The sequence below is a fragment of the Pseudomonas sp. NPDC090208 genome (assembly GCF_044746785.1).
In the GTDB taxonomy this organism is placed as follows: domain Bacteria; phylum Pseudomonadota; class Gammaproteobacteria; order Pseudomonadales; family Pseudomonadaceae; genus Aquipseudomonas.
Genome location: NZ_JBIVCU010000002.1, coordinates 321,961 through 378,435 on the forward strand (window position 1 = coordinate 321,961; position 56,475 = coordinate 378,435).

The window sequence follows — 56,475 nt, forward strand, 5'->3', positions numbered from 1 at the left end:
ACATGGTCAGCGCCATCAGCGGCAACACGATTTGCACCAACATGGTCAGCGCCATCAGCGGCAACACGATTTGCACCAACATGGTCAGCGCCATCAGCAGCAACGCGGTTTGCACCGACGTGGTCAGCGCCGTCAGCAGCAACACGGTTGGCGCCTACGTGGTCAGCACCGTCAGCGGCAACGCGGTTGGCGCCTACGTGGTCAGCACCGTCAGCGGCAACGCGGTTGGCACCTACGTGGTCAGCGCCGTCAGCAGCTACGCGACCGATGTTAGTGTGGGAAGAACCGTTTTCAGCAACTACCGGAGCGTTGACTTGTTTGTTTGCATCAACCGCTGGAAGTGCGAAAGCGCTGCTTGCCAGAATCGAGAAAGCCAGGCCAAAGATCAGTTTGTTAGTTTTCATGGTAGTTGCTCCAGATCGTTTTGATTTAGTGGTAACTCGGTATGGAGCTAACTTTACCGGGCTCTGGATTATTAAGAAGTCAATCGCATTACTAGCGAACATCGCTGAAATTGATAGTAAGAAAACTGCCTGTCGATTCAGTCGGTTAGCTGCCATGGCAGCGAAAAAAAGGGCAGCTCACTGGCGTGGCTGCCCCGGTTTTTTCGACGCAAAGGCCCGGTCTTGAGCCCGTCAGCGACCTCAGTCGGTCTCGATCCGCGAATGCTTGCGGGTGTCCTTCATGAACACGTAGACCAGCAGCGACACCGCGATGCAGGCAGTGACATACCAGTAGTAGCCGGTCTCCATGCCGATGCTCTTGAACCACAGTGCGATGTATTCAGCGGTGCCGCCGAAGATCGACACGGTCAGCGCGTATGGCAGGCCGACGCCCAGCGCACGGATCTCGGTAGGGAACAGTTCGGCCTTCACCACGGCGTTGATCGAGGTGTAACCGCTGACGATGATCAGCGCCGCCATGATCAGGAAAAACGCGCCCCACCAGGTCTGGATGGTGTGCAGGGTACTGAGGATCGGCACGGTGCACAGGGTGCCCAGCACGCCGAACGCGATCAGGATCGGACGACGACCGATCTTGTCCGACAGCGCACCGATCACCGGTTGCAGCACCATGAACAGGAACAGTGTGGCGGCGGAAATGGTGGTGGAGTCGGTAATGCTCATGCCGACGGTGTTCACCAGGTATTTCTGCATGTACGTGGTGTAGGTATAGAAGGCCAGGGTGCCGCCCATGGTCAGGCCGACCACGGTCATCAGTTCCTTGGGATGACGCATCAGCGTGCGCATCAGGCTTTCTTTGGGCTTGTCGCTGGCTTCAGTCTTGCGGGTGAAGGACTCGGTCTCTTCCATGCCACGGCGCAGGAACAGCGCCACCACGGCACACAGCGCGCCGATGGCGAACGGAATGCGCCAGCCCCAGTCGTTCAGCTGCTCGGTGGTGAGCATCTGCTGCAGCACGATCAGCACCGCCAGCGCGATGAGCTGGCCGGAAATCAGCGTCACGTACTGAAAGCTGGAATAGAAACCGCGACGTTCCTTGGTCGCCATCTCGCTGAGATAGGTCGCCGAGGTGCCGTATTCGCCACCCACCGACAGGCCCTGCATCAGGCGCGCCAGCACCAGCAGGATCGGGGCGCCGACGCCGATGGTTTCGTAACCCGGGGTCAGGGCGATGATCAGCGAACCGAAGCACATCAGCAGCACCGAGGCCATCAGTGCGGCTTTGCGGCCCTTGCGGTCGGCGTACAGGCCCATCAGCCAGCCACCGATCGGACGCATCAGGAAGCCCACGGCGAAGATCGCGGCGGTGTTGAGCAGTTGTGCGGTGGTGTCGCCTTTGGGGAAGAACACTTTGGCGAAGTACAGCGAGAAAGCGGCGTAGACGTACCAGTCGTACCACTCGACCATGTTGCCGACCGAACCGCTGAAAATGGATTTCAGACGACTTCCGGTGGTTTTTTCAGCAGCAGGCGAAGCAGCCGCCTTGTCGGACAGAGCGTTGGGAATAGCCATGAGGATTCCTGCAAGTCATTGTTTTTAGAGGGATCGCAGCGATGCGGTCTGGCCTCTGTGATAGCAGGAGCTGTGCCAACGCCTGAGAGGCCCGGTCTAGAAGGGTTGTGGGTGGATCAGTGAGCGGAAATCCGCTTATTGGCTATTGGGCAATAAGCGAAATCTTGCCGACGCTGGTTTCCATGCAGGAGCTGGCTTGTCCTGCGACCCTGGCGCGCTCGCGTCCGACCGGAGTCGGTAAATCCGGCATATGCGGTGTGACAGACATAACGCATGCACAGGTTCTACGACGGGTTCCCCGCCGCTCGCAGGACAAGCCAGCTCCTACAAGGGGGCCGTGTTGTCAGGCAAAAAATCTTCGCGGAGCAGGCCGTGGCGCTGCATTTTTTCATTGAGCGTGCGCCGAGGCAGTTGCAGTTCATGCAGCACCGCCTTGATATCGCCCTTGTGCCGGCTCAGCGCGGCGCGCAGGCAGTGGGCTTCGAAGGCTTCCTGCTGCGCGGCCAGTGATTGTCCGGTCGGGTCGTCGGCGAGGGCTGGAGTGTCCAGCCCCAGCACCTGACGTTCCGCCGCGTTGGCCAGTTCGCGGACATTGCCGGGCCAGTCATGGCTGAGCAGATGGCTCAACTGCGCGCCGCTGAGCACTGGCGCATGGCGCCCCAGACGCTCGGCGGCCTGACGGGAGAAATGACCGTACAGCAGCGGAATGTCCTCGCGCCGTTCGCGCAACGGCGGCAGGCGCAGTTCGGCAATGTTCAGGCGATAGGCCAGGTCCTCACGGAAGCGGCCGGCGCGGGCTTCTTCCAGCAGGTCCGGCTTGGTCGCGGCGACGATGCGCAGGTCGACCTCGATGCTCTGGTTGGAACCCAGTCGTTCCAGCCGCCGCTCCTGAATCACCCGCAGCAGCTTCACTTGCTGAGCCAGCGGCATGCTTTCGATTTCGTCGAGGAACAGTGTGCCGCCGTGGGCGAACTCCAGCTTGCCGATGCGTTTGCCCTGCGCGCCGGTGAACGCGCCGCTTTCATGGCCGAACAGCTCGGCCTCGAACAATTGCTCGGGAATCGCCGCGCAGTTGACCGCCACGAACGGCTTTTTCGCCCGCGGACCGAAGTCGTGCAGGCAACGCGCGACCATTTCCTTGCCGCTGCCGGTTTCCCCGCGAATCAACACGTTGACCGGCAACGCGGCCAGATCCAGCACCTGACGACGCAGGGTCTGCAGCGCGGGTGACAGGCCCAGCAGGGTGGTATCCAGCCGGCTGCGCAGGTCGGCCTGTTCATGCAGGCGGCGGTTTTCCAGCACCAGTTCGCGTTTTTCCAGGGCGCGGCGCAGGCTGCCCAGCAGGGTCTGCGGGGTGAAGGGTTTTTCCAGAAAGTCATAGGCGCCGTCGCGCATGGCTTCCACCGCCATCGGTACATCGCCGTGGCCGGTGAGCAGAATCACCGGCAGGTCGGCGTCGCGGCTGTGCAACTCGCCCAGCAACTGCAGACCGCTCATGCCGGGCATGCGCACGTCGCTGAGCACCACGCCGGGAAAGTGCGCGGGCAGTTGCGCCAGGCAATCCTCGGCGCGGCTGAACAGTTGCACGGTAAAGCCGGACAGCGACAGCCATTGCTCCACGGCTTCGCGAATGGGCGCTTCGTCGTCGACCACGATCACCGAGTTGAGCATGCGGGTTCAGCCTCCGAAGCCTTGTGCAGACAGAAATCAAAGCGGGCGCCGTTGGCGAAATTGCTCGCGCCCAGGCGGCCACCCAGTTCGTGGACGATAGCGTAGGACACCGCCAGCCCCAGGCCGAGCCCGTCGCCGACCGGCTTGGTGGTAAAGAATGGGTCGAACACGTTGCCCAGGTGTTGGTCAGCAATGCCGCCACCGCTGTCGGCGACGCTCAGGCGCCATTGTTCGCCTTCGTCATCGATGCGGATTTCCAGGCGCTTGAACGGTTTGTCGGCCATGGCATCCAGGGCATTGCGCAGCAGATTGATCAGTACCTGCTCCAGACGGATCGCATCGCCACGCACCCAGGCCGGGCGGCTCAGATGCAGTACGCAGCAGATGCGTTCCTCGCGAATCCGGGCGTCGAGCAACAACAGCGCCTGATCGACCACGCACGCCAGGTCCAGGCGTTCGCGCAAGCCGCTGGGGCTTTTGCGGGCGAAGGTCTTGAGGTGGCCGGTGAGGGCGGCCATGCGCGTCAGTTGCTGGTCGAGCAGGCCGAGGGCCTTTTCCGCATCGGCAGTTCGACCGTTCTCCAGCAGCAGGCGCAAGGTCGCCAGTTGCATGCGCTGGGCGGTCAGCGGTTGATTGATTTCATGGGCCAGCGCGGCGGACATTTGCCCCAGTGCTGCCAGCTTGGTCGACTGCACCAGGCCGTCCTGGGCGGTTTGCAGGTCGCGCGTGCGTTCTTCCACCAGCCGCTCCAGCTCTTCGCGGCTGCGTTGGCGCAAGCGCGCCAGACGCCAGCGCTGGTAGAGAAACAGGCCGAGAAACACCAGAGTCAGCCAGATGCCCGCCGCTGCAAGGGCGGCATTGCGGACATCCTCACTGGCGGGTTGCGGTTTGCGCAGCAGGTGCAGGGTCCAGCCTTCCGGCTGCAGCGGTTGCGACTGCCACAGGTAATCGGCCTCGCCATCGGGCGCGGTCACCCGGCTCAACCGACTGTTATCGGCGAACTGGCGCAGCGGCTGCTGCAGCAACGGGGTCAGTGGCTGCTTGTCGTACTGACGCGTGCTGTTCAGTTCGGCGCGGTCCTGAGTGGACAGCGGCAACAGCGCGCGATAACGCCAGTCGGGGCGGTTGGCGATGAACACCACGCCTTTGGCGTCGCTGACCAGCAGCAGGTCGTCACCCTGGGCCCAGCTGTGCTCCAGACCGGGAAACTCCAGCTTGACCACCATGGCGCCGATGAACTGCCCGGCGTCGTCGCGCACTGCATGGGCCAGGAAGTAGCCGGGAATGCCACTGGTCACGCCGACTGCGTAGAAGCGGCCGACGCCGGTGGCCTTGGTCTGGGTGAAGTACGGGCGAAAGCCGTAGTTGTTGCCGACATAACTGCTCGGCAGACGCCAGTTGCTCGCACCCACCGCCAGCCCGTTGCGATCCAGCAGCTCCAGGGTCGACGACTGAGCGGCGCCGTTGATCTGCTCCAGTTTCAGGTTGAGCACCTGAGTGGTTTCGGCACTGACCGGACCGCTGAGCGCATCGCGCAATTGCGGGTCGAGCGCCAATACAGCGGGCAGGGCGCGGTAGCGTTCGATCAGGGTTTGCAGGGTGTTGGCGTACAGCGAAAGCTGCGCCTGACCACGGGCCGCATCATCTTCCAGCGCGTGGCGCTGTGCCTGATGCATGGCCAGCACAGCAACCAGCGCGGCGCCGGCGAGGATCAGCAGGGTGGACAGGGCTAGGCGGGCGGCACGGGGCATGGGAGAGGCCTGTGTGTTTCGTGTCGGCGATATCCAGGGCTCCCTCCCACAGAATCTTGTGCCATGTCTGCAATTCGTTGCGCATCCCGGCGCACCTGTGCAGCGCGGCCCCAAAGCAAGCCGCGTCGCACAGGCCAACGCTTACAGCAGCGTAAACGTCGTTTCCTTCACATCCCGGGAGTCCAGGCCGATCATCAGCTTGAACTCGCCGGCCTCGGCGGCGTACTTCAGCGACGGGTTGTAGAACTTCAGGTCTTCTTCGGTCAGGGTGAAGGTCACGGCCTTTTCCTCACCCGGCTTGAGCATGACTTTCTGGAAGTTTTTCAGCTCTTTCACCGGGCGGCTGATGGACGCGGCAACGTCACGCAGGTACAGCTGCACCACGGTTTCGCCGGCGACCTTGCCGGTGTTTTTCACCTGTACGGTGGCGGTCAGCTTGTCCTTGCGGGTCATCTTGTTGATCGACAGGACGATGTCCGACACGTTGAACTGGGTGTAGCTCAGGCCATAGCCGAACGGGAACAGCGGGCTGGTCGGCTCTTCAAAGTAGTTCGAGGTGTAGTTAGAGTCGTTCACGCGGTACGGGCGACCGGTGTTCAGGTGGTTGTAGTAGGCAGGCACCTGGCCGACCGAACGTGGGAAGGTCATAGGCAGCTTGCCCGACGGGTTGTAGTCGCCGAACAGCACGTCGGCCAGTGCGTTGCCGCCTTCGGTGCCGAGGAACCAGCTTTCCACCAGCGCGTCGGCCTGCTTGTTTTCTTCGCCCAGCGCCAGTGGCCGGCCGTTCATCAGCACGATGACCAGTGGTTTGCCGGTCGCCTTGAGAGCCTTGAGCAGGTCACGTTGACGGCCCGGCAGCACCAGATCCACGCGGCTTGCCGCTTCGTGGGACATGTTGCGCGACTCGCCGACCACCGCCACGACCACGTCGGATTGCTGCGCGACCTTGACCGCTTCGTCGATCATCTCCTGCTCTGGGCGACCGTCGATGTGAATCTGGTCGTCCATCTTGTCAAGGTAAGTGATCGCTTCCTGATTGTCGGTGACGTTGCTGCCGGCGGCGTAGAGGATCTTCGCCTTGTCGCCGATGGCATTGGCCAAGCCGTCGTAAGCGCTGACGGTCTGACGCGCCAGACCCGCGGCGGACCAGCTGCCCATCATGTCCAGCGAGCTCTTGGCCAGCGGACCGACGATGGCGATGGTGCCCTGTTTTTTCAGTGGCAGGGTGTCGTGGTCGTTCTTCAGCAGCACCATGCTGCGGCGTGCGACATCGCGTGCTTCTGCGCGGTGCAGGCGGTTTTCGGCGTCACGGTCGGCCGGATCGTCCACGGCCGCGCCGATGCGCAGATACGGGTTGGCGAACAGGCCCATGTCCCACTTGGCGCCGAGGACTTCACGCACGGCGTTGTCGACTTCCTTGACCGAAACCTCGCCGCTTTTCACCAGCGCCGGCAGTTCTTCGCCGTAGGCCTTGTCGTTCATGCTCAGGTCGACGCCGGCCTTGATCGCCAGCTTCGCCGCTTCGCGGAAATCCTTGGCCACGCCATGGTCGATCAGTTCCTTGATCGCGCCGTGGTCGCTGATGGTCACGCCCTTGAAGCCCCAGTCCTTGCGCAGCAGGTCCTGCAGCAGCCAGGTGTTGGCGGTGGAGGGCACGCCGTTGATCGAGTTCAGCGCAACCATCACGCCACCTGCACCGGCGTCGATGGCCGCGCGGTACGGTGGCAGGTAGTCCTGCTGCATGCGCACCGGGCTCATGTCCACGGTGTTGTAGTCGCGGCCGCCTTCGACCGCGCCATACAGGGCGAAGTGTTTGACGGCGGCCATGATGCTGTTCGGCGCCTGGGTGCTGGTGCCCTGGAAGGCGCGGGTCATGGTCGCGGAAAGACGCGAAACCAGATAGGTGTCTTCACCGAAGCCTTCCGAACTGCGGCCCCAGCGGGCGTCACGGGTGATGTCGACCATTGGCGCGAAGGTCATGTCCACACCGTCGGCGGCAGCTTCGATGGCCGAAACGCGACCGGCGCGGGTCACGGCGTCCATGTCCCAGGTCGACGCCAGGCCCAGGCTGATCGGGAAAATGGTGCGCTGGCCATGGACCACGTCATAAGCGAAGAACATCGGAATCTTGCTGCGGCTGTGTGCCACGGCCGCGTCCTGCATGGCGCGGTTGTCCGGCAGTACCACCGAGTTGAACGTGCCGCCGATGCGCCCGGCGGCGATTTCCTTGACGATTTCCGACTTCGGCATTTCCGGGCCGATGCTGATCAGGCGCAGCTGACCGATCTTTTCATCAAGGGTCATCTGCTTCATCAGGTTGGCGATGAAGGCGTTCTTGGCTTGCAGGGTGGCCAGCGGCGAAGGGTTGCTGGCAGTGGTGGCGGCGGTTTCAGCCCAGGCGGACTGACTGGCCAGGCCGATGACGAGACTCAGTAAACACAGCTTATTCATGTAGGTCGTTCTCAAGGCGTTGCCGGCAACTCGCGTGTAATACCGGGTGGCCTTTGTTCTGGGTATGAAACCTTTGGTTTTTATTGTCATCGACCAGGGGATCATGGAACGCCTGGCCGTGTTGAGCATCAGTTGTGCAGCGGGTTCTGTCGAATGCTACCGCCGCGATCTGCTGCCCTGACAACGCGATGGGGCAAGATTATGCCGGGGAACTCAGGCTTTGGCTAAAGTCATGTCTGACAGGACGAACTTTGTTACATCGGCAAGGAGGACACAGGCCATGCGAATAGAGCGCTTCGGGCACGTTCGCGGCAGTCGTTACAATTTGTCACTGACGCTGCTGATGCTGTTCAGCACGTTGCTGGCGGGCTGCGGTATCAACAATATTCCGACCTATGACGAGCAGGTGAAGGCGGCTTGGGCACAGGTACAGAATCAGTACCAGCGCCGTGCCGACCTGATTCCCAATCTGGTGGAAACGGTCAAGGGCTACGCGAAGCAGGAGCAGGAGACCCTGACTGCGGTGATCGAGGCACGGGCCAAGGCCACGTCGATTCAGGTCGACGCCAATACCCTCAACGATGCGGCGAAACTCAAGCAGTTCCAGGATGCGCAGGGCCAGTTGACCGGGGCTTTGAGCCGGTTGATGGTGGTGTCCGAGCGTTACCCTGATCTGAAATCCAATCAGAACTTCCTTTCGCTGCAATCGCAACTGGAGGGCACGGAAAACCGCATTGCCGTGGCTCGCCGCGACTTCATCGCCTCGGTCGAACGTTACAACACCGAAATCCGCACCTTTCCGGGTCGCCTCTGGCACACGGTGATGTACAGCGATCTGCCGATCCGGCCTAACTTCGAGGCCACTGCCGCAGGTGCCGACAAGGCGCCGGAGGTGAAATTCTGATGCGCGGGGCGCGGCGCTGGCTGCTCTTTGCCGTCTTGCTGGCGGGGCTGGGGATGTGGGCGGAAGTGGCCGAGGCCGAGCTCAAATTCCCGCCGCTGAGCGGTAGGGTGGTCGACACCGCCGGGATGATCGACAGTCCCACCCAGGAACGTCTGTCGCAGATGCTCCGCGCCCACGAAGAGCTGACCACCGAACAGGTGGTCGTGGTCACCGTGCCGGATCTGCAAGGTTCGACCATCGAGGATTACGGCTACCAGCTCGGTCGTTTCTGGGGCATCGGCCAGCAGGGCAAGGACAACGGCGCATTGCTGCTGGTCGCCCGGGATGAGCGCAAGGTGCGCATCGAGGTCGGTTACGGGCTGGAAGAGCGTCTGACCGATGCGCAGTCGTCGGTGATCGTCAACGAAGTCATCATTCCGGCCTTCAAACAGGGCGATTACGTCGGTGGCATCAGTCGCGGTGCCGACGCGATCATTCAGGTACTGGGCGGCAACCCGCTGGCAGAGCCGGTGGTGGGCGCGTCCGGCGGCGATGATGTCACCGACTGGAAAATGAGCCTGCTGTACCTCGTGCTGTTCGTGATCTTCATCTATATCAACATGCGCTGGGGGCGCGGTCTGGGTGGGCTGGCCGGCGGCTATATCGGCTCGGGCGGCTCTGGAGGCTTTGGTTCCGGGGGCTTTGGCGCTGGCGGATCAGGCTCCGGCGGCACGCGCGGTGGTGGTGGCAGCTTTGGCGGCGGCGGGGCATCCGGCGGCTGGTAGTCGATGGTTCAACAGGGGTTGTGATGCATGGCGTTGCTCAACGAAGACGAACAGCGGCAGGTGGCCGAAGCCATCGAAGCAGTGGAACGGCTGACCGACGCCGAACTGGTCACCGTGCTGGCGGCCAGCGCCGACGATTACACCTACGTGCCGCTGATCTGGGCCGGAGTGGTCGCGCTGCTGTTGCCGGGGCTGATCAATTTCTACCCCGGCTGGCTGAATGCCAATGAGCTGTTATTGACGCAGATCGCGACGTTTATCGTGGTGGCGTTGTTATGTCGGCTGCCGGACGTCATCACCCGGCTGGTACCCGGTACCGTGCGGCACTGGCGTGCGGGCAATCTGGCACGGCGGCAGTTCCTCGAACAGAACCTGCACGCGACGATCAACGGCACCGGCGTGCTGATCTTTGTCAGCGAGGCTGAGCGTTACGTGGAGATCATCGTCGATGAGGGTATCTCGCGGCGGGTCGACGACATGGTCTGGCGTTCGATGGTCGATGTATTCACCCGGCAGGTGGGCGAGGGCAAGATTCTGGAAGGTTTTCTCGACTGCATTCGCTCATGCGGCGAAGTGCTCGGCGACCAGGTACCGGTGACCGAGCCGCGTAACGAATTGTCGAACCGGCTGGTGATATTGCCTTGAGTCGTAGGCGCTTGCCCGCGAGACGCCTGATCAGACACAAAGAGGACCGTCATCGTGAACAGGCGATGGTCTGCAAGGCTGCGGTACGGTTCGCTCGTCGCCCATGCGCAATTAAATCCACCTTCTGCGCGCAACCCGCCTAAAATGCTGCCCTCGCATTTTTCGCTCTCCGAGGCTTCACCCGATGTCTGCTCCTGCTTCTGTCGCGCTGCCAGCGTCCGATCACCGTGCCCAGTTTCTCGACCTGCTCGACACCTGCCTGGCGCAGAACGCGCTGGTCAAACTGGTGCTGGCCAAATACGCCGGTGAGGAAGCCGATCTGCAGCGGATCATCATCAAACCGGTGACGATCAAGGGGCAGCCGTGTCTGTCGTTCGTCTACCGCTACAAGACCCGCGACATCACCAAGAATCTGGCACTGACCGAAGCACAGGCGCTGATCGCCGAGCTGCTGCCCGAGTCATTCAAGAACGCGCATTTGCTGTCGCTGACCGACGAAGTGCAGCTGGCGTTTGGCAAGAAGGGCAAGAGCACGCTGTTCCGCAACACCTCGGACGCCCAGCGCGAGGCACCGACGGCGGACCATAACCGCGAGAAGAAGCGCTATCTGGAACTGAGCCGGCCGTTCCTGACCGATCTGGGCGTGACCGACAAGCAGCATGCGCTGATCCCGGCGATGTCGCGCAAGTGGAAGCAGATCAACAAGTTCATCGAGGTGTTCTCCCACGCCCTGGCGAGCTCGCCCATCAGCCTCGACAAGCCGGTCACGGTGGCCGATTTCGGCTCCGGCAAGGGTTACCTGACCTTCGCCATTCACGATTACCTGCGCAACACCCTGCAGGCCGAAGGCAATGTCACCGGCGTCGAGTTGCGTGAAGACATGGTCACGCTGTGCAACGATGCGGCGGCGCGGCTGGAGCATCCGGGGCTGGTATTCAAATGCGGTGATGTGCGTTCGGTGGCGCCGAGCCAACTGGACGTGATGATTGCGCTGCACGCCTGCGACATCGCCACCGATTACGCGATACACACCGGCATTCGTTCCGGTGCGTCGATCATCATGTGCTCGCCGTGCTGCCACAAACAGATTCGCCAGCAGATCCAGAGCCCGACGCTGCTGCGGCCGATGCTGCAATACGGCCTGCACATGGGCCAGCAGGCGGAGATGGTCACCGATGCCCTGCGGGCCTTGCTGCTGGAAGCCTGCGGCTACGAAACCAAGGTGTTCGAGTTCATCTCCCTGGAACACACCAACAAGAACAAGATGATTCTGGCGGTCAAACGCGCGACGCCGGTGGATCCGGCCGAATTGCGGGCAAGGATTCAGGAGCTCAAAGGCTTTTACGGCATTCAGGAGCAGTGCCTGGAGGCACTGCTCATGGCCGATGGCCTACTGGGTTAGGGTTGGTCCGAAAAGTGGCTGCGCTCAGTCATGCTGCGTTAAAAACAGGCTCGCAATGCTCATTTAGGCCCCTAAACTCCGCTTGCTCGCCTGTTTTTTCCTTGCCTGACTATCGCTCGCCGACTTTTCATACCAACCCTAAACCCGAGTCGCCACCACTGGCTTGGGCGCAATGACGGCGGTCTTGCGCCCGATGGCCAGGGTCACCACTACGCCGGCAGCGAAGATCCAGGTGACCGGGTCGATATGCTCACCGAAGAACAGCGCCGAGAAGGCCATGGTGAAGAACAGCTGCACCAGTTGGATCTGACTGACCCGCGCGATGCCGCCCATGGCCAGCCCGGCGTACCAGGCGAAAAAGCCGATGAACTGCGAAAACAGCGACACATAGCCGAAGGCCCACCAGGTGCCGACGGAGACTGGCCCCTGATGCTGGAAAGCCAGATAGCCGACCGGAATGATCAGCACCGGAATCGAGATCACCAGCGCCCAGCAGATCACCTGCCAGCCGCCCATCTGTTTGGCCAGGCGCCCGCCTTCGGCATAACCCAGCCCGCCAATCGCCACCGCACCGACCATCAGCAAATCGCCGGCCTGCAGATTGCCCGCGCCGCTGATCAGTGCGTAACCGAGCACCAGCACACTGCCCATCGCTGCGCAGCCCCAGAAGGCTTTCGACGGGCGTTCATGGGACAGCCATGCCGCGTAGATCGCCACCAGCAATGGCTGCAAACCGTTGACCAGTGCGCCGTGGGACGCCGGCAGGGTTTTCATGGCCCAGGCCGAGAGCACCGGAAAGCCGATGATCACGCCCAGCGCGACCACCATCAGCGCCTTGAACTGTTCACGGGTCGGCCACTTCTCGCGTCGCCACAAAAGCAGCGCTGCCGCCGGAACCGCCGCGACCAGGGCGCGGCCCAAGCCGTTGAGCAGAGGATGGATTTCCTGCACGACAATGCGGGTCATGGGCAGGGTCAGGCTGAAGATCACCACGCCGATCAGGCCAAGGACCATGCCGGTGTTTTCACGGGAGGACATGCTGGGTGTGCCTTGTTGTTATGAATGAAAAGAAGGCATTCATTCAGCCACAGATTGCCCCGCACGCCCCTGAACAGCTACCGACAGAATCATCCGTACACTTGCTGGCCGAGGGCGGAAATGCCGTTTCAGCGGATTTTCATGCCGAAGTATTTCATCGGACAAATGTTGGTGCAGAACTTGAATGCCATCTTGTTGCAACAGTTTGAAGGTCAAATTGTCGCCATCGAAATTCAGCGGGGTGAGCAGTCATGTCAGTCATCGGGAAGTGGGCGTTGCAAGGTGTCGTGTTGGTTCTGTTCGCATGGATGGCGACGGTCGTGGCGCAGTGGTCGTCAAAGGTTGTCAATTCGACGAGCAGCGACCGCCTGGCTGTCCTGAGCAGTGTGCACTTGCCAAGCGGCTCGATGGCTGCAGGCGTCGGCAAGAAGGCACAGACCGAAGCGGTCGCCGTCGGCGCATTGTCAGAAAGTAACGAATAAGAGACACACCGCTGGGAAGTTTCGAAGCGGCGGTGTACCGAGAATGAAAAACCGGACCCATGGGGTCCGGTTTTTTTTACCCGAAGATGGGGAGTGCGATCCTCAACTCTGCGGCCCCAGCCCCTCTTTCAGGCGCGCCACCGGTACTGCCAGATCCGCTGCGCCCAGTGGATGACTGGTGGCGTCGAAGAAGGTCAGCTCGATGTCTTGCCCTTCGAACAGCGCGCTGTAGTGGCGCTTCTGGTGCTGGATGAACGCTTCACTGCGCGGATAGACCGAAATCGCCAGCCGTTTCGGCCGGGCTTCGATGATGGCCTGAACGATATGCCGGTCCTGCTTGCCCAGCGCGTGGCCGAAGATGCACAGGGCGTCGTCGTGTTGCGCCAGTTGGCTGTGGCAGAACGACAGGTAGTCCGAGCCGCGGATGATCTTCATCTTGTCGTCGCTGCGGCCTTCGCAAACGAACAGCGGCACGTCGTCCAGCGCGTTGACGGCGAAGCTGCCGAGCAGGGTGCTTTCCGAAGACAGCAGCTTGCGCGCGGTGCCGTCGAAGTTTTTCACCAGGTGCATGCCGCCGTGCAAATAGAGGATGCGTGTGGCCTGGCTGCGGGTGCGCTGTAGATCGAACACCGCGTCTTCGTCGAACAGGTCATCGAAGGCTTGTCCGCCATGCATCACCGCCCAGTAGGCGAGCAGGTCGTAATTGGTCGAATAGACCGTCGTGTACTGGCTCAACGCCTGGCTGATCCGGGCGATGGTGGCCGGTTCCATCAAGCGCCAGGGGATGTGCGCCGAACGCACGCCGTGGATCAGCGCTTCCTTGATCGCGAAGTAACGATTGCGCGGCGACGACGAGCTGATGGTCAGCGCCGCGTTGACGCGCATGGCGACTTTCAGGCCGCTGAGCACCGGCTCGAAATTCTCGGTTTCCATGGACTTGAACAGGGCCAGCTCGGTCGGGCTCAGCGGCTTGTTGCGGGTGGTCTGCGCCAGATCGAACAGCGAGTCGTAGGCGAAGTTTTTCCACACCGCCAGACTGGCGCCGTTGCCCATCAACAGGCCGGAGCAGGGGTGAGTGGCCTGCAGCGCGTTCCAGTCGGCGAGCCCTGCGTCAAAATCGGTGAATTCCATCATCTCGCTTCGTTTCAGGTGAGGGTGGCTGACCGTGAAGCCAGAACGGAGTGGACTTATAGGAACCCGGTCCGGCGTTGTCAACGTCAGCGGGCCTTGATCGACCGTCCGGCAGAAACTTCGAACGGTCGTGCGGGCACTGTTTCTAAACGTTGAACCTTCCTTGTGGCTCAGTCGTGAGGTGATCATGAAGACCCAGCCTGTGAATTCCACTGCTGCGCAAAGCCCCGGCCCGAATCCGAACCCGATGGCCAGCGGTCGCGGTGACGACGATCAGCGGCAGGCCGAAGAGTTCGAACGGATCGAGGGCGGCGAGGAAGACAAACGCAAAACGCCACCGCCGCAGACCTGGAAGCATCCGGACGATGGCAAAAGCCTGTCGGAAAAGGACGAAGAAATCCCCCTCAAACCGTGACCGCCATCGGTCGTGCGGCCACAGGTGGGCGTGCGACCGGGTGTAAGGTGCTTGAGGCAAACCACAACACTCTCTGAACGAGAGGGAGGTGACCATGCATACGGCGATGCTCAGCAAAACCCATTTCAACGGCTACGACGTGATCAACGTCAACAACGGCCCATGGCGAGTCTGCACCCACCACGACCGACTCGGTTCGTTCGGCACCCGCGAGGAGGCCATGGCGTTCGCGGCATCGTTGCCTGCCTATAAAGAGCGGACAGCGATGGCGATGAACGAACAACCGGTGATGAAAAAAGAAGCGACGGCAAAAAAGGCCAAGGCCAAGGGGAAGGACAAGACCAGGCATTGAGGGGGGTTGGGTTTTGAATGAAAGCCTCGTTGCAATCGGGGCTTTCATTTATAGCCAGTTATCCCTAAGCCGCGTTGACCTCTGGAACCAGGCGAATTTCCACCCGTTGTCCCAATGCCCGCGCAGCGCTGGCCAGCGTTGCCAGAGTCATTCCCGCGTCATTTTGATCAAGCGCCCTGTCCACGGCCGTTCTGCTGGTGTGCATACGGTCAGCCAGCGCTTTTTTGCTTACTTGCTGGGCCTTCATGAGTTCGGCCAATTGCCAGGCAATGACTCTCTTGAGAGCGGCCGCTGATACTTCTTCTGCCAAGCCCTGTTCGCCTAAGAAGTCGTCGAAGTCGGAGCCTATGTGCTTGTTCATTCGTTCACCTGCAGCTGAGCTCTGCGTTGTTTGGCGATTTTCAGGTCGTGGGCGGGCAGTTTCCGGGATTTTTTTATGAATCCGTGGAGCAGCACAATCGAAGCGCCTGATATGGAAAAGATCACTCTCGCAATTGTGTCGCCAAGGTGCGTCCGGATCCCCCACAACCCTCGTTCGAGCTTGCGTACAGTGGGCATGCCTAGCGGCCATCCAAGCTGTACGGTTTTGATATCTGTCCCTATCTCGCGCCTGGCGGATTTAGGTAGCTGGGCCAGCCATTCACGGACCGGCTCGGCACCTGTGTCTGTTGAAAAGAAGCGGACCTGCAATATCGGAGAATCATCAGATGGCATGAAGTGTACCAAAAAAGGTGCAGTTTCCCAGTCCGTGGGGCCATGCCGAAGCTTGATACCGCTCTAGCCTCGGGCGGAGCGAGGCTAATGCAATGAATCGCTGTTTTCAGAAAAGCTCGATTTCCGAATGTGACGGTTCAAATGTAATGGAATGTGTCACAACCCGATCCCACGCAGGACCATTACAAATCCCTGAAAAGGCGACAAAAGGCGGTTGATAGAATTTCGCTGCTGTTAATGCGATTTATTCTCTTCTTTGAAGGCCGACCGATGTCCTCCCCAACCAGACTGAATCTTCAGCGCGGCGCCAGCCTGTCGCTTGCTTCCTCTCGTCCTCAAACGCTGGCGCCTCTGATGGGCCTGGCGACGTTCATGGCTTTTCCGGTGTCGAGCTGGGCGGCGGGGCAGGCCGATGCGCCGGCCGCGAGTTCCGATCTGACGTTGCCTGCGACCAGCATCGACAGTCAGACCGACGCGCCGTACAACACCGAAAAACTCAGTTCATCCAAATCCACCGAGCCGCTGCTGGACACGCCGCAGAGTGTCACCGTGGTGTCCTCGCAACTGCTCAAGGAGCAGAACGCGCAAAGCCTCAAGGACGCGCTGCGCAACGTGCCGGGTATCACCTTCAACTCCGGTGAAGGCGGTGGTGGGGTGGGGGACAGTCTGACCATTCGCGGTTTCAACGCCGACGGCAACATCTACCGCGACGGCGTGCGCGATCCGGCCAAGTATTCGCGCAATGACTTCTTCAACACCGAGTCGGTGGAAGTGCTCAAGGGCTCCAGCTCTGCAGGCTGGGGCGTGGGCGCCACTGGCGGCGCAGTGAACCTGGTGACCAAGGCACCGGTGCTGGACGACTTCAACCACGTCAGCGCTGGCGTGGGCACGGCGAACTATCGCCGCAGCACGCTGGACGTCAACCACACCCTGGACGGTCTGGGCGAAGGCGCCGCGTTCCGCCTGAACATCATGGGCAACAAGTCCGGCGTCGATGGGCGTGACTGGGTCGAAGACGAGCGTTATGGCTTCGCACCGTCGCTGGCGCTGGGCCTGGGCACCGACACGCGGTTCACCATCGCCTACGAATACATCCACGACAACAGCAACCCGGATTACGGCATTCCCACGGTCAACGGCACCAATGGCAGCCACCCGAGCCGGGCCGGTGGCGCGAGCTACAGCAGCTACTGGGGCTGGCGCAACCTGAACTACGAAGACAACGAATCCCATCGTCTGAACATGAAGTTCGCCCACGACTTCAACGATGCGCTGAGCGTGGACACGCAGTTCACCTACTTCCATCTGAATCACGATTACTTCATCACCACACCCGGTGGCGACACCACTGCCGGTGCGCCGGGGATTCAGGCCGGCAACGGTATCTTCCGTCGCAACGTCAACACGCCGGCTCGCGCGCAGACCAACGAAACCTTCAGCAACCAGACCAACCTGACCTGGAAGGTCGACACCTTCGGCATCGGTCATACCCTGGTCGGTGGTTTCGATCTGAGCAAACAGACCCTGGACTCGAAGACCGGCGCGCTGACCAACGCCGATCGCACAACCATGGGCAGCCTGCCGGTGTCCAGCAACGACTGGTCGAAGTACCCGTTCAGCGCTAACACCTATTACTCGGCCAAGCAATCGGTGGAGCAGACCGACAAGGCGTTCTACCTGCTCGACACGCTGAAGTTCAACGACAACTGGCAACTGCATCTGGCCGTACGTCAGGACCACTTCGACACCCGCGTGACCGACAACGAAAGCCGCACCAGCCCGACCGCCGCGTTCACCGACCTGGGCAATTCCGACCAGTCGGAAAAACTCACCAGCGTCCACACCGCGCTGGTCTACAAACCGGTGCACAACGGCAGCTTCTATATCAGCTATGCCAACGCCAAACAGCCTTCGGGTGTGCTGGCGGTGGCGCAGACTGGCAGCATCGCGTCGACCAAGGGTGACCGCGGCAAGACCTATGAGCTGGGCACCAAGTGGGAGCTGTACGATGGCGCGCTGGAACTGACCGGCGACGTGTTCGAAACCAAGCGTCAGCTGACCTTCATCGATGACGATGAAGGCACGGCGTTCACTGGCGGCGAAGAGCGCGTGCGCGGTCTGGAGCTGTCCGGCACCGGCAACATCACCCGCAACTGGTCGGTGTATGGCGGTTACATCCATGAGAACAGCAAACTGATCAAGGGCTACAACGGTTCCGAGCAGGGCCTGGAACTGGCCAACACCCCGCAGAATGCGCTCAACCTGTGGACCACCTACAAACTGCCGATGGATTTCTCGGTCAGCTACGGCGTGCGCTATGTCGACGAAGTGAAAATCTATCGCGGCCAGGGCGCGGTGCTGACCAAGAACGGGCAGACCACCGTGCCGGACTATGTAGTGCATGACGCCATGGTCAGCTGGCAGGCGACGCCGGATCTGGACGTGCGGATGAACGTCAACAACCTGTTCGACAAGCACTACTGGTCGCAATACAACGGTCGCGGCTACGGCGTGCCGGGTGCCGGTCGAGGCCTGATGCTGAGCGCCGACTACTCGTTCTGAGTTCGTTGAAACCGGTTGCCGAGGTGGTTGATCGGCAACCCGTGCAGTTGGCTTGTCATCTGCCGCAGTGGTCACTAATCTCGAAAAAGAACGACATGCCTGTCATGTTCTTTGTTTTCGAGATAACAGGTGACCTGTGGACGTTATCGATCTGAAAGTCGTCGAGGCAGTGGCCCGCCACGGCAGCATGAACAAGGCCGCCAGCGAGCTGAACACCGTGCAGTCCAATGTGTCTGCGCGGATTCGTACGCTGGAAGAGGAACTGGGTGTCACCCTCTTCCAGCGCAGTGCAAAAGGCGTGCAGGTGACCCCGGCCGGACGCCGGGTGCTGCCTTACGCGGCACGGCTGGCGAAGTTGCTGGCCGATGCCGCTGCCGCCGCCCGTGACGACGGCCAGCCCAGTGGCGTGCTGGAAATCGGTACCCTGGAAACCACCCTGGCCTTGCGCCTGCCATTGCTCATCGCCCGCTTCGCCAAAGCCTGGCCGGACGTGCGTCCGCTGGTGCGCACCGGCACCACTCAAAGCCTGATTCAGGACGTCGTCGACTGTAAGCTCGAAGGCGCGTTCGTCGCCGGTCCTGTCAGCCATCCCGATCTGCACAGCGAAACCATGTTCCGTGAGGAACTGGTGCTGGTCACCTCACGTGCCGTGCGCACGCTGGAGACAGTGCGCGCCATCAGCCATCTGAAAACCGTGGTCTTTCGCGTCGGCTGCTCTTATCGGCAACGCCTCGATGCACTGCTGGCGAGTCAGGGAATCGTGGCGCCAGAGCCACTGGAGTTCGGCTCCATCGAGGCGATCATTGCCTGCGTGAGTGCCGGCGTCGGCATCACCCTGTTGCCGCGCGGCGTGGTGGCAGCGGCCTGGCAGGAAGGGCGGGTCGCCGTGCATGAAATACCACCCGCGTTCGCCCAGGTGGAAACCGTGTTCGTGCGCCGTCTCGATGGTCATTTCTCCAGCGCCCTGGCGAGTTTTCTCGCCAGTGTTGATGGGGAAGGCGAAGTGCGAATGCTCAGGCAACCGGCGTGATTCAGGCGTCTGCGGTTTCGGTCCGGGAGTAACGAGCCGCCAGCAGGTCGATCAGCAGTGCCAACGCAATTGCTACAGTGCCGAGGATAAACAGCAGCGCGTAGCTGCCACCGCTCCAGGAAAACAGATACGAGAAGCCATATGCGGCCACCGCCTGAAACAGCGCGAACGCCACCGTTGCGGTCCGCCAGGCGGCGTTCTGCTGCGCCGGATGATGAGCGAGCAGTTCATGCACTCGGCCCAACACCAGCGGCACCGTGCCGGTGACGAACGCGCCGACAATCACGCTGGACGCGATCAGCCAAGGCGTGCCGAGACCCAGCGCCGGAATGATCACGGCCACCCCTTCAAGAATGAACGCCAGACGCAGCGCCAGCGCAAAACCGACGCGGTCGGCCAGCAGTCCCGCCAGCAAGGGGCCAAGGGTGGCGCCGATCCCGAACAGCACCCAGTACTGCGCGCCGACCTCAAGCCCCTGACCCAAGCCATGAGCAACGAAGGCCACCAGAAAAATCATGTGCGGCACCCAGCCAGCGGCGTTCAACGCGTACTCGATGTACAGCGCCTTGAGCGTGGTGTTTTTCGTCTGGCTCGGAAGCTGTGCCGTGTGGGCCGGCTTGTTGTCCTGCGGCGGCCAGCCCTTCCAGGCAATCGCAGTGAACAGCAACGAAATGATCCCCAGCCCCAGCCAGGTGGTCTGCAAACCCTGGCGCAGCAGCAACGGCACCAGCGTGCCTGACGCGGCAACGCCAACGCCGACGCCCATGAAAATGATCCCGCCCGAAAGCCCGCGCTTCGACGCCGGCACATGGGCCAGCACGGCCGGCGCCGCCAGCACCATCAACGCGCCGCCGGCTATGCCCGACAACAGCCGCCAGACAAAGAACCACAGATAGGACAGAGGAACGGCGCAGGCGATGAAGGCCACGCTGGCCAGCAGCATCATCAGCCGCAGGGTAAGGGTTGTGGATGATTTCTCCGCCATCATCCTTCCGCTCAGCGCGCCGAGCAGATACCCGGCCAGATTCGCTGCCCCAAGATAAGCTGCTTTCGATGCGTCGAACCAATGCGCATCCACCAGCGCTGGCAGCAGCGGGGTATAAGCAAACCGCGCCAGCCCGATCCCGACCAGACTCGCCGAAAACCCGGACACGATCCCCCACCTGGCATCGTGTGGCCGCCCTTGGGACGTGGTGTTGATAACCGATGCGCGTACCTTTTCCATCTTCGCCGCCTGCACTCTTCAGATAGGGCCCACCGTACGCGCGTGGGTGATATCTGTAGAAGCGAAAAGATTTGATGGGTGGTATCTGTGAAAAAGCTAACTAACCACTGTGGGAGCGAATTCATTCGCGACTCGGTGCGTCAGGCGACAGAGTGTTGTTGGCTGGATAACTGATTCGCGAATGAATTCGCTCCCACGGGGAGATCACGGTCGAATAGGGATAACGCGGTGCCTGTCATCGCTTTTTCGTAAACATCCGCTCGGCAAGCTGTCGACCTCGCTCCAGCCCTTCCTCCGTCAGCCAGACGGATTTGTTTCTGTTTACCGGATTGTCAATAAAACCTTGTTGATGCAATCGGTTCATGACCTCGAAATCAAACCCTTTCCAGGTCATGCCGTTGTCGGAGCTGAAGGCCGTCAGCAAGGCAAGCACAGCTTCTTCTATCAGGGTGTCGTCGTACTCCATGATCGCTGCCTCGCTTTTGTTCAAGTAGAGCGGCGGAAGGAGAGCTTTCTGCCGCTCTGGTTTATTTACCTAAGTGCTTCTTGACGGCAGAAGTCTGCACGCCTGCGGCCGCGACCGCTTGCTTGAGTTTCTCCTTTGAGACGCCAAAGTGGCTTGACCAGTAGGACAGCTCCCAATCTTCATGGACATTAATTTTCGTCGCATCAGCCTGGCCTGGGCAATGAATCCCGAATGACCGGTACACAGCCACTCAGAGCAATTAGGCGATCTCTCTTTCTTCTACTTCCGCCTGGAACACCTCGATGAGCTTTTGATTGTAGTCGTCCAGATAGCTCTGGAGACCTGCCCGGTCGATGAGCCTTACTCCGGCTGTGGCAGCCAGTTCTTTGGCTGACTTCGTGTAGTACGAATTAGTGACGACCATGGCTTCGTCACAGCCATAGAACGCCTTTGCCGAGATCGCCTGCTGTACAGCAGCGTTACCTACCGAGCCTGTGTAGTTTTTCGCTTGAATGACCATGTTTTTACCGAACCGACTCACGAATAGGTCAGCACCCTGATCCGCGGTCTTCTTGGTTTCTTTCACGTCGAAGCCAATGGTCCGGAAAATCTCAACCAGGAACGCTTCGAATTGAAAGCCATCCATCGCATCGACCAAGTACATCGTGATGAAACGGTTCGGATTGAAATATTCGAGCTGGCTGCCTAAGCGCTCGACCAAGATGTCGAAGTAGATGCTCTCGCACAGACTCAGGCCGTTACGGAACACTGGTAGAAGCATCAAAGAAGTGCCAGCAGTGGCGTTCGCCTGAGGATTGAACTGAATACCTGGGTATGAAATGTCATTTTCCCAGAGGTAGTAGTAAAAGAGCGCCAGATCAGATCTGAAAGTCGTTCCTGCTTCGTCGATCCAGGAGCGAAGGGTCTCAGTCAGGTCGGGTTTGATATGCCGACTGAGCTCGCGGGAAAAACCCATGTAGGTCGAATTGAAAGCGGTTGTCAGCAGTAACTTGTCGAGTAAGGACGGCAGGCCCTCAAGCTCATCGAAGCCTTTACGAATCAATACCTCTCTGAATAGCTCGCGCTCCGTGTACACACCCTCAAGCCTTGGGCCAGGTACGCCGACGTCGCTGGCACCTGAGGCCGTTTCACGGGTGGTGTGGATGAAGTTTGTGAAGTAGGGCTGCCTGAGCTGCGAATACTTTCTCAGAACATTGTTGAGCAGATCATTCAGCTGAGCCTGTTCCTTCTTCTTGCCCAGAAAATCCTTGATGAGCCCTTTGGACTGGTACTGGAAATCTGGGTAGAAAGACGGGTCGAGCGGTGTCAGGTGCTGGGCGCGTATCTCTACCGACGGCGATATCTGAGAGTTATTGCACCAAGGGCAGGCGGTTTCGAATGTGGTTCGGCTGCATCCGTTGCATTGATAAATCATGGGTATCCGTCTGAACTGGATAGTGAGGTCGTAAAGCTTCCAGAGGCTGTTCACAACAGCTTTGGAGGCTCATTTCATGACCCATAACGATAGCTCAATGCCATCTCCGGAATACAGATGAAAATGTCGTGATATCGGGCTGGGCGATCTACTTGGACGCGCGTTTTCTTCACAAGAATCTGCGATTTTCTACCGTCGCCAGCGGCGGGACGCTGGAGAGGTGACAGGCGAATTTGTGATTATGAAATGGGCGTTAAGGATATGGCGGGCTTGTTCTATTGATGTACAGCTGTCCGATTTTAAGGAAGTGGACACCTTAACGGACACCAAGCTTGGGAGAGATAAGCTGAGAAGCTTGAAGGAATTGGAGCGGGTGAAGGGAATCGAACCCTCGTTATCAGCTTGGGAAGCTGGAGTAATGCCATTATACGACACCCGCTTTTGACGCTTTGAGCGGCTGACTTTGTATCAGATGCAAGCGCTGAAATGAAGCGCTAATTGCCGTACAGCGTAAATCGGCAGGGCCTGGGCGCGGTTACGGCGCGGTTCGGGATTCATTCGCCAACGGTGTGAGGGTGGGTGCTGGCGAATGAATCCGTTCCGTTTGACCGGCATGGTCAGATTGCAATTGCATGGTTCGTGTGTGCCTGTCGGTAGCGTGTTCGACTCGGTTCAGGGGCCGGTGTGAGGAAGTTCAGCAGTGCATTCTGCGACTCCAGGCAGGCGGCCTTGTGTTCCATGTCGAGGAAATGCCCGGCGCTCTTGATGGTGGTGAAGTGGCAATCGCGGACGTGGTGCTTGAACAACCTGGCGTCGTCGGCCGAGGTGTATTCATCCCATTCGCCGTTCATGAACAGCACCGGCACGTTGATGCGCTTGGCGGCCTTGAGTTGTTTGGGTGTGGTGTCCTCCAGCACGTGGTTGATGTGGTGGTGCATCTGCGCGTATTCGTGCAGATCTAGGGAGCTGACGTGTTTGTAGTTGAAGCGCTTGAACAGCGACGGCAGGTGTTTGCCGATGGTGCTGTTGATCAGGGTGCCGACTTCGAAACGGTCGAACGCACCGAGATGACGCTGGCCGCGATGCAGGTAATCGCGCATCGGGTCGTTGATCACCGGCGAGAACGAACTGATCACGGCCTTCTCGATCCGCTTGGGTCGATGAGCCAGGGCCACCAGCGCTGCGGCGCCACCCCACGAGAACGACATGATGTGTTCGGCGTTGAAGTGGTCGATCAGCTCCAGCAGGATCTGCCCTTCGATTTCCTTGGTCAGCGGTCTTTCATGGACGTTGTGGGGTTTGGATTTGCCCGCATACGGCTGGTCATAGAGCACCACGTTGAACTGCGGGTGCAGGTTGCGGACGGTCTGGGCGAAAGATGCAGTAGTGGCCAGTGAGCCGTTGACCATGATGATGGTCTTTTCTGCGGCATCTGCGCGATAGAACTCCGTGTAAACCCGAAACTGGCCCTGTATATCAAGCACAGCGATTTCTGGCCTCATATCCATGTCTCCTGACGAAAAAACAGGTGTGCGCGCAACCACGTTGCACGAGTTTCGTGACAGGTAGGCATTTGCCTTGAAAAGGGGCCCATGTCGGTCCGGAACAGTCTGTCCGACAGGTATTGTTATTGGCGGGCGGTTTGCCGAACGTGGCGTCTTGAGGCGCTCGTGACGACAAAAGGTTTCTTAGAATACGTTGGTGACTCATCGGTCACATGTGGACCGACGATTGGATTCAAGCAGGCGATGCCGGAACCCGCAAGTGCCGTTCGTGAATTGATTTGCGCAAACCGCCGGGCGGTCGAAAGACGTCAGATCAGTTCTATCTCGTCGGCTCGCAACGCCCGGTACTGGCCCGGCGCAAGCTCTGGATCAAGGCTTAGCGGGCCCATGCTTTCGCGATGCAGGGCCACGACCTTGTTGTCGAAGAAACCGAACATGCGTTTGACCTGATGGTATCGGCCTTCGACGATGCTCAGCCGGGCGCGGTGGCTACCGAGCAAAATCAGACGAGCGGGCAGGGTGGTGAGGTCTTCAAAGGCGAAGTAGAAGCCTTCGGCGAACTTTTCGACGTAATGCTCGCCGATGACCTGCTCGGTTTCCACGTAGTAGACCTTGGGCAGCTTGGTGGTCGGCTGGGTCAGGCGGCGTGACCACTGGCCGTCGTTGGTGATCAGCATCAGCCCCGAGGTGTTGAAATCCAGGCGGCCGGCGATGTGCAGGTCGTCCTTGTCCGGCTCGTCCAGCAGGTCGAGCACGGTGGGATGCTGCGGATCGTGGGTGGCGCTGACGCAGCCGGGCGGCTTGTGCAGCATGAAATAGCGCGCGGGCTTGCCGATCTGAAGCACGTCATCGTCGACCATGACCTGGCTGAAGATACGCACTTCGTGCAGCGGGTCTTTGGTCACGATCCCATCGACCCTGACCCGCCCGGCCAGCAGCGCCAGACGCACGTCCTTGCGGCTGAAGCGGGGCAGGTTGCTGAGGAAACGGTCGAGGCGCATGGGGCGTTGCTGGATGCTTGAGGGAGCCGCATGATACGCCGATTGGCATCAAAGGTCGCGGTCTTGCAGTGTCTGTGGGAGGGAGCCCTGCTCGCGAAGACGGCAGGACAGACAGCCCTGCATTGACTGGAATGACGCTTTCGCGAGCAGGGCTCCCTCCCACGAGGGAGCCGATTCCTACCTGATACGGCGGGTGTACCGCCGCATCGCGAATGAATTCGCTCCCACAACGGGTTTTCCAAACCGTTATGTCGAAGGGTGCGTCGCCTGTATGTCTTCGACCAGCCCGGCACATCGCGGGCACAGGCAGGATTTGTCGCGCAGTTCTTCCGGCAGCGCGGCCAGCACCGCAGGGTCGATGGTTGCGCTATAGCACCAGCAAGGCCGGTCCACGGTACGCGGATCGGCCAGAGTGCAGCGGTTGCTCAGGCCGCAGACAGGACAAGTATCGGCGCCTTGGAGGATGGTGTTCATGCCGGTTCGGCCATTTCCGTACAGACCCGGTTGCGTCCGCTTTGCTTGGCGCGGTAAAGCGCGTGGTCGGCGCGGGCAATCAGGCTCAACAAGGTGTCGTCGGGGTGCAGCTCGGTCAGGCCAAGGCTGACGGTGACCTGCAGGGCAGAGCCGGTGAACACGTAGGTGTGTTGCTCGGCCAGCAGGCGAATTTTCTCGGCGACGCGTCGGGCACCTTTGCTGTTGGTGTCCTTGAGCAGAATGATGAACTCCTCACCGCCCCAGCGGCAAATGATGTCGCTCTCGCGCAGGCAACGACGGACGTCTTCGGCAAAGCCGCTGAGCACTTGATCGCCGGCCAGATGGCCATGGGTGTCGTTGAGGCGCTTGAAGTGATCGAGGTCGAGCAGCATCGCCGACAGCGCCTTGTGCTCGCGACGGGCTTCGGCAATCGCGTCCATGGCGGTCTGATCGAAACCCCGGCGGTTGGGCAGGCCGGTCAGGCTGTCGAGCATGGCCTGGGTTTCGATGCGCAACTGGAAGCGGCGGATGACCCGGTTGAGCATGAACAGCACCACCAGCATCACCGCCAGACAGATCAGCAGGTTGAGGTACAGCGACTGACGGATCTCGTTCAGCGCGCCGTCTTCACGCTTGTCGACGAACAGGTACCAGTTCAGCTCGGGGATGTAGCGCACGTTGAGGAAATGCGCGTCGCCCAGGCTTTCGTATTGATAACTGCCGCTCTGCGGCTTGGGCATCTGCGCCTGCAATTCCTTGAGGTCCGGCAGTTCGCGCAGCACCTGGCCGATCTTCGCGCCCTGTGGGCCACCCTCGGCGCCAGTCAGCACCAGACGGCCAAAGGCGTCGACAAAGTACACGCTGCGCTGGTAGCGCTGCTGATAGCGGTCGATCAGTTTGATCACCGCGTCTACCGTCAGGCCGACGCCGGTGGCGCCGATGAAGTTGTCCTTGTAATCGAAGACCTTGTAGTTGATGAAGAAGGTCAGGTTGTCCTTGTTGGCGAGGTCCGGGTCGACGTTGATCTCGTACGGTTCGGCCATGTCGCGCACGCGGTAATACCAGACGTCGCGAGGCTCGTCGGGGCTGACTTTTTTCAGCACGCCCTTGGCCTGGTAGTAGGTCAGGCTGCGGTTGGAAACGAAGAAGGCGGTGTAGGCGCCGTAGTGATCCATCACCTCCTTGAGGTAACGGGTCATCTGTTGCGGGTCTTTCTCGCCGGCCACCACCCAGTCACGGACAAAGGTGTCGCGGGCCATCATCGAGGAGATCAGCACCGGGCGCACCAGGTCCTTCTGGATCTCCGAGTAGACCGTGTCCGAGGTCAGCGGCAGCTCGGTGTTGACGATGCTGTCTCGAATGGCGTCCCTTGATGCGAAATAGCTCAGCAAGGAGGTCGCCAGAAAGCCGCTCCCCAGAAGAATCACCAACGTCAACAGCAGGGAGCGTTGTGAATGGAGCGTGAAACGAAGGGGCATGACCAGTCCGCTTGATTAAGTAGTCCATTGATAAGGACATGCTAGCCTGCGGCCACCTTGTTGCGCCATGGTCGTCTTGCGTTTGCAGCGCTATCCGGACGAGACGCCAGGCATCCCGTCCGGATACCGGCGGTCAGTCCTGGCTTTCCAGGACCACCACCCGCTGACCGGCACGCACGGCAGAGCCGGGTTGCACGCGCACTTCGCGGACCACGCCGGCTTGTGGCGCCAGCAACGGGATCTCCATTTTCATCGACTCCAGGATCACCAGTACCTCGCCGGCTTCGACCCGCTGACCGACCTCGACCTGCACCTGCCAGAGGTTGCCGGCGATGTGGCTGTCGACGCTGCTCTGACCAGATTGTAGCGCCGTTTCTTCAGCGGTCTCGGCCACAGCTTCGTCGCTCTCGAACGTGGCCTGGCCGTTGGCGATCCAGCGTTCGCGTTCAGCGTTGAACGCACCCTGTTGCTGACTGCGGAACGCCGCAATGCTCTCGGCCTCTTTCGCCAGAAAGGTTTGATAGTCGGCCAGGTTGAGCGTGCTTTGTTCGATGCGCAGCGGGTAACGGCCCAGCGGGAAATCGCGACGAATCTTCAGCAGTTCGTCGGCGCCCACCGGGTAGAAACGGATCTGGTCGAAAAAGCGCAACAGCCACGGTTTGCCATCGAATGCTGCCACGGCGCGGTAGCGGTTCCACATCTGCAGGGTGCGGCCGACGAACTGATAACCGCCAGGGCCTTCCATGCCGTAGACGCACATGTAGGCGCCACCGATGCCCACCGAGTTTTCGGCGGTCCAGGTGCGCGCCGGGTTGTACTTGGTGGTGACCAGACGGTGGCGCGGGTCCAGCGGCGTCGCCACCGGCGCGCCGAGATAGACATCACCGAGGCCCATCACCAGATAGCTGGCGTCGAACACCGTGCGCTGCACTTCGTCGAGGTTGGGCAGGTCGTTGATGCGGCGGATGAACTCCAGGTTGCTCGGGCACCACGGCGCGTCCTTGCGCACGGTGGTCATGTATTTCTCGATCGCCAGCTGACAGGCCGGGTCGTCCCACGACAGCGGCAGGTGGACGATGCGCGACGGCACCTCCAGGTTCTTGCTGGCGCAGACCTCGTCCCATTCACCGGCAACGACGGCCAGCAGCTCGCTCAACGGCAGTTGCTCGGGCTGGTAATGCACCTGCAGCGAGCGGATGCCCGGCGTCAGGTCGATCACCCCCGGCAACTGTTTGCGTTCCAGCGCCTGCATCAGCGCGTGACCACGGAAGCGCAGCACCAGATCCAGTTCAGGGGCACCGATTTCCAGCAGCAGGTGCGTGTCGCCGGAGAGGCGGGCGACGAGGCGGGTGTCGCTGGAGCCGATGTCCAGCACGATCGGTGAGGTGACGCCGCCACCTTGTAGGAGTGAGCTTGCTCGCGATTGCGATGTTTCAGGCGACAGATAAATTTCGGATGTATCGCCCTCATCGCAAGCAAGCTTACTCCTACAAAAGAGGGCTCTGGCGTGCTCGACGCTAACGGGATGGAATCTGACTTTGTCGCCGGCCTTGAGCTGGCCCAGTTGCCACAGATCCGCCTCGATGATCGTCACCGGGCAGACGAACCCGCCCAGGCTCGGGCCGTCCGGGCCGAGAATCACCGGCATGTCACCGGTAAAGTCCACCGCGCCGATGGCATACGGGTTGTCGTGAATGTTCGACGGATGCAACCCGGCCTCGCCGCCGTCGGCACGTACCCACTCAGGCTTCGGCCCGATCAGGCGCACGCCGGTGCGGCTGGAGTTGAAGTGCACTTCCCAGTCGGTGGCGAAGAAGGTGTCGATGTAGTTTTCGGTGAAGTACTCCGGCGCGCCGTGAGGGCCGTAGATCACCCGGATGTCGCGCACCTCCGGCAGTTCGGCGATCTGCTCGGCAGGCAGTTGTTGGCCTGCGCTGTGATCGCTCAGCGGCGACAGGTGCAGCACGTCCCCGGCACGCAGCGCACGGCCGCCATGACCGCCGAACTGGCCGAGGGTGAAGGTGCTTTTGCTGCCCAGGTAATCCGGCACATCCAGCCCGCCGCGCAGGCACAGGTAGCTGCGCGCACCGGCACCGGCGATGGTGCCCAGGGTCAGGGTCGAACCGGCGGCGATGAACAGCGACTGGTTCATCGGCTGCGCGACGCCGTCCAGGGTCAATGGAATCACTGCGCCGGTCACCGCCACCACGGCGTCGGTGTTGAAGCGCAGGGTCGGGCCGCTCATGGTGATTTCCAGCGCAGCGCAGCCTTCCGGGTTGCCCAGCAGGCGGTTGCCCAGACGCAGCGAGCGGCTGTCCATCGGCCCCGACGGCGGCACGCCCACCGCCCAGTAGCCGAGACGGCCGGGGAAATCCTGCACGCTGGTCTGGGTGCCGCCGCTCAACACTTCCAGGGTGTCGGCACGATAGACCAGACCTTCCAGACAACGGGTCCACGGCTGGCCGCTGGCAAACGGTACGTCGGCGAGGATCTGCCGCAGGTAGTCACGGTTGGTTTCCACGCCGTACAGGTGCGTGTCGCGCAGTGCGCTGGACAGGCCGAGGCTGGCGGCGTCGCGATCCGGCGCCCAACTGATGACCTTGGCGATCATCGGGTCGAAGAACGGCGGGATCTCGCAACCGGCCTCGACCCAGGTGTCGATGCGCAATTGCCGACCATCGGCGGCAGGGAAGTCCACCGCCGTCAGCAGCCCCGGACTGGGCTGGAAATCCCGGCCCGGATCTTCCGCATACAGCCGCGCCTGAATCGCATGGCCGCTGGGTTTCAGGCCCGCTTGCAGTTCGGCCAGCGGCGGCAGATCACCGGCCGCCAGTTGCACCATCCAGCTCACCAGGTCCACGCCCCACACCTGTTCGGTGACGCCATGCTCGACCTGCAAACGGGTGTTCACTTCGAGGAAATAGAAACGCTGATCATCGCTGTCGAAGACGAATTCCACGGTGCCGGCACTGCGGTAGCTGACTGCTTTCGCCAGTTTGATCGCCGCGGCGCACAGGGCCTCGGCCATGCCATCGGGCAGGTTCGGCGCCGGGGTTTCTTCGAGGACTTTCTGGTTGCGCCGTTGCACCGAACAGTCGCGCACGCCCAGGGCGATGACCCCGCCGCGACCGTCACCGAACACCTGCACTTCCAGATGGCGGGCGCGCTGGATGTACTTCTCCAGAAACACGCCGGCATCGCTGAAGTTGTTTTGGCCCAGACGCTTGACCGCCTCGAACGACTCGCTCAGTTCGCCGGCATTGCGGCAGACGCGCATGCCAATGCCGCCGCCGCCTGCGGTGCTTTTCAGCATCACTGGATAGCCGATGGCGTCGGCCGCGCCCAGCGCATCCGCGAGGCTGTCCAGCAGCTCGGTGCCCTCCAGCATTGGCACGCCGTGCTGTTTGGCCAGGGCACGGGCGGTGTGCTTGAGGCCGAACACCCGCAGTTGCTCTGGCGTCGGGCCGACAAAGGCGATGCCGACGTCTTCGCAGGCCTGGGCGAACCCGGCGTTTTCCGAGAGAAAACCGTAACCGGGGTGGATGGCTTTGGCGCCGCTGCTTTTGGCAATCGCCAGAATCTTGTCCACCGCCAGATAGGTGCTGGCCGCGCCACCTTCGCCGAGGCTGTGGGCCTGGTCGGCTTGAAGAATGTGCAGGCTGGCGGCGTCGGCTTCGGAGTAGACCGCCACGCCCTCGACATTCAGGTCGCGCAGGGTGCGCAGGATGCGGCAGGCAATGGCGCCGCGGTTGGCGATCAGCAATGTGTCGAACATGTTTTTTTACCCCTGGGACCGACCGTCATCGGTCCCCAACCGGGTAGCGGGCCGTCCCGCTGTTGTACGCGTTGCGCGAAGGCCGTCCCTCGCGCCGAAAACTTGAGTTCGTCAGTGGCTGACGATCAATTCCAGACCAGCAGTTCAGCGGGCGTCGGGTTGTAGCCGTTGCACGGATTGTTCAACTGCGGGCAGTTGGAAATCAGCACGATCACGTCCATTTCCGCGCGCAGCTCGACGTACTTGCCGGCGCCGGAAATGCCGTCTTCGAAGGTCAGCCCGCCTTCGGCCGTGACCGGCACGTTCATGAAGAAGTTGATGTTCGGGCTGATGTCGCGCTTGCCCAGCCGACCGTCATGGGCGCAGGCGCGCAGGTAGTTGTCGCGGCAGCTGTGCATGTGGCGCTTTTCCAGGGCGTAGCGCACGGTGTTGCTCTCTTGCGCGCAGGCGCCGCCGAGGGTGTCGTGGCGGCCGCAGGTGTCCTCGACGATGGTCAGCATCGGTTTGCCGAGGTTGGAATACAGCACGCTGCCTTTGCTCAGGTAGACGTTGTTCTGGCGACGCAGGGTGCGTTGCACGTCGTAACGCTCGCGTGGGTTGGCCAGGCTGTAGAACAGCGTGTCGACCGCCTGATTGCCTTCCAGGTCCAGCAGGCGCAGGGTCTGCCCGGCCTTGAGTTCGGTCAGCGACGGTTCGCCGGCCGGAATGTGAGTGATCGAAACAGGGGCGGATTTCACGGCAGCAGAAGTCATGGCAGGCCTCCTCAGGCGAACAGGCGGTCGGTGTTGATGAAGCCGCGCACGTTTTCTTCGCGCGAAGTGCGGCAGTGTTCGGCGACGCTGGCGTCGGCCTTCATCCAGCTCAGCTTGACCGGCTGCGGGGCGTATTCGGGGTTGGGGTCCATCGGGTGTTGCAGGGCGGTCATGACCACCAGTGTGTCCATCGGTGCGTACAGCTCGATGTAGTCGCCGGCGGTCGAGTTGCCGGGGACGAAGGCCAGGGTGCCGCGCTCGTCGACGTTGACCCGGCTGAACAGGTTCAGGGTCATCAGCAGGTCGGACAGACCCAGCCCCCATTTGCCCATTTCCACCAGCAGGTTGTCGGCGCCGTTGCGGAAGAAGCCGTTGCGCAGTTCCTGATAACGCCCCTGGCCATATTTTTCGGCGACTTCATCGGCGCACAGCACGCCGCCGAGGCTGTCGCTCCAGCCGCAGGTGTCGGCGGTGATCGCTGCCAGCACGCGGCCCATGTCCGAGTACAGGCAATGGCCGGCGGTGAGTTTGGCGGTGTGCTGGCATTTGAGGCTGTCGGGCAGGTTCAGGCGCTCGGTTTTTTCCTGGGCATTGAACAGCGTCAGGCTGACGTTGGCGTTGCCGTTGAGGTCGGTCAGGCGCAGCAGTTCGCCGCGCTTGAGCACGAACGACAGGTGGCCGCCGCCGGGCAGCAGCTCTTCGGCGAATACAGGGAACACAGCAGTGGAGTCAGTCATGGGAAAAATCCTTCAGGCCGTTTGCAGCGATTCAAGGGCCGCGCGGGCAGCACGGCGGTCGCTGTTCAGGGGAATGTCGTAAGTGATGCGGGCGCCATAGGCACCGGGGGCGTGCGGGTCGTGGCGGACCTTGTCGAACACCATCAGGCGGGTGCCGAGATTGAAGCCTTCGGACAGGTCGTGGGTGACCATGAACACCGTCAGCTTGGTCTCGCGCCACAGCTCCAGCAGCAGGGCGTGCATGTCCTTGCGGATGCCCGGGTCGAGCGCACCGAATGGCTCGTCGAGCAGCAGCACACGGGGTTTCATGATCAGCGCCTGGGCGATGGCCAGACGCTGCTGCATGCCGCCGGACAGTTGCGTCGGGTATTTGTCCAGCGCGTGGCCGAGGCCGACTTTGTGCAGCAGTGCCGCCGCCTGTTCGCGGGCTTCACGCTTGGCCTTGCCGAACAGCCGGCCGAGCAGCGCGGAGCGCGGCAACTCCAGCCCCAGCGCGACGTTGTCCAGCACCGACAGATGCGGGAACACCGAATAGCGTTGAAACACCACGCCACGGCTGGCGTCCGGTTCTTTTGCCAGCGGCTGACCGTCGAGCAGGATCGAGCCTTTGCTCGGCACTTCCTGACCCAACAGCAGGCGCAGAAAGGTGGATTTGCCGCAGCCGGAAGCACCGACCAGGGTGCAGAATTCGCCCTCGGCAATGCTCAGGTTGAGGCCTTCGAGCACCACCTGATCGCCGTATTGCTGCCAGACGTTGTTGACCGAAATAAAGCTCATGGGCGTGCCCCCTCATACCAGGGAAAGGCCTTGCGGGTCAGCGCTTTCAGGCCCCAGTCCATCAGCCAGGCGAGCAGGGTGATCCACACCACGTAGGGCAGGATCATGTCCATTGCCAGATAGCGCCGCACCAGAAAGATCCGGTAACCCAGACCGTCAGTGGAGGCGATGGCTTCGGCGGCGATCAGGAACAGCCACGCCGAGCCCAGCACCAGACGCAGCGCAATGAGCAGACGCGGCAGCAATTGCGGCAGCACCACACGCAGGATCAGGGTCCAGGTCGAAGCGCCGAGGGTCTGCGCCTTGATCAGCAGCTCGACCGGAATTTCCCGGGCGCGCTGTTCCAGATCACGGGCCAGCACCGGGGTGATGCCGATGACGATCAGCATCACCTTCGACAGCTCGCCCAGACCGAAGACGATGAACAGGATCGGCAGGATCGCCAGCGGCGGCACCATCGACAGCACCGTCAGCAATGGCGACAGTGGCGCACCGAACAACGGCAGCACGCCGGAGGCGATGCCCAGGCACAGGCCGACCACGGCACTGATCGCAAGGCCGATCGCCAGCCTTTGCAGGCTGGAGGCGGTGTCCTGCCAGAGCAGGTATTCGCCGGTGCGTTGATCGGGTTCGATCGCCACACGTTTGATCGCGTCAGTCATCTGCACCGCGCTGGGCAGCAGCTTGTCGTTGGGGTTTTCCGTCAGCCGTGTCGCCGAGCCTGTGAAGTAGGCGAACAGCAACAGGGCGAACGGCAGGATCACCAGGATCAGACGGCTGGCACCATCGGGGCGGCGGTTTATCAAGCGCATGGCAAATAACCTGTGTGGAGCGGATTCTTACAACTTGCCGTCAGCGGCCATTTGCACGTAGCTCGGATCGAAGTGCAGCTTGAGATTGCCCTTGTCGCCTTCGGTGGCGTTGTTGGCGAAGGTCATGCCCACGGCGCTGGAGTCCTTGGCGCCTTCGCCGAGCAGGCCGTGTTCGAAGGAGAAGTCGGCGACTTTGCGCATGGTGGTCGGCAGTTGCTTGCTGGTGGCGAATTCCAGCGCTTCTTTCGGTGTGGCGAACAGCTTGGTGGTGTCCAGTTGCGACTGGAAACCCGCCAGGTCGGTGCCCGAAGCTTTGGCCATGTGCTCAAGCGCGTTCTTGGCTTCGGCGTTTTTCGCGTTCATCAGCGCGACCACTTCGAACCATGCGCCGGTCAGTGCCTTGCCCAGTGCCGGGTTGTCTTTCAGGGTCTGGGTGTTGACCACCATCATGTCCATGATCTCGCCGGGGATCTTGCTGGAGTCGAACACTTCGGTGACGCCGGGCTTGGCCTTGATTTCCGAGAGCATCGGGTTCCAGGTGGTCACGGCCTTGACTTGAGTGGTGTCGAATGCGGCAGCGATGTCGGCGTCGGAGGTGTTGACCACTTTCAGGTCTTTCTCGGTCAGGTCCACCGAATCCAGCGCGCGGGCCAGCAGGTAGTGCGAGACCGACAGCTCGACCAGATTGACGTCCATGCCCTTGAGGTCGCTGACCTTCTTGCCGTCACCCTTGAGCACGATGCCGTCGTTGCCGTTGGAGAAGTCGCTGACCACCAGCGCGGTGCTTTCCACGCCGCCGGCGGCCGGAATGGTCAGGGCGTCCATGTTGGTCATGGTGCAACCGTCGAACTGGCCGGCGGTGTACTGGTTGATCGATTCGACGTAGTCGTTGAGCTGAGTGACCTTGACGTTGATGCCGTATTTCTTCGCCCACTTGTCGACGATGCCTTGAGTCCCTGCGTATTCCCACGGCATCCAGCCGGCATAGATCGTCCAGCAGACGTTGAAGTCCTTTTTCGGGGCGGCATGGGCCGAGAGGCTGAGGGCGGCGACGAGGCCCGCGGTGAACAGAGCGGACAGACGGGATTTTTGCATCGGAAAAACCTCCAGTAGCGAAAAAGGGCGGTCAGGAGTACGGCGACACCACTGGTGTCCTGTCTCCCGGGCTTTTATCCCGCCGTGTAACCTCTACTGGAGGTCGCCGACTCTCGGACCAGCCACTCGCTTCTGGCGAGCCGGAACCCTAGTCGGCTATTGCAAATTGTGGTGCCGCGAACCTGAGTTGACTCCTGCACGTAATGTCTTAAGCGAGAGTTGTGCCAAGTTGTTGCAGGCCTTGTGTTTCGCAGGGCAGGAGAGGGGGAGGTGATTTCAGGGAGCGAATCGTGCACCGTTGCGGGGCGCCGTCCAGCGGCTGAGGCTTGAGCTGGGGCACTCGGACGGGATTTTGCGGTCAGAGTTTACGTTCTCGGCAGTTTCGGGAACGCCGACCAGCGCCGCTGGTTCGAGCTCTATCGCGGTCCAGGAGGCCGCCATGTATCGACGAAGCTTGCTCACCGTTTTGATGACTCTGTCTCTAGCAGGTTGCTACGGAGGCTATTACGAATCAGACACCTACACGCAGCCGGTCTATAGCAGCGGCTACAGCAGCGGCTACGTGTATGACGGTTACCGACCTTATGGCCCGACCGGGTTTTACTCGGACCGCAGTTATTACTATTCATCGCCGCGGTATTACTCGCCGCCGCGTTATTACGCCCCGCCTCCTCGCTATTACGGGCCAGGTTACGGCGGCGGGCGTCCCGGTTGGGGCGGTGACCGTCCAGGTTGGGGTGGTGGTTATCATCCGGGCTCCGGTTTCCGTCCTCCTCCCGGCCCACGGCCCGGCGGTGGCGGCCCTCCACCCGGTCGCCCAGGCTGGGGCGGCAACCCTGGCGGCGGGGGAGGCGGCGGTCACATGCCCGGCCGTCCGGGTGGCGGCAACTTCCGCGAGGACGGCAATTTCGGTCGTGGCGGACACGGTGGCCCCGGTGGCGGCAACCGCTGATGCAGACAATGACGGCGCTCAACGGAGCGCCGTTTTTTATGGTGCTGACGCCGTATTGTGTTGACGTCGCCCCCTTGTAGGAGCTGGCTTGTCCTGCGACCGGCGACGAAGTCGTCGTAAATCCTGTATACGCGGAGTGTCAGGAATACATAGTCGACAGAGTTCACGACTGCTTCGCAGTCGATCGCAGGGCAAGCCAGCTCCTACAGGTTTTAATCTTCCGGCAATCAATACTCCGACAAATCCGCCAACGGATGCCGCCCCTCCCAGGCCTTCTCGAAGTGCGCGTCGATCACCGCAAGCGGAATGGTCGCGATGTCCTGCCAGTGCCAGCGCGGCTTCTGGTCCTTGTCGATCAGCCGCGCGCGTACCCCTTCGGCGAATTCCGGATGTCGGCAGCAATTGAGGCTCATGCAGTACTCCATCCGAAACACCTCGGCCAGCGACAGGTGCCGCGCCCGCTGGATCTGCTCCCAGACCAGCCGCGCCGTCATCGGGCAGCCGTCGGTCAAGGTCTTCGCCGCCTTCGCCAGCAGAGCATCCTGTGCATGCAATTGGTGCTTCAGAGCATTCCACGCGCAGGGCGCGTCGGCGACGTCCAGCAGGGCGTCGATGGTCTGCCGGCGCGGCAGCCACTGGGCCTGGGGCATCTGCCCGACGGCTTCCTGTTGCAGCGCCTTGAACAGGCTGTTGAGCTGCACCGCAGTCTGTTCCTGCCAGTTCAATTGCAGCAGACGGTCGATCATCTCCTCCTGCTGATCGTCGAGCAGAAAACGGTCGGCCAGATCCAGATCCAGCGCGTCGCGGCCATTGATGTGAGCGCCGGTGAGGCCGAGAAACAGCCCCAGTTTCCCGGGCAGCCGCGACAGAAACCAACTGGCGCCGACATCCGGGTACAGGCCGATACTGATTTCCGGCATTGCCAGCCGGCTGCTTGGCGTCACCACGCGAATACTGGCGCCTTGCAACAGGCCCATGCCACCGCCCAGTACATAACCATGGCCCCAGGCGATCAGCGGTTTTGGGTAGGTGTGCAGCTTGTAGTCCAGGCGGTACTCGGCGGCGAAGAATTGCGCGGCCAGCGGCGGCACCTTGCCCGGCTTGCCACGCCCGGCTTCGACCAGCGCGCGCACGTCGCCGCCGGCGCAGAACGCCCGTTCGCCATTGCCGCGCAGCACCACGCAGACGATCTGCGGATCGCTGGCCCAGGCATCGAGACGGTCCTGCAGGGCAAGGATCATCGGCAGGGACAAGGCATTCAGGGATTTTTCCGCATCCAGCGTGGCGATCCCCAGGCGGGCACCGTCGGTTCCGGTCAGCTCTTCGAATTGCAGATTCATCGCGACCTCTTGTCAGTGGTACGGGTATCTATCAAGGCTGTGAGTCGCGCCGGTGCCGGGAAGTTGCACGGCAGGCGATGCAGTGAAGTGTAGAAAAGCCGTGGTGCGCCGCACTGGAAATACGCACTGGAAATAATGAGCGGCAATCCCTAAAGTCCGTCCGGTGTTTTTCCCGGACAAGATCATGACAAGCGACGACCGCATCAAACTGGAGCCCAGCTGGAAGCAGGCCCTGCGCGAAGAATTCGAAAAGCCCTACATGGGCGAGCTGCGCGAGTTTCTGCGCCAGGAACATGCCGCCGGCAAGGAAATCTATCCGCCGGGCCCGCTGATCTTCAACGCGCTCAACTCCACGCCGCTGGACAACGTGAAAGTGGTGATCCTTGGTCAGGACCCCTACCACGGCCCGGGTCAGGCCCATGGTTTGTGCTTCTCGGTGCAGCCGGGCATCGCTACGCCGCCGTCGCTGGTCAACATCTATAAAGAGCTCAAGCGCGACCTCAACATCGACATCCCCAACCACGGTTACCTGCAATCGTGGGCCGACCAGGGCGTGCTGATGCTCAACACCACGCTGACCGTCGAACGCGCCAACGCCGCGTCACACGCCGGGCGTGGCTGGCAGCATTTCACCGACAGGGTGATTGAAGTGGTCAGTGCCCAGCAGGAGCATCTGGTATTTCTGCTGTGGGGCTCCCATGCGCAGGGCAAGAAGAAGCTGATTGACGCGACCAAACACCTGATCCTGACCTCGGTCCACCCCTCGCCACTGTCGGCCTATCGCGGATTTCTGGGATGCGGACACTTCGGCATGGCCAACCGCTTCCTCGAACAGAACGGCCTGGCACCGATTGATTGGCGTTTGCCGGCCAGTGTTTGACGTGAACCTGTAGGAGCTGGCTTGTCCTGCGACCGGCGACGAAGTCGTCGTAAACCCGGGACACGCGGTGTATCTGACGTAACCGAGGCGTCCGGTTTTGCTGCCGCTGCGCGCCAGATCGCGGGCAAGCCAGCTCCTACGCCTGCGGCAGAATCAAAAGCGAGGGTGTGTACCGAACCCGTAGCAGTCCGGCTCGCCGGCGGCAGCGATCTGAAGCCCGCCAACGCCGGCAAGCCGGACGGCTACAGATAATTCGCCGCCGACCTGTAGGAGCTGGCTTGTCCTGCTACCGGCTGCGGAGCAGTCGTAAAACCTGTGTACGCGGGGTATCTGACGCAACCGAGGCGTCCGGTTTTACTGCCGCTGCGCGCCAGATCGCAGGACAAGCCAGCTCCTACGCTTGCGGCAGAATCAAAAGCGACCGAACCCGTAGCAGTCCGGCTTGCCGGCGGCAGCGATCTCAAGCCCGCCAACGCCAGCAAGCCGCACTACTACAGACAAGACGCCGCTGACCTGTAGGAGCTGGCTTGTCCTGCGAGCGGCGACGAAGTCGTCGTAAAACCTGTGCACGCGGTGTATCTGACGCAACCGAGCCGCCCGGTTTTGCTGTCGCTGCGCGCCAGATCGCAGGACAAGCGCGCTCCTACGCCTGCGGCAGAATCAGGAGCGACGGCGCGCGCATCACACGGCAGGCTGTCGATTCCAATAGCGAAACAACGGCTCGGCCAGAAACAGCACGAACAGCAGCCGCATCACCTGCATCGCCGTCACCAGCGGCACCGACAGTTGCAGCACCTCGGCCGTCAGGCTCATTTCGGCGATGCCGCCGGGCATCATGCCCAGGGTCAGCGAGCGCAGGTCCAGGTGGGTGGCGGCGCTCAACAGCCAGGCACAGCACGCCGCGATGCTCATGGTCAGCGCGGTGCCCAGCAGGGTCCGGCCCATGAATGACGGCGCACGGCGAAAGAACGCGCGGTTGAAGTGACAGCCCAGACCGCTGCCGATCAGCCACTGGCCCATCTGGCTGCCACCGTCAGGCAGGCCAATGTGCAGATCGAAACTGATGCTGATCATGGCGCTGACCAGCAGCGGCCCGAACAACCACGGGTTGGGTTGCTTCAGGCGTTGCCAAATGCAGGCGACCAGTCCGCCCAGCGGAAACAGCAGCGCCAGCCACGACCAGTCGACCGCACCCTCATGGGACAGCTGCACGCCGTTGCCCATCAGGTACTTGAAGATCGCCGGCACGCACAGCACCACCGCCAGCACCCGCAGGCTCTGACCGGCCGCGACGTTGCTGAGGATTGCACCGTTGCGCGCGCCGAGGTTGACCATCTCGCCGGAACCGCCCGGCATGCTGGAAAAGAACGCGGTGGCCCGGTCTTCACCGGTGCGCAGCATCAGCCACACGCCCACCACGCTGGACAGTGTGGTGACCAGTGCACCGATGAAGATCAGGCCGAAATGGGAAAGGACTTGTTCGATGACCACCGGGGTGAAGTGCAGGCCGATGCCGATGCCCACCACCCATTGGCCGCATTTGCGGCCGCCGGGGATTTCAGTCAGTTGGAACGGGGTCAGGCAGCGCACCAGGATGATCGCCAGCAACGAGCCGACCATCCAGGGCAGCGGCCAGCCGACCTGGCTGGCGAGGTAGCCGCCCAGCAGGCCGACCAGCGGTGTGGCCCACCAGGTCTTGAACGTTCGGTCAGGCATCGGCGAGGGCACGACGCTGAACACTGCGCTTGCGCCAGATGCGCAGCAGCGGCAACACCAGCATGAACGCGGTCACCACCCAGACACCGAGGGTGATCGGGCTGGACCAGAGGATGTCCATCGAACCGTTGGAGATCGACAGCGCGCGACGCAGGTTCTGCTCCATCAGACCGCCGAGGATGAAGCCCAGCAGGATCGGCGACAGCGGGAAGTCCAGCTTGCGCAGGATGTAACCGAAGATGCCGATGCCGACCATCAGGAACAGGTCGAAGGTGGTCGCGTGCACGGCGTAGACGCCGATCCCGGTGATGATCGCGATGACCGGTACCAGCGCCCAGTTCGGCACGGCGAGGATGCGGGTGAACACGCGGATCATCGGGATGTTGAGGATCACCAGCATGATGTTGGCGACGAACAACGACGCGATCAGGCCCCAGACGATGTCCGGTTGCTGTTGGAACAGCAGCGGGCCGGGGGTGATGTTGTACAGCGACAGCGCGCCGATCATCACCGCCGTGGTGCCCGAACCCGGTACGCCGAGGGTCAGCATCGGCACCAGCGCGCCACAGGCGGTCGCACCGATGGCTGTTTCAGGCGCAGCCAGGCCGCGCATGTCGCCCTGGCCGAACTTGCCGCTGGCCCCGGCGATGCGTTTTTCGGTCATGTAGGTCACGGCGCTGGCCAAGGTCGCACCGGCACCCGGCAACACGCCCATGATGAAACCCATCAGGCCGCAACGGATGTTGACGACGAAGACCGAGCTGGCTTCCTTAAAGTTGAACAGCATGCGCCCGGTGGCCTTGACCGCTTCCTGGCCGCGGTGGGTTTTCTCCAGCAACAGCAGGATTTCGCTGATCGAGAACAGACCCAGCACCAGCACCACGAACTGAATGCCATCGGCCAGGTGGATGTTGTCCCCGGTGAAACGGTACACGCCGCTGTTGGCGTCGATGCCGATGGCCGACAGGAACAGGCCGATCAGCGCGGCAATGAACGTCTTCAATGGACGGTCACCGGCCATGCCGCCGAGGCAGACAATGGCAAACACCATCAGCACGAAATACTCCGCCGGGCCGAAGGCAATTGCCCACTTCGCCAATAGCGGGGCGAACATCACCATGCCGCAGGTGGCGATCAGTGCGCCGATGAACGAACTCCAGGCCGACAGCGACAGCGCCACGCCAGCCAGACCCTGACGGGCCATCGGGTAACCGTCCAGCGCGGTCATGACAGTGGAGGCTTCGCCTGGAATGTTCAGCAGGATCGAACTGATCCGGCCGCCGTATTCGCAGCCCAGATACACCGCAGCCAGCAGGATCAGCGCCGATTCCGGCGGCAGGCCAAGCGCGAACGCGATGGGGATCAGCAGCGCCACGCCGTTGATCGGACCCAGGCCCGGCAGCAGGCCGACGATGGTGCCGATCAGGGTGCCGGACAGGGCAGTGACCAGGTTGTACGGCGTCAGCGCGACGCCGAAGCCCTGGCCGAGATAACCGAGAGTATCCATATCAGTTCTCCAGAACGTCGAGCAGGCCGAGGGGCAGAGGCACATCCATCACTTTGTCGAAGAGCACGTACAGACCGATGCTCATCAGCGGGATGATGATCAGGCTCGGCAGCCAGCGGCCGCCGTACAGGCGGGCCATGGGCACGCCGATCAGGATGCTGCTGAGCACGAAACCCAGCGGCTCGAACAGACCGGCGAAAACCAGCAGCAGGCCGGTGCAGACGGCGATCTTGATCAGGGTCGGACGGTCCAGCGGCGGCTCGTCTTCGGAATGCTTGATCGGTGTCGGACGAAACAGCATGTACAGCAGGGAAATCCCCATCAGCCCCAGCATCAGCAGCGGAAATGCGCGCGGGCCGACGGGCTCATAGGAGAACGGTGCCTGATAGGGCCAGGCCATCACGGCCAGGACCAGGCAGACCAACAGCAGGACAAAGGCAAAGATGCGTTGCAAAACCATGGGGAACACTCCCGGGTCACGCCGCCTTGTGCGCGGCGCGACCTCACGTCAGTCGATGGCGTTCGATCACTGGATCAGGCCGAATTCCTTGGCCAGGGTTTTGTATTCCGCCACGCGGGTCTTCACGTATTTGTCCAGCTCTTCGCCGGTCATGGCGAACGGGAACAGCTCGCGCTGGTCACGCAGCTTGGCGAAGTCTTCCGAGGCCAGCAGCTTGTCGAACGAGGCTTTCCACCAGTTGTAATCCTCGTCGCTGACTTTCGGGCCGAGGTAGAAACCGCGCACCACCGGCCAGACGATGTCGTAGCCCTGTTCCTTGGCGGTCGGGATGTTCTTCATTTCCGGCTCGTCCAGACGCTCTTCGGAGAACACCGCCAGCAGGCGCATGTCACCGCTGAGGATGTGCGGCATGGAGTCGGAGATGTCGGTGGAGCCGACCTGAATGTGGCCGCCGAGCAGCGCCGTGGCGATTTCGCCGCCGCCTTCCAGGGCCACGTAACGCAGGTCACGCGGGTTGATGCCGGCGGCCTTGGCGATCAGCGCGGTCTGCATCCAGTCCTGGCTGCCGACGGTGCCGCCGGAGCCGATCACCACTTTGCTCGGGTCGGCTTTCAACGCCTTGACCAGATCGTCGAGGCTCTTGTACGGCGAGTCGGCTTTCACCGCGATGGCGCCATAGCTGGTACCGACCGCTGCCAGCCAGCGCACGGCGTTTTCGTCGAAGCGACCGAATTTGCCCTGGGCCAGGTTCAGCAGCGAACCGCTGGACCACGCCACCAGGGTGCCGGCGTCGGCAGGACGCTGGGCGACCACGGCGTTGTAGGCCACTGCACCGACGCCGCCGGGCATGTAGGTCACGCGCATCGGTTTGCTGAGAATTTTCTCGTTGACCAGCGCGCTCTGCGCCAGTTTGCAGGTCAGGTCGAAACCGCCACCCGGCGAGGCCGGTGCGATGCATTCAGGACGGTTGGGCTCGGCGGCCCAGAGTTGAGTGGCCATCAGCATGCAGCTGGCGGCGACGCTGATACGGCGCAACGATGGATTCATGGTCCGTCTCCAGAGGAGTTGTTGTTTTTGGTGGTATTCGGGTGATCAGGCGTTCGGCTCACGGCGCCGAGGGCGCATGGCGTGACCTTTCGCAGACGTGACGAAGCACCACGCAGAAAGGCTGCGAGGTGAACACAAAACAGGGCGGGATTTGAATGGCGCGCTGGCCAGACATTGCAGTGATGACATCACCGACGACTCCGATATTGTTTTTATTGTCGAAACGCTTCGAGGCGTTTTTCGTCACGACTCGCGGGCGTTACCGGTATTGCCGGAGCGGCAACCGTAACAAGTCGTGTCCCGATCCTAATCGGCGAAGCTTTCATAAACCTTTCAACTACCTTTCATGAAGCTTTCGATGAAAGCCGATGTGCGCCGTTAGGCCGTTTTTGCCGCAGATCGGCTCTTCACAGCCGGCGATGCGCCTGTAAACTCCGCCTCCACCTAACGCCTCAATCGGGAGAAACCGATGCGTGTCCTGCTCGTCGAAGACCATCTGCAACTGGCTGAAAGCGTCGCGCTGGCGCTCAAGGGCAGTGGCCTGACCGTGGACGTCCTGCACGATGGCGTGGCCGCCGATCTGGCACTGGGCAGCGAAGAATACGCGGTGGCGATTCTCGATGTCGGCCTGCCGCGCATGGACGGTTTCGAGGTGCTGGCGAAATTGCGTGCGCGGGGCAAGAACACCCCGGTGCTGATGCTGACCGCCCGCAGCGACGTCAAGGACCGTGTCCACGGCCTGAACCTGGGCGCCGACGATTACCTGGCCAAGCCGTTCGAACTGTCGGAGCTTGAAGCCAGGGTCAAAGCCCTGCTGCGCCGCAGCGTACTCGGCGGCGAACGGCAGCAGCGTTGCGGCGTGCTGGTCTACGACCTCGACACCCGACGCTTCAACCTCGGTGAAGAGACTCTGACCCTGACCTCCCGCGAACAATCGGTGCTCGAAGCGTTGATCGCCCGGCCCGGTCGAGTGATGAGCAAGGAACAACTGGCGGCGCAGGTGTTCGGCCTGGACGAGGAGGCCAGCGCCGATGCCATCGAAATCTACGTCCATCGCCTACGCAAGAAACTCGACGGGCATCCGGTCGCCATCGTCACCTTCCGTGGCCTGGGTTACCTGCTGGAAAGCCGGGATGCTTAATCCGTTCCCCTCAGCGGAAAACAGCCTGCGCTGGCGCCTGCTGTGGAACCTAGGGTTGTTGCTGGTGGTGCTGATGGTCGCCAGCGGCATGAGCGCCTATTGGAACGGACGGGAAGCGGCTGACACGGCTTACGACCGCACCTTGCTGGCGTCGGCGCGGACCATCGCGGCCGGGTTGTCCGAGCGCGACGGCACCCTCAGTGCCGACGTGCCCTATGTGGCGCTCGACACCTTCGCCTACGACAGTGCCGGGCGCATCTACTACCAGGTCAACGACATCAACCAGAAGCTGATTTCCGGTTACGAAAACCTGCCGGCGCCGCCACCGGACACGCCGCGCACCGATGCTTACCCAGCGCTGGCCAAGTTCTACAGCGGTCGCTATCAGGGGCAGGACGTGCGGGTTGTGAGCCTGCTGCGGCCGGTCAGCGAGCCGAACATGAACGGTATCGCCGAGATCCGCGTGGCAGAAACCGAAGAGGCGCGGGTGAAAATGGCCCGAGGCCTGATGGCCGACACGCTGCTGCGGTTGGGCATGCTCGGCAGCGGCGCACTGCTGCTGGTCTGGTTCACGGTCAGTGCCGCCTTGCGTCCGCTGGACCGGCTGCGCACGGCGGTGGAAGAGCGTCAGCCGGACGACCTGCGAGCATTGCCTATGGTCGAGGTGCAGCATGAACTGCGCCCATTGGTCAGCTCGCTCAACCACTTCACCGAACGCCTGCGCCAGCAGTTCGAGCGGCAGGCGCAATTCATCGCCGATGCCGCCCACGAACTGCGCACGCCGCTGGCGGCGCTCAAGGCAAGGGTCGAACTGGGCCTGCGTGATCAGGAACCGAAGATGTGGCGCAGCACGCTGGAGAGCGCGGCGGTCGGCACCGACAAACTGACTCATCTGGCCAACCAGTTGCTGTCGCTGGCGCGCATCGAAAACGGCGCCCGAGCGATTGCCGAAGGCGGCGCCGAGCTGCTCGATCTCAGCCAACTGGCCCGCGAGCTGGGCATGGCCATGGCGCCCCTGGCCCATGCACGCGGCGTTGCCCTGGCGCTGGAAGCGGATGAGCCGGTGTGGCTGCGTGGCGAACCGACCCTGCTCAACGAATTGCTGAGCAACCTTGTGGACAACGCGCTGGCCCATACGCCGGTGGGCGGCAACGTCGTGCTGCGGGTCCACGCGCCTTGCGTGCTGGAAGTCGAAGACGACGGCCCCGGCATTCCGCTGCATGAGCGCGATAGGGTGTTCGAGCGTTTCTACCGGCGCAACCAGCAGAGCAGCGGTTCGGGGCTGGGGCTGGCGATTGTCGGCGAGATCTGCCGCGCCCATCTGGCCCGCATCACTCTGCATGACGGCGCCGAGCGCGGGCTGAAGGTCAGGGTCAGTTTTATCGCGGCGGAAGGGGAGAGCGCCTGACCGGTGCGAATCGCACTGGCCGCTTTTTGTGGGAAGGAGCCCCTGTGGGAGCGAATTCATTCGCGATACGGTATTCCAGACACCGGAAATGTGTCGACCGAAATGCCCATCGCGAATGAATTCGCTCCCACAGATAATCCCGGGCGTTACAGGAGACGGCGCACGCGTTAGTACAACAGCGTCATGGCCTCATTCATCTCGTGAATCAACTCGCCATCGGTCATCACCAGCCCAAGCTGATTGACCGCTGGAATCGCCTGCACGTCGAGGTTCGGGTACGGCGTGCCGGCCACTTCATGAACATGCACGGTCGCGACCTGCACCAGATCGATGTAATCGGCCTGTTCCGACACCCGGCTGAAGTTCTGGAATTGCCGGGGCACCTGCGCCAGCGCCTCGGGAAAATCCCAGGAACGCAGCAAGCGCTCGCCGATGATCGGGTGGATGCGCTCGATCACATGGTTGAGGCTCACCGGATCGGCCAGCAGCTCGAAGTTGTCTTCGGCGTAGGTCAGGATCGGCAGCACGCCGATCAGATGCACCAGCCCGGCCAGCGTGGCCTTGTCGGCCTTCAGGTGGCCGCGCCGGTAACTCAGCACGTTGGCCACCCCGGCGACCTGCAGGCTGAGTTTCCAGATGTCGCGCATCTTGGTTTCGATCACTTCCGACTTGGCGTGAAACATCTGCTCGACCACCAGGCCGATCGCCAGGTTGCAGCTGTAGTTCACGCCCAGACGGCGAACGGCGGTCAGCACGTCACTGACTTCGAAGTTCGGGCGCAGCAACGGGCTGTTGACCACCTTGATCAGGCGCGCCGACAACGCGGTATCGCTGCCGATGACCTTGCTCAGCGCAGCGATGGTGATCTCCGAATCCTCGGCCGCCAGACGGATCTTCATCGCCACTTCAGGCAGCGTGGGCAAGAACAGGGCGTCCTTGTCGATCGCCCTGATCAGGTCCTTCTGCACCTTGTCAGCCATGCTACTCATAGGAAATCTCTGAATACTGCAACGCGGCTATCGACCTCTGCCATGGGCAGGCAGAGGCACGGGCAATCCTGTTCAGCTGTGACCTGACGCTTCAGCGCGGGTTCAACGCTGGGTTTCAAGCTTGGCATCCAGCGTGTACGGCAGTTCGCCCAATTGCAGAGGCTGGCCTTCGGCAGACCCCAGATGAATGCGCCCGTCCTCGACGGCGTCGGCCTGCAGTACAGCCAGCAGTTCGATCCTGTCGCCTGCCTGCGCAGCCATTACCACATTGCCGGCGGAGCTGGCATGTACCGGCGAAAACAGCTCGACACCCGGTGCCGGCAGTTCATTGCCCGCCAGCGTGAGGCTGTACAGGCGACGTTTGAGTTTGCCCAGGTACTGCATGCGCGCGACGATTTCCTGCCCGGTGTAGCAGCCTTTTTTGAAGCTGACACCGCCGACCGCTTGCAGGTTGATCATCTGCGGAATGAACTCTTCGCGGGTCTGACCGAACACTTGACCGATGCCGGCACGGATCTGCCCCAGCAGCCAGTCGTTCAGCGAGCCCTGCGGCAACAGCGCGGTCAAACGATTGCGCACTTCGTCGGCCTGTTCGGCGCGAACCCACAGCTCGGCACGGGCAGGGGAGACGCGGATGGCGATCAGGCCGTCGGCACGGGCGACCGCATCGGTGTCGGGCGCCAGATTCAGGCCGAGGCTGGCCAGGGCGTCGTTACCGGCGTTGATCCCGAAGCGGACCCAGCCGGCACTTTCGTCGGTCAGTTTGGATTTGGAAAATACGGCGTATTTTTTCAGGTCCAGCAACTGCGCTTCGATCAGCTCGCTGGCCATCGCCAGCAGCACGCCGTCACCTTCCAGCAGGATGCGGAAACTCGACTGCATGCGGCCTTTCTGCGTGCAGCGGGCACCCAGCGTGGCTTTCGCCTCGCTCAGGTAATCCATGTTGCAGGTCAGTTGGCCTTGGAGAAATTTGCCGGCGTCCACGCCGCGAACGGCCAGAACACCTTCATGGGACAGGGGGCAGAAAAAAGCGGTATCGGCCATGGGTCATCGCAAGGGGGTAAAAGTCTGGGGCACCATCATAGTGCCGTGTCTCGTTTATGGGTATATGAAAACTCATGCGACTAATGCAGGTACGCCCGCGAGCGACGCGCCTGTATACTCGCCGGCAAATTTGAGGAGCGCCTCCCATGGTCGAAGAAATTGAACTCAACCGCCTCTTTTGGCACAGCCGCCGCGGCATGCTTGAGCTGGATGTGCTGCTGGTGCCGTTTGTCCGAGAAGTCTACCCGTCGCTCAACGACGTTGACCGCGAGCTGTACCGCCGCCTGCTGACCTGTGAAGACCAGGACATGTTCGTCTGGTTCATGCAGCGTGGCGAGTCGGAAGACGCCGAGCTGCAGCGCATGGTTCGCATGATTCTGGACCGTGTCCAGCCGAAGTGATCACTTCGAATGCCGTTGGCAGGCTTCCCGAGTCCTGCTGACGGCGTACCTCGGCGCCCAGGTGCTGGTGCTGATTTCGCTTTTTCTGCTCGATATTCCTTTCTGGGCCAGGCTGGTCGGCGTGCTGCTGTGCCTGTGGCATGGTTTGCGCTGCCTGCCGCAATCGATTCTGCTCAACCGGCAGACGGCCTTCACCGGCTTGCGCCGCGATCCGACAGGTTGGCAGCTATGGAGCGAGCGCGACGGCTGGCAGCCCATCCAACTGAGGCCGGACAGCGTTGCTCTGCCGAAGATGGTGATATTGCGTTTTCGCACGATCAACGGCCGCTGGCTGGATCGACTGTGGGTCAGAAGTCTGTGCGTGCCGTCCGACGCCATGGCGCCGGATCATCACCGGCGCCTGCGTCTGCGCTTGAAGTTCAGCCGGCGTAGGTGGGCGGCGCCAGAATAGTGTCCACCGCCTCGGGCAGCATGTCCGGGTAGTCCAGGGTGTAATGCAGCCCCCGACTTTCCTTGCGCGCCATGGCCGAAGCAATCATCAACTCGGCCACTTGGGCCAGATTGCGCAGCTCGATCAGGTCGCGGCTGACCTTGTAATTGCTGTAGAACTCGTCGATTTCGTCCAGCAGCAGGCGAACCCGGTGCTGCGCGCGCTGCAGACGCTTGGTGGTGCGCACGATGCCCACGTAGTCCCACATGAATCGCCGCAATTCGTCCCAGTTGTGCGCAATGATCACGTCTTCGTCCGAGTCGGTGACCTGGCTGGAGTCCCAGGCCGGCAGGTTTTTCGGCTGAGTGACGACCGGGAGTTGCGAAAGGATGTCGGCCGCAGCGGAGCGGGCATAGACGAAACATTCCAGCAGCGAGTTGCTGGCCATGCGGTTGGCGCCGTGCAGGCCGGTGAAGCTGGTTTCGCCGATGGCATACAGGCCAGGCACATCGGTGCGGCCATGCTGGTCGACCAGTACCCCGCCACAGGTGTAGTGCGCCGCCGGCACCACGGGGATTGGCTGGCGGGTGATGTCGATGCCGAATTCCAGGCAACGCTCATAAACAGTGGGGAAGTGGCTTCTGATGAAGTCTTCGGGCTTGTGGCTGATGTCCAGATAGACGCAGTCGGCGCCCAGGCGCTTCATTTCATGGTCGATGGCGCGGGCGACGATGTCCCGTGGCGCCAGCTCCGCACGCGAGTCGAAGCGCTGCATGAAGCGTTCGCCGTTGGGCAGCTTCAAATAAGCGCCTTCACCGCGCAGGGCTTCGGTGACCAGAAAGCTCTTGGCCTGTGGGTGATACAGGCAGGTCGGGTGAAACTGGTTGAATTCCAGGTTGCCGACCCGGCAGCCCGAGCGCCACGCCATGGCAATGCCATCGCCGCAGGCGCCGTCCGGGTTGCTGGTGTAGAGATAGACCTTGGCCGCACCGCCGGAGGCCAGCACGGTGAAGCGTGCGCTGTGGGTATCGACCTCGCCGGTGGCGCGGTCGAGCACGTACGCGCCAAGGCAGCGCTGGCCGTCCAGGCCCAGGCGCGGTTCGGTAATCAGATCCACCGCCACGCGCTGTTCCAGCAGCTCGATGTTCGGTCGCGCTTTGGCCTGGGCCAGCAATGTACGAAAAATCGCTGCGCCAGTGGCGTCGGCGGCGTGAATGATGCGGCGGTGGCTGTGACCGCCTTCACGGGTCAGGTGGAACTCGAATCCGCCATCGACCACGGCAGACTGGTCGTCACGGGTGAACGGCACGCCCATGTCGATCAGCCACTGAATGGCCTCGCGGCTGTGCTCGACGGTGAATCGCACGGCCTCTTCATTACATAAGCCGCCACCGGCGTTGAGGGTATCTTCGACATGAGATTGAACGGTGTCGGCGTTGTCCAGCACTGCCGCTACGCCCCCTTGGGCCCAGAACGTCGAGCCGTTGGCCAGGCCGCCCTTGCTCAGTACGGCGACGCGCAGATGGGAGGGCAGGGTGAGTGCCAGGCTCAATCCGGCGGCGCCGCTACCGATGACCAGCACGTCATGTTGAAAATGTTGGCTCATGTCAGATTCCGACTTCAAGTGGCCACTAGTATATGAAGGGGTGGACCGGCACAATGACCGGGATTTTATAGGCGTTCATGGAATCACAGCGGGGTCGGATTGTGCGCCACTCCGCAGCGTCGTGCATACCGTTTGATGGGTATTTGCGGTGAATAACACTCACTCCAATTGGATCCCACAAACACGGCGATGTGTGTCCTACGCTCTAGAATGAAATGTGGGAACTTTTCATAAAGCACCACGTTCAATAGAGGGTTGCCGATAAAGGGACAGCGTCGGCGCTGTGTGACGGCTGTTCCAAAGCCTGAGCAAGCGCTTTCGACGACAAGATTATTCACGCAGCCGACCTGGTTCGAGCTGCGTTTTTCGTGCGGGCCACCGACGCTCGCCGGAAACTTGCTTGAAGGGGGGAGAACTTTTGCGAAAAGCCCGAGTCTATGTTTGCAAGCCTGCAAAGCAGCCTCTGCGACGCTCCTTTCAGCTCTATGAGGAGTGTTCATGCTAACCCAGGAAGAGGATCAGCAACTGGTCGAACGCGTACAGCGCGGCGACAAGCGAGCCTTTGATCTGCTAGTGGTGAAATATCAGCACAAGATTCTTGGGTTGATCGTGCGATTCGTCCACGACACCCATGAAGCCCAGGATGTTGCGCAAGAGGCTTTTATCAAGGCTTACCGTGCACTTGGAAACTTCCGCGGCGACAGTGCGTTTTATACGTGGCTGTACCGCATCGCCATCAATACGGCGAAAAACTATCTGGTGTCGCGAGGTCGGCGACCGCCGGACAGCGATGTCAGATCTGAAGACGCGGAGTTCTACGACGGCGATCATGGCCTCAAGGACATCGAGTCGCCGGAACGTGCATTGTTGAGGGATGAGATCGAAGGCACCGTCCATCGAACCATTCAGCTACTGCCAGAAGATTTGCGTACAGCTCTAACTTTGCGTGAGTTCGACGGTCTGAGTTACGAGGACATTGCCAGCGTCATGCAGTGTCCGGTGGGTACCGTGCGCTCTCGCATTTTCCGCGCTCGGGAAGCCATTGATAAAGCCCTGCAGCCTTTGTTGCAGGAAACCTGAGACAGCGGCGACAGCCATATGAGAGGAACCGCCATGAGTCGTGAAGCCCTGCAGGAATCGCTGTCCGCGGTGATGGATAACGAAGCGGACGAATTGGAATTACGTCGGGTGCTCAACGCAATCGACGATGCGGAAACACGTGCCACATGGTCGCGTTACCAGATCGCTCGTGCAGCCATGCACAAGGAATTGCTGATGCCGCATCTGGACATCTCGGCTGCCGTATCTGCGGCGATCGCCGACGAAGTCAGCCCGCTCAAGGCCGGTCGCGGTCCTTGGCGCACGCTGGGTCGTCTGGCCGTTGCCGCCTCGGTGACCGTCGCCGTGCTGGCAGGTGTCCGTCTCTACAACCAGGACGAGATCGCCGGTGCCCAGTTGGCGCAGCAGTCGGCTCAGCCTGCTAACATTGCCGTGCCTCAGGTAAAAGGCCCGGCGGTACTGGCCGGTTACACCGAAGGCGAGCAGGCACCAGGCCCTATGGCCAGTGGTGTGCTGCAGAACCAGGCCGGCTGGCACGATCAGCGTCTGCCAGGCTACCTGCGTCAACATGCTCAACAAGCTGCGTTGAAAGGCACTGAAAGCGCGCTGCCATACGCCCGCGCCGCCAGCCTGGAAAACCGTTAAGGAGGATCATGCGCGCCATTCCACTATTGCCGCTTCTGCTGGGTGGATGGCTGGTCCTTCCAGCTCACGCCGATGATGCGCAAGACCAGCTCAAGCGTCTTGCGCAGGCAGAGCAGCAGCAGAGTTTCCAAGGCACCTTCGTTTACGAGCGCAATGGAAGCTTTTCCACTCACCGGATCTGGCATCGCGTTGCCGACGGCAAGGTCCGTGAACATCTCCTTCAACTGGATGGTTCCGCTCAGGAAGTGCTGCGCGTCGACGGGGTGACCCAATGCGTCAGCGGTACCCTGGTGGCGGGCGTTTCGAACATCCCCGATTCCCCGGCCCATGCCTTCGATGCCGCCAAGCTGGCGTCATGGTATGACATGAAGGTCGCCGGTGAGTCGCGCGTGGCCGGAAGGCCAGCAGTGGTCGTGACCCTGACGCCTCGCGATCAGCACCGTTACGGCATCGAACTGCACCTGGACAGCGAAACCGGCTTGCCGCTCAAATCCCTGTTGCTCAGCGACAAGGGGCAGTTGCTTGAGCGCTTCCAGTTCACCGAGCTTAACACCGCCGATCAGCCGACCGATCAGATGCTGCAGCCCAGCAACGATTGCAAGCCGGTCGAAGTGGTCAAGGCCAAGCCTGATGCGCAGAAGCCGCCGGTTGCCTGGCACTCTGACTGGCTGCCGCCGGGCTTTGAGCTGAGCAGTGCGGCTGCACGCAAGGATCCTGACTCCAAGGCGCTGGTGACCAGCTTGATGTATGACGACGGTCTGGCCCGCTTCTCCGTGTTCATCGAACCGGTCAGTGGTGCGGCGGTGACCGACATTCGTACGCAACTGGGCCCTACTGTTGCCGTTTCCCGCCGGCTGACGACGCCCAAGGGCGATGCCATGGTGACGGTCGTTGGCGAGATTCCGATCGGCACCGCCGAGCGTGTTGCCTTGTCGATGCGTAACGATACGGCTGCTGCCTCAACCAAGAAGTAATCCGACAGAACCGCTGAATGCCCACTATGAAAAAGGTTTCATATTGGGCATTTCACGCCGCCAGCCTCGCAATTGCTGGCCTCTGAAGAGACGCTGAAATGTTTGGTGAGCTTTGCGGGTTGCAAACAAACCGGTTTTTTTCTATAGGTCACAGCTTCGCAGCTCTGGCCTTTGTTGTTTCAGGGTTTGAAAACCTGGTTCAGAGTGTGCCGCAGGCCGCTGCGGCACGTAGATGCTCCTCGAACCCCCGGGTTCGTACCGCTTAACCATGCTCGTTATGAACGGGAGCCGTATGTCGATACCTCGCTTGAAAACTTATCTGTCCATGATGGCCGCCGTGCTGATGCTCGGTCAGGTCATCACTGCGCAGGCCGAAGCCTTGCCGGACTTCACCACCCTGGTCGAGCAAGCCTCGCCGGCCGTGGTCAACATCAGTACCCGCCAGAAGCTGCCGGATCGCTCGGTCGCTCAGGGGCAGATGCCGGATCTGGAAGGCCTGCCGCCGATGCTGCGCGAGTTCCTTGAGCGCAGCATGCCGCCAGGGTCGCGTGCGCCGGGCAAGGGTGATCGCCAGCGCGAAGCGCAGTCGCTGGGTTCGGGCTTCATCATCTCCGCCGACGGCTACATTCTGACCAACAACCATGTCATCGACGGTGCCGACGAAATTCTCGTGCGCCTGTCTGACCGCAGTGAAATGAAGGCCAAGCTGATCGGCACTGACCCGCGTACCGACGTGGCGGTCCTGAAGATCGACGGCAAAGACCTGCCAACCGTCAAACTGGGCAACTCCGACAAGCTGAAAGTCGGCGAATGGGTACTGGCCATCGGCTCGCCGTTCGGCTTCGACCATTCGGTGACCAAAGGCATCGTCAGTGCCAAGGGGCGCAGCCTGCCGAACGACACCTATGTGCCGTTCATCCAGACCGACGTGGCGATCAACCCGGGCAACTCCGGTGGTCCGCTGTTCAACATGTCCGGTGAAGTCGTGGGCATCAACTCGCAGATCTTCACCCGTTCGGGCGGTTTCATGGGCTTGTCGTTCGCGATTCCGATCGACGTCGCCATGGATGTCGCCAATCAGCTCAAGACCAACGGCAAGGTCAACCGTGGCTGGCTGGGTGTGGTGATTCAGGAAGTGAACAAGGACCTGGCCGAATCGTTCGGTCTGGATAAACCGGCCGGCGCACTGGTCGCTCAGGTCCTTGAAAACGGCCCGGCAGCCAAGGGCGGCCTGCAGGTTGGCGACGTGATTCTCAGCGCCAATGGCACGCCAATCGTGATGTCCGCCGACTTGCCGCACCTGATCGGCAACCTCAAGGACGGCAGCAAGGCCGAGCTTGAAGTGATTCGCGACGGCAAGCGCCAGAAGCTGACCGTGACGGTCGGCGCATTGCCTGCCGAAGGCGAGGAGATGGGCGCTGCGGATTCGAGCGTCGAGCGCAACAGCAACCGTCTGGGCGTGACCGTCACCGACCTGACCGCCGAGCAGCAGAAGTCGCTCGACCTCAAAGGTGGCGTGGTCATCAAGGACGTGCAGGACGGCCCGGCGGAGTTGATCGGTCTGCAGGCGGGTGATGTCATCACTCACCTGAACAACCAGGCCATCAGTTCGGCCAAGCAGTTCACCGAGGTGGCCAAAGGCCTGCCGAAGAACCGCACGGTGTCGATGCGGGTCCTGCGTCAGGGACGTGCGACGTTCATCACCTTCAAACTGGCCGAATAATCAGCCGGAAGCAGAAAAAGGAGCGGGATCACCGCTCCTTTTTTTGTGCCTGGGGACGAGAGGGTGTCCAGCGGCTTGGGCGAACGTGACGCTCCAGCCTTCCTTCAGGTACAATCCCCGGCTATTTTCGGCGGGCAGCCTGCCTGCAATATTTTTTGAGTGTTGATCCGTGAGTGATTTGAGTCATATCCGCAATTTCTCCATCATCGCCCACATTGACCATGGCAAGTCGACGCTGGCTGACCGTTTCATCCAGATGTGCGGCGGCCTGTCCGAGCGCGAAATGGAAGCCCAGGTACTGGACTCCATGGATCTGGAGCGTGAACGCGGGATCACGATCAAGGCCCACAGCGTCACCCTTCATTACAAGGCGAAGGACGGCAAGACCTATCAGCTGAACTTCATTGATACCCCCGGCCACGTTGACTTCACCTATGAAGTCAGCCGCTCCCTGGCAGCCTGCGAAGGCGCGCTGCTGGTGGTTGATGCCGGTCAGGGCGTTGAAGCACAGTCCGTCGCCAACTGCTACACCGCCATCGAACAGGGCCTGGAAGTCATGCCGGTCCTGAACAAGATGGACCTGCCTCAGGCCGAGCCCGAGCGCGTAAAAGACGAAATCGAGAAGATCATCGGTATCGATGCCACCGACGCCGTGGCGTGCAGCGCCAAGAGCGGCATGGGCGTCGACGAAGTGCTGGAGCGTCTGGTGCAGACCATCCCTGCGCCGACCGGCAACATCGAAGACCCGCTGCAGGCACTGATCATCGACTCCTGGTTCGACAACTACCTGGGCGTTGTCTCCCTGGTGCGCGTGCGTCATGGCCGCGTCAAGAAGGGCGACAAGATCCTGGTCAAGTCCACCGGCAAGATCCACCTGGTCGACAGCGTCGGTGTATTCACACCGAAGCACACCGCCACTGCTGACCTGAAAGCCGGTGAAGTAGGCTTCATCATCGCCGGTATCAAGGACATTCACGGTGCGCCGGTGGGTGACACCCTGACCTTGAGCACGACGCCGGACGTTGAAGTGCTGCCGGGTTTCAAACGTATCCAGCCGCAGGTTTACGCCGGCCTGTTCCCGGTCAGCTCCGATGACTTCGAAGATTTCCGCGATGCGCTGCAAAAGCTCACGCTGAACGACTCGTCGCTGCAATACCTGCCGGAAAGCTCCGACGCACTGGGCTTCGGCTTCCGTTGCGGCTTCCTCGGCATGCTGCACATGGAGATCATCCAGGAGCGCCTGGAGCGCGAATACGACCTGGACCTGATCACCACCGCGCCGACGGTAATCTTCGAGCTGCTGCTCAAGACCGGTGAAACCATTTACGTCGACAACCCGTCGAAGCTGCCGGACCTGTCCGCCATCGAAGACATGCGCGAGCCGATCGTGCGGGCGAACATCCTTGTGCCTCAAGAGCACCTGGGTAACGTCATTACGCTGTGTATCGACAAGCGTGGCGTTCAGCGCGACATGCAGTTCCTCGGCAGCCAGGTCCAGGTGAGCTATGACCTGCCAATGAACGAAGTGGTACTGGACTTCTTCGACCGTCTGAAGTCCACCAGTCGCGGTTACGCGTCGCTGGACTATCATTTCGATCGTTATCAGTCGGCGAATCTGGTGAAGCTGGACGTGCTGATCAACGGTGACAAGGTCGATGCCCTGGCGCTGATCGTGCACCGTGATAACGCCGCCTACAAAGGCCGCGCGTTGACAGAGAAAATGAAAGAACTGATTCCTCGTCAGATGTTCGACGTGGCAATCCAGGCTGCCATCGGCGGTCAGATTATCGCGCGTACAACCGTCAAGGCGCTCAGAAAGAACGTACTGGCCAAGTGTTACGGTGGTGACGTGAGCCGTAAGAAAAAACTGCTTGAAAAGCAGAAGGCCGGTAAGAAACGCATGAAGCAGGTCGGCAACGTGGAAATTCCACAAGACGCCTTCCTTGCAGTGCTCAGGTTGGAATAAACAGGCCCTATGTCACTAAATTTCCCGCTGTTGTTGGTCATCGCCGTGTTTGTCTGCGGCGTGCTGGCGTTGTTCGACCTGGTCATTCTGGCGCCGCGTCGGCGCACGGCGATCGCCAATTATCAGGGCAGCGTCAGCCAGCCGGATGTTGCGGTCGTCGAGCAGTTGAACAAGGAACCGCTGCTGGTTGAATACGGCAAGTCGTTCTTTCCGGTGCTGTTCATCGTGCTGGTGCTGCGGTCCTTTCTGGTCGAGCCGTTCCAGATTCCGTCCGGTTCGATGAAGCCGACCCTGGACGTGGGCGATTTCATTCTGGTCAACAAGTTCTCCTACGGCATCCGTCTGCCGGTGATCGACACCAAGGTCA

At 61.5% G+C, this 56,475-nt stretch carries 51 protein-coding genes, 1 tRNA gene, 1 pseudogene and 1 riboswitch (1 of these 54 only partly in view); of the genes and pseudogenes, 21 read left to right on the forward strand and 32 right to left on the reverse strand.

The annotated features are described in order from the left end of the window. The 5 genes from ACIPL0_RS04520 to bglX all read right to left on the reverse strand — a co-directional run. Window positions 1-404: hypothetical protein (locus ACIPL0_RS04520; protein ID WP_400731328.1), on the reverse strand; the 404-nt coding region annotated here is incomplete at its 3' end. Between the two features lie 240 nt (window positions 405-644). Further along, the gene (locus tag ACIPL0_RS04525) at window positions 645-1,976 is read right to left on the reverse strand and encodes an MFS transporter (protein ID WP_400593107.1); all 1,332 of its coding nucleotides are present in this window, start codon (window positions 1,974-1,976) and stop codon (window positions 645-647) included. A gap of 324 nt (window positions 1,977-2,300) precedes the next feature. Further along, window positions 2,301-3,647, reverse strand: coding sequence for a sigma-54-dependent transcriptional regulator (locus ACIPL0_RS04530; protein ID WP_400593104.1), 1,347 nt, complete (start codon window positions 3,645-3,647; stop codon window positions 2,301-2,303). Beyond that, the gene (locus ACIPL0_RS04535) at window positions 3,632-5,398 is read right to left on the reverse strand and encodes an ATP-binding protein (RefSeq protein WP_400731307.1); all 1,767 of its coding nucleotides are present in this window, start codon (window positions 5,396-5,398) and stop codon (window positions 3,632-3,634) included. The genes ACIPL0_RS04530 and ACIPL0_RS04535 overlap by 16 nt, the downstream gene beginning before the upstream one ends. A gap of 141 nt (window positions 5,399-5,539) precedes the next feature. Then, a complete protein-coding gene (gene bglX, locus ACIPL0_RS04540; protein WP_400593098.1) occupies window positions 5,540-7,849 on the reverse strand; it encodes a beta-glucosidase BglX in 2,310 nt (769 codons plus the stop codon). Window positions 7,850-8,192: 343 nt separating this feature from the next. On the opposite strand from bglX, the gene ACIPL0_RS04545 reads away from it, so the two are divergent. The 4 genes from ACIPL0_RS04545 (at window position 8,193) to ACIPL0_RS04560 (ending at window position 11,564) form a co-directional block, all read left to right on the forward strand. Next, window positions 8,193-8,753, forward strand: a complete 561-nt coding sequence (locus ACIPL0_RS04545; protein WP_400593930.1) for a LemA family protein — start codon at window positions 8,193-8,195, stop codon at window positions 8,751-8,753. Beyond that, window positions 8,753-9,517 carry a TPM domain-containing protein gene (locus tag ACIPL0_RS04550; protein ID WP_400593096.1) on the forward strand — a complete coding sequence of 255 codons (765 nt, stop codon included), beginning with the start codon at window positions 8,753-8,755 and terminating at the stop codon, window positions 9,515-9,517. The genes ACIPL0_RS04545 and ACIPL0_RS04550 overlap by 1 nt, the downstream gene beginning before the upstream one ends. Before the next feature lie 27 nt (window positions 9,518-9,544). Beyond that, window positions 9,545-10,162 carry a TPM domain-containing protein gene (locus ACIPL0_RS04555; protein WP_400593093.1) on the forward strand — a complete coding sequence of 206 codons (618 nt, stop codon included), beginning with the start codon at window positions 9,545-9,547 and terminating at the stop codon, window positions 10,160-10,162. Between the two features lie 184 nt (window positions 10,163-10,346). After that, window positions 10,347-11,564, forward strand: coding sequence for a class I SAM-dependent methyltransferase (locus ACIPL0_RS04560; protein WP_400593090.1), 1,218 nt, complete (start codon window positions 10,347-10,349; stop codon window positions 11,562-11,564). A 138-nt stretch (window positions 11,565-11,702) separates the two neighbouring features. Here ACIPL0_RS04560 and ACIPL0_RS04565 read toward each other — a convergent pair whose 3' ends face one another. Further along, the gene (locus ACIPL0_RS04565; protein ID WP_400593087.1) at window positions 11,703-12,602 is read right to left on the reverse strand and encodes a DMT family transporter; all 900 of its coding nucleotides are present in this window, start codon (window positions 12,600-12,602) and stop codon (window positions 11,703-11,705) included. 251 nt (window positions 12,603-12,853) lie between these two features. On the opposite strand from ACIPL0_RS04565, the gene ACIPL0_RS04570 reads away from it, so the two are divergent. Then, window positions 12,854-13,084 (forward strand): hypothetical protein, encoded by a 231-nt coding sequence (locus ACIPL0_RS04570; RefSeq protein WP_400593084.1) that lies wholly within the window; start codon window positions 12,854-12,856, stop codon window positions 13,082-13,084. Between the two features lie 102 nt (window positions 13,085-13,186). On the opposite strand, the gene ACIPL0_RS04575 is transcribed toward ACIPL0_RS04570, so the two are convergent. After that, entirely contained in the window at window positions 13,187-14,218 is a 1,032-nt protein-coding gene (locus ACIPL0_RS04575) for a DUF4917 family protein (protein WP_400593081.1), read from the reverse strand. A gap of 184 nt (window positions 14,219-14,402) precedes the next feature. Between ACIPL0_RS04575 and ACIPL0_RS04580 the strand changes: the two genes are divergently transcribed. Beyond that, a complete protein-coding gene (locus ACIPL0_RS04580; RefSeq protein ID WP_400593978.1) occupies window positions 14,403-14,630 on the forward strand; it encodes a hypothetical protein in 228 nt (75 codons plus the stop codon). A 94-nt stretch (window positions 14,631-14,724) separates the two neighbouring features. Then, a pseudogene (locus ACIPL0_RS04585) lies at window positions 14,725-14,901 on the forward strand (SPOR domain-containing protein); the annotation flags it as partial. A gap of 145 nt (window positions 14,902-15,046) precedes the next feature. Here the strand turns inward: ACIPL0_RS04585 and ACIPL0_RS04590 are convergent. After that, window positions 15,047-15,343: an XRE family transcriptional regulator gene (locus ACIPL0_RS04590; protein ID WP_400593078.1), complete on the reverse strand. Its 297-nt coding sequence runs from the start codon at window positions 15,341-15,343 to the stop codon at window positions 15,047-15,049. Next, window positions 15,340-15,696 carry a type II toxin-antitoxin system RelE/ParE family toxin gene (locus tag ACIPL0_RS04595; RefSeq protein ID WP_400593075.1) on the reverse strand — a complete coding sequence of 119 codons (357 nt, stop codon included), beginning with the start codon at window positions 15,694-15,696 and terminating at the stop codon, window positions 15,340-15,342. The genes ACIPL0_RS04590 and ACIPL0_RS04595 overlap by 4 nt, the downstream gene beginning before the upstream one ends. A gap of 270 nt (window positions 15,697-15,966) precedes the next feature. On the opposite strand from ACIPL0_RS04595, the gene ACIPL0_RS04600 reads away from it, so the two are divergent. Together ACIPL0_RS04600 and ACIPL0_RS04605 are read left to right on the forward strand one after the other, a co-directional pair. After that, the gene (locus ACIPL0_RS04600; protein ID WP_400593072.1) at window positions 15,967-18,258 is read left to right on the forward strand and encodes a TonB-dependent receptor; all 2,292 of its coding nucleotides are present in this window, start codon (window positions 15,967-15,969) and stop codon (window positions 18,256-18,258) included. A 136-nt stretch (window positions 18,259-18,394) separates the two neighbouring features. Next, entirely contained in the window at window positions 18,395-19,288 is an 894-nt protein-coding gene (locus ACIPL0_RS04605; RefSeq protein ID WP_400593069.1) for a LysR family transcriptional regulator, read from the forward strand. Between the two features lies 1 nt (window position 19,289). Here ACIPL0_RS04605 and ACIPL0_RS04610 read toward each other — a convergent pair whose 3' ends face one another. The 15 genes from ACIPL0_RS04610 to ACIPL0_RS04680 all read right to left on the reverse strand — a co-directional run bounded on the left by ACIPL0_RS04610 (window position 19,290) and on the right by ACIPL0_RS04680 (window position 34,820). Further along, window positions 19,290-20,528, reverse strand: coding sequence for a YbfB/YjiJ family MFS transporter (locus ACIPL0_RS04610; protein WP_400731309.1), 1,239 nt, complete (start codon window positions 20,526-20,528; stop codon window positions 19,290-19,292). Window positions 20,529-20,748: 220 nt separating this feature from the next. Continuing rightward, complete coding sequence (locus ACIPL0_RS04615) at window positions 20,749-20,979, reverse strand: DUF6429 family protein (protein ID WP_400593063.1); 231 nt, start codon at window positions 20,977-20,979, stop codon at window positions 20,749-20,751. Between the two features lie 61 nt (window positions 20,980-21,040). Beyond that, on the reverse strand, window positions 21,041-21,229 hold the full coding sequence (locus ACIPL0_RS04620; RefSeq protein ID WP_400731311.1) for a DUF3606 domain-containing protein: 189 nt from the start codon (window positions 21,227-21,229) through the stop codon (window positions 21,041-21,043). Window positions 21,230-21,238: 9 nt separating this feature from the next. Beyond that, the gene (locus tag ACIPL0_RS04625; RefSeq protein ID WP_400593057.1) at window positions 21,239-22,414 is read right to left on the reverse strand and encodes a restriction endonuclease; all 1,176 of its coding nucleotides are present in this window, start codon (window positions 22,412-22,414) and stop codon (window positions 21,239-21,241) included. A 365-nt stretch (window positions 22,415-22,779) separates the two neighbouring features. Beyond that, a tRNA-Gly gene (locus ACIPL0_RS04630) sits at window positions 22,780-22,853 on the reverse strand. Window positions 22,854-23,031: 178 nt separating this feature from the next. Next, window positions 23,032-23,916 (reverse strand): alpha/beta fold hydrolase, encoded by an 885-nt coding sequence (locus tag ACIPL0_RS04635; RefSeq protein ID WP_400593054.1) that lies wholly within the window; start codon window positions 23,914-23,916, stop codon window positions 23,032-23,034. Between the two features lie 311 nt (window positions 23,917-24,227). Further along, the gene (locus ACIPL0_RS04640; protein WP_400731313.1) at window positions 24,228-24,920 is read right to left on the reverse strand and encodes a pseudouridine synthase; all 693 of its coding nucleotides are present in this window, start codon (window positions 24,918-24,920) and stop codon (window positions 24,228-24,230) included. Window positions 24,921-25,166: 246 nt separating this feature from the next. After that, a complete protein-coding gene (locus ACIPL0_RS04645) occupies window positions 25,167-25,394 on the reverse strand; it encodes a cysteine-rich CWC family protein (RefSeq protein ID WP_400593048.1) in 228 nt (75 codons plus the stop codon). After that, a complete protein-coding gene (locus ACIPL0_RS04650; RefSeq protein ID WP_400593045.1) occupies window positions 25,391-26,872 on the reverse strand; it encodes a diguanylate cyclase in 1,482 nt (493 codons plus the stop codon). The genes ACIPL0_RS04645 and ACIPL0_RS04650 overlap by 4 nt, the downstream gene beginning before the upstream one ends. 133 nt (window positions 26,873-27,005) lie before the next feature. Next, the gene (uca, locus tag ACIPL0_RS04655) at window positions 27,006-30,647 is read right to left on the reverse strand and encodes an urea carboxylase (RefSeq protein ID WP_400593042.1); all 3,642 of its coding nucleotides are present in this window, start codon (window positions 30,645-30,647) and stop codon (window positions 27,006-27,008) included. Between the two features lie 125 nt (window positions 30,648-30,772). Further along, the gene (locus ACIPL0_RS04660; protein ID WP_400593039.1) at window positions 30,773-31,399 is read right to left on the reverse strand and encodes an urea amidolyase associated protein UAAP2; all 627 of its coding nucleotides are present in this window, start codon (window positions 31,397-31,399) and stop codon (window positions 30,773-30,775) included. A gap of 11 nt (window positions 31,400-31,410) precedes the next feature. Next, on the reverse strand, window positions 31,411-32,136 hold the full coding sequence (locus ACIPL0_RS04665; protein ID WP_400593036.1) for an urea amidolyase associated protein UAAP1: 726 nt from the start codon (window positions 32,134-32,136) through the stop codon (window positions 31,411-31,413). 12 nt (window positions 32,137-32,148) lie between these two features. Continuing rightward, window positions 32,149-32,913, reverse strand: coding sequence for an ABC transporter ATP-binding protein (locus ACIPL0_RS04670; protein ID WP_400593033.1), 765 nt, complete (start codon window positions 32,911-32,913; stop codon window positions 32,149-32,151). After that, entirely contained in the window at window positions 32,910-33,725 is an 816-nt protein-coding gene (locus ACIPL0_RS04675) for an ABC transporter permease (RefSeq protein WP_400593030.1), read from the reverse strand. The genes ACIPL0_RS04670 and ACIPL0_RS04675 overlap by 4 nt, the downstream gene beginning before the upstream one ends. Window positions 33,726-33,752: 27 nt before the next feature. Then, entirely contained in the window at window positions 33,753-34,820 is a 1,068-nt protein-coding gene (locus ACIPL0_RS04680) for a putative urea ABC transporter substrate-binding protein (protein ID WP_400593027.1), read from the reverse strand. A gap of 61 nt (window positions 34,821-34,881) precedes the next feature. Then, a riboswitch (guanidine-I (ykkC/yxkD leader) is annotated at window positions 34,882-34,983 on the reverse strand. A 276-nt stretch (window positions 34,984-35,259) separates the two neighbouring features. Here ACIPL0_RS04680 and ACIPL0_RS04685 point away from each other — a divergent pair. Continuing rightward, window positions 35,260-35,772: a hypothetical protein gene (locus ACIPL0_RS04685; RefSeq protein WP_400593024.1), complete on the forward strand. Its 513-nt coding sequence runs from the start codon at window positions 35,260-35,262 to the stop codon at window positions 35,770-35,772. A 227-nt stretch (window positions 35,773-35,999) separates the two neighbouring features. Here ACIPL0_RS04685 and ACIPL0_RS04690 read toward each other — a convergent pair whose 3' ends face one another. Then, on the reverse strand, window positions 36,000-37,112 hold the full coding sequence (locus ACIPL0_RS04690) for an enoyl-CoA hydratase/isomerase family protein (RefSeq protein ID WP_400593021.1): 1,113 nt from the start codon (window positions 37,110-37,112) through the stop codon (window positions 36,000-36,002). 184 nt (window positions 37,113-37,296) lie between these two features. Here ACIPL0_RS04690 and ung point away from each other — a divergent pair, with 184 nt between their 5' ends. Next, complete coding sequence (gene ung / locus ACIPL0_RS04695) at window positions 37,297-37,992, forward strand: uracil-DNA glycosylase (RefSeq protein ID WP_400593018.1); 696 nt, start codon at window positions 37,297-37,299, stop codon at window positions 37,990-37,992. A 681-nt stretch (window positions 37,993-38,673) separates the two neighbouring features. Here the strand turns inward: ung and ACIPL0_RS04700 are convergent. The 4 genes from ACIPL0_RS04700 to ACIPL0_RS04715 all read right to left on the reverse strand — a co-directional run bounded on the left by ACIPL0_RS04700 (window position 38,674) and on the right by ACIPL0_RS04715 (window position 42,680). After that, entirely contained in the window at window positions 38,674-39,708 is a 1,035-nt protein-coding gene (locus tag ACIPL0_RS04700; RefSeq protein ID WP_400593015.1) for an AbrB family transcriptional regulator, read from the reverse strand. Continuing rightward, entirely contained in the window at window positions 39,701-41,215 is a 1,515-nt protein-coding gene (locus ACIPL0_RS04705) for a tripartite tricarboxylate transporter permease (protein ID WP_400593013.1), read from the reverse strand. The genes ACIPL0_RS04700 and ACIPL0_RS04705 overlap by 8 nt, the downstream gene beginning before the upstream one ends. 1 nt (window position 41,216) lies before the next feature. Beyond that, a complete protein-coding gene (locus ACIPL0_RS04710) occupies window positions 41,217-41,675 on the reverse strand; it encodes a tripartite tricarboxylate transporter TctB family protein (protein WP_400593010.1) in 459 nt (152 codons plus the stop codon). 66 nt (window positions 41,676-41,741) lie between these two features. Further along, the gene (locus tag ACIPL0_RS04715) at window positions 41,742-42,680 is read right to left on the reverse strand and encodes a Bug family tripartite tricarboxylate transporter substrate binding protein (RefSeq protein ID WP_400593927.1); all 939 of its coding nucleotides are present in this window, start codon (window positions 42,678-42,680) and stop codon (window positions 41,742-41,744) included. A 511-nt stretch (window positions 42,681-43,191) separates the two neighbouring features. On the opposite strand from ACIPL0_RS04715, the gene ACIPL0_RS04720 reads away from it, so the two are divergent. Together ACIPL0_RS04720 and ACIPL0_RS04725 are read left to right on the forward strand one after the other, a co-directional pair. Beyond that, the gene (locus ACIPL0_RS04720; RefSeq protein ID WP_400593007.1) at window positions 43,192-43,863 is read left to right on the forward strand and encodes a response regulator; all 672 of its coding nucleotides are present in this window, start codon (window positions 43,192-43,194) and stop codon (window positions 43,861-43,863) included. Then, window positions 43,856-45,271: a sensor histidine kinase gene (locus ACIPL0_RS04725; RefSeq protein ID WP_400593004.1), complete on the forward strand. Its 1,416-nt coding sequence runs from the start codon at window positions 43,856-43,858 to the stop codon at window positions 45,269-45,271. Before ACIPL0_RS04720 ends, ACIPL0_RS04725 begins: the two co-directional genes overlap by 8 nt. Before the next feature lie 167 nt (window positions 45,272-45,438). Here ACIPL0_RS04725 and ACIPL0_RS04730 read toward each other — a convergent pair whose 3' ends face one another. Together ACIPL0_RS04730 and ACIPL0_RS04735 are read right to left on the reverse strand one after the other, a co-directional pair. After that, window positions 45,439-46,260 (reverse strand): HDOD domain-containing protein, encoded by an 822-nt coding sequence (locus ACIPL0_RS04730; RefSeq protein WP_400593001.1) that lies wholly within the window; start codon window positions 46,258-46,260, stop codon window positions 45,439-45,441. Between the two features lie 102 nt (window positions 46,261-46,362). Next, entirely contained in the window at window positions 46,363-47,304 is a 942-nt protein-coding gene (locus tag ACIPL0_RS04735) for a YgfZ/GcvT domain-containing protein (protein ID WP_400592999.1), read from the reverse strand. A 146-nt stretch (window positions 47,305-47,450) separates the two neighbouring features. Between ACIPL0_RS04735 and ACIPL0_RS04740 the strand changes: the two genes are divergently transcribed. Together ACIPL0_RS04740 and ACIPL0_RS04745 are read left to right on the forward strand one after the other, a co-directional pair. Then, entirely contained in the window at window positions 47,451-47,705 is a 255-nt protein-coding gene (locus ACIPL0_RS04740; RefSeq protein ID WP_400592996.1) for a succinate dehydrogenase assembly factor 2, read from the forward strand. Next, window positions 47,689-48,156, forward strand: a complete 468-nt coding sequence (locus ACIPL0_RS04745) for a protein YgfX (RefSeq protein WP_400592994.1) — start codon at window positions 47,689-47,691, stop codon at window positions 48,154-48,156. The genes ACIPL0_RS04740 and ACIPL0_RS04745 overlap by 17 nt, the downstream gene beginning before the upstream one ends. Here the strand turns inward: ACIPL0_RS04745 and nadB are convergent. Beyond that, entirely contained in the window at window positions 48,125-49,741 is a 1,617-nt protein-coding gene (nadB, locus tag ACIPL0_RS04750; RefSeq protein ID WP_400592991.1) for an L-aspartate oxidase, read from the reverse strand. The two genes, ACIPL0_RS04745 and nadB, sit on opposite strands and share 32 nt — an antisense overlap. Before the next feature lie 498 nt (window positions 49,742-50,239). On the opposite strand from nadB, the gene rpoE reads away from it, so the two are divergent. The 6 genes from rpoE to lepB all read left to right on the forward strand — a co-directional run. After that, complete coding sequence (rpoE, locus tag ACIPL0_RS04755) at window positions 50,240-50,821, forward strand: RNA polymerase sigma factor RpoE (protein ID WP_037014368.1); 582 nt, start codon at window positions 50,240-50,242, stop codon at window positions 50,819-50,821. Window positions 50,822-50,854: 33 nt separating this feature from the next. After that, window positions 50,855-51,445, forward strand: coding sequence for a sigma-E factor negative regulatory protein (locus tag ACIPL0_RS04760; protein ID WP_400592988.1), 591 nt, complete (start codon window positions 50,855-50,857; stop codon window positions 51,443-51,445). 8 nt (window positions 51,446-51,453) lie between these two features. Continuing rightward, entirely contained in the window at window positions 51,454-52,419 is a 966-nt protein-coding gene (locus ACIPL0_RS04765; RefSeq protein ID WP_400592985.1) for a MucB/RseB C-terminal domain-containing protein, read from the forward strand. Window positions 52,420-52,744: 325 nt separating this feature from the next. Continuing rightward, window positions 52,745-54,142 carry a DegQ family serine endoprotease gene (locus ACIPL0_RS04770; RefSeq protein ID WP_400593924.1) on the forward strand — a complete coding sequence of 466 codons (1,398 nt, stop codon included), beginning with the start codon at window positions 52,745-52,747 and terminating at the stop codon, window positions 54,140-54,142. Window positions 54,143-54,311: 169 nt separating this feature from the next. Next, window positions 54,312-56,108, forward strand: coding sequence for a translation elongation factor 4 (gene lepA, locus ACIPL0_RS04775; protein WP_400592982.1), 1,797 nt, complete (start codon window positions 54,312-54,314; stop codon window positions 56,106-56,108). Window positions 56,109-56,117: 9 nt separating this feature from the next. Beyond that, window positions 56,118-56,475 carry the beginning of a signal peptidase I gene (gene lepB, locus ACIPL0_RS04780; RefSeq protein WP_400592979.1) on the forward strand. Its footprint extends 497 nt past the window's final position, so the window shows 358 of its 855 coding nt (coding positions 1-358); it begins with the start codon at window positions 56,118-56,120; its stop codon lies off the right edge, out of view.

Excerpts from the sequence above, each read along its gene's own strand:
- ACIPL0_RS04525 (WP_400593107.1), bottom strand. The coding sequence starts at position 1,976 with ATGGCTATTCCCAACGCTCTGTCCGACAAGGCGGCTGCTTCGCCTGCT.
- ACIPL0_RS04530 (WP_400593104.1), bottom strand. The coding sequence starts at position 3,647 with ATGCTCAACTCGGTGATCGTGGTCGACGACGAAGCGCCCATTCGCGAA.
- ACIPL0_RS04535 (WP_400731307.1), bottom strand. The coding sequence starts at position 5,398 with ATGCCCCGTGCCGCCCGCCTAGCCCTGTCCACCCTGCTGATCCTCGCC.
- bglX (WP_400593098.1), bottom strand. The coding sequence starts at position 7,849 with ATGAATAAGCTGTGTTTACTGAGTCTCGTCATCGGCCTGGCCAGTCAG.
- ACIPL0_RS04545 (WP_400593930.1), top strand. The coding sequence starts at position 8,193 with ATGCTGTTCAGCACGTTGCTGGCGGGCTGCGGTATCAACAATATTCCG.
- ACIPL0_RS04550 (WP_400593096.1), top strand. The coding sequence starts at position 8,753 with ATGCGCGGGGCGCGGCGCTGGCTGCTCTTTGCCGTCTTGCTGGCGGGG.
- ACIPL0_RS04555 (WP_400593093.1), top strand. The coding sequence starts at position 9,545 with ATGGCGTTGCTCAACGAAGACGAACAGCGGCAGGTGGCCGAAGCCATC.
- ACIPL0_RS04560 (WP_400593090.1), top strand. The coding sequence starts at position 10,347 with ATGTCTGCTCCTGCTTCTGTCGCGCTGCCAGCGTCCGATCACCGTGCC.
- ACIPL0_RS04565 (WP_400593087.1), bottom strand. The coding sequence starts at position 12,602 with ATGTCCTCCCGTGAAAACACCGGCATGGTCCTTGGCCTGATCGGCGTG.
- ACIPL0_RS04570 (WP_400593084.1), top strand. The coding sequence starts at position 12,854 with ATGTCAGTCATCGGGAAGTGGGCGTTGCAAGGTGTCGTGTTGGTTCTG.
- ACIPL0_RS04575 (WP_400593081.1), bottom strand. The coding sequence starts at position 14,218 with ATGATGGAATTCACCGATTTTGACGCAGGGCTCGCCGACTGGAACGCG.
- ACIPL0_RS04580 (WP_400593978.1), top strand. The coding sequence starts at position 14,403 with ATGAAGACCCAGCCTGTGAATTCCACTGCTGCGCAAAGCCCCGGCCCG.
- ACIPL0_RS04590 (WP_400593078.1), bottom strand. The coding sequence starts at position 15,343 with ATGAACAAGCACATAGGCTCCGACTTCGACGACTTCTTAGGCGAACAG.
- ACIPL0_RS04595 (WP_400593075.1), bottom strand. The coding sequence starts at position 15,696 with ATGCCATCTGATGATTCTCCGATATTGCAGGTCCGCTTCTTTTCAACA.
- ACIPL0_RS04600 (WP_400593072.1), top strand. The coding sequence starts at position 15,967 with ATGTCCTCCCCAACCAGACTGAATCTTCAGCGCGGCGCCAGCCTGTCG.
- ACIPL0_RS04615 (WP_400593063.1), bottom strand. The coding sequence starts at position 20,979 with ATGGAGTACGACGACACCCTGATAGAAGAAGCTGTGCTTGCCTTGCTG.
- ACIPL0_RS04625 (WP_400593057.1), bottom strand. The coding sequence starts at position 22,414 with ATGATTTATCAATGCAACGGATGCAGCCGAACCACATTCGAAACCGCC.
- ACIPL0_RS04635 (WP_400593054.1), bottom strand. The coding sequence starts at position 23,916 with ATGAGGCCAGAAATCGCTGTGCTTGATATACAGGGCCAGTTTCGGGTT.
- ACIPL0_RS04640 (WP_400731313.1), bottom strand. The coding sequence starts at position 24,920 with ATGCGCCTCGACCGTTTCCTCAGCAACCTGCCCCGCTTCAGCCGCAAG.
- ACIPL0_RS04645 (WP_400593048.1), bottom strand. The coding sequence starts at position 25,394 with ATGAACACCATCCTCCAAGGCGCCGATACTTGTCCTGTCTGCGGCCTG.
- ACIPL0_RS04650 (WP_400593045.1), bottom strand. The coding sequence starts at position 26,872 with ATGCCCCTTCGTTTCACGCTCCATTCACAACGCTCCCTGCTGTTGACG.
- uca (WP_400593042.1), bottom strand. The coding sequence starts at position 30,647 with ATGTTCGACACATTGCTGATCGCCAACCGCGGCGCCATTGCCTGCCGC.
- ACIPL0_RS04660 (WP_400593039.1), bottom strand. The coding sequence starts at position 31,399 with ATGACTTCTGCTGCCGTGAAATCCGCCCCTGTTTCGATCACTCACATT.
- ACIPL0_RS04665 (WP_400593036.1), bottom strand. The coding sequence starts at position 32,136 with ATGACTGACTCCACTGCTGTGTTCCCTGTATTCGCCGAAGAGCTGCTG.
- ACIPL0_RS04670 (WP_400593033.1), bottom strand. The coding sequence starts at position 32,913 with ATGAGCTTTATTTCGGTCAACAACGTCTGGCAGCAATACGGCGATCAG.
- ACIPL0_RS04675 (WP_400593030.1), bottom strand. The coding sequence starts at position 33,725 with ATGCGCTTGATAAACCGCCGCCCCGATGGTGCCAGCCGTCTGATCCTG.
- ACIPL0_RS04680 (WP_400593027.1), bottom strand. The coding sequence starts at position 34,820 with ATGCAAAAATCCCGTCTGTCCGCTCTGTTCACCGCGGGCCTCGTCGCC.
- ACIPL0_RS04685 (WP_400593024.1), top strand. The coding sequence starts at position 35,260 with ATGTATCGACGAAGCTTGCTCACCGTTTTGATGACTCTGTCTCTAGCA.
- ACIPL0_RS04690 (WP_400593021.1), bottom strand. The coding sequence starts at position 37,112 with ATGAATCTGCAATTCGAAGAGCTGACCGGAACCGACGGTGCCCGCCTG.
- ung (WP_400593018.1), top strand. The coding sequence starts at position 37,297 with ATGACAAGCGACGACCGCATCAAACTGGAGCCCAGCTGGAAGCAGGCC.
- ACIPL0_RS04700 (WP_400593015.1), bottom strand. The coding sequence starts at position 39,708 with ATGCCTGACCGAACGTTCAAGACCTGGTGGGCCACACCGCTGGTCGGC.
- ACIPL0_RS04705 (WP_400593013.1), bottom strand. The coding sequence starts at position 41,215 with ATGGATACTCTCGGTTATCTCGGCCAGGGCTTCGGCGTCGCGCTGACG.
- ACIPL0_RS04710 (WP_400593010.1), bottom strand. The coding sequence starts at position 41,675 with ATGGTTTTGCAACGCATCTTTGCCTTTGTCCTGCTGTTGGTCTGCCTG.
- ACIPL0_RS04715 (WP_400593927.1), bottom strand. The coding sequence starts at position 42,680 with ATGCTGATGGCCACTCAACTCTGGGCCGCCGAGCCCAACCGTCCTGAA.
- ACIPL0_RS04720 (WP_400593007.1), top strand. The coding sequence starts at position 43,192 with ATGCGTGTCCTGCTCGTCGAAGACCATCTGCAACTGGCTGAAAGCGTC.
- ACIPL0_RS04725 (WP_400593004.1), top strand. The coding sequence starts at position 43,856 with ATGCTTAATCCGTTCCCCTCAGCGGAAAACAGCCTGCGCTGGCGCCTG.
- ACIPL0_RS04730 (WP_400593001.1), bottom strand. The coding sequence starts at position 46,260 with ATGAGTAGCATGGCTGACAAGGTGCAGAAGGACCTGATCAGGGCGATC.
- ACIPL0_RS04735 (WP_400592999.1), bottom strand. The coding sequence starts at position 47,304 with ATGGCCGATACCGCTTTTTTCTGCCCCCTGTCCCATGAAGGTGTTCTG.
- ACIPL0_RS04740 (WP_400592996.1), top strand. The coding sequence starts at position 47,451 with ATGGTCGAAGAAATTGAACTCAACCGCCTCTTTTGGCACAGCCGCCGC.
- nadB (WP_400592991.1), bottom strand. The coding sequence starts at position 49,741 with ATGAGCCAACATTTTCAACATGACGTGCTGGTCATCGGTAGCGGCGCC.
- rpoE (WP_037014368.1), top strand. The coding sequence starts at position 50,240 with ATGCTAACCCAGGAAGAGGATCAGCAACTGGTCGAACGCGTACAGCGC.
- ACIPL0_RS04760 (WP_400592988.1), top strand. The coding sequence starts at position 50,855 with ATGAGTCGTGAAGCCCTGCAGGAATCGCTGTCCGCGGTGATGGATAAC.
- ACIPL0_RS04765 (WP_400592985.1), top strand. The coding sequence starts at position 51,454 with ATGCGCGCCATTCCACTATTGCCGCTTCTGCTGGGTGGATGGCTGGTC.
- ACIPL0_RS04770 (WP_400593924.1), top strand. The coding sequence starts at position 52,745 with ATGATGGCCGCCGTGCTGATGCTCGGTCAGGTCATCACTGCGCAGGCC.